Genomic DNA, 57422 nt, shown 5'->3' with positions numbered 1-57422 from the left:
GGTGGAAGCGCTGCCACCGCGACATTCCGGCGCAATTGAACGATCGTCGACCAGCCCCGGACAGGCGCCTGCGAGGCTCAGCGCGCGGAGCGGTAGACCTCCACGTCGGCGGCGTAGTGCTCCTCGAGCCGCGCCCGGGTGCGGGCGGAGACGTCGAGCGGGCGCGGCGGTGAGGCGTTGGCGCGGGCGGGTGCAGGCACGTCGACGCCGAGCCGCTCGGCCATCCAGGACGCGGCGTCCTCGAGGTGCTCGTAGCGGTAGATCCGCTCGACGATGACGGTGCCGTCGACGTCGGAGACGAAGTTCGCCGAGCTGCCGAGGTTCAGCTCGCCGGCGAGCACCTGCTCGGCGAACTCCTCGAACGCCATCCCGCCGGTGTAGCGCGGCTTGCCCTCGAAGCCCGGCCGCGCGCGGTAGCGCCACCACGAGGCGACCCAGTCGACCGGCTCGCGCACCAGGCACACCAGCTCGTAGCTCTCCCGGGGGAAGCCGTAGGCCTCCAGGGTGGGTGCGACGCGCTGCTCGAAGGTCCGCGCGCGCATGTGCTTCATCGTCGGCGGCTTGCGCACGACCAGCTGGGCGTGGGCGTCGAAGCGCCGCTGGATCGCCGTCGAGCCGGTCTTCGTCATCGAGAGGAACACGAAGCCGGCGTGCGCCATGGCGAGCATGGTGCGGACCATATCCGCCGGGCTGGCAGGCTGTGCCGCATGGAGCTGCGCATCTTCACCGAACCCCAGCAGGGCGCGACGTACGACGACCTGCTCGCCGTCGCCCGGACCGCCGAGGAGCTCGGCTTCGGCGCGTTCTTCCGGTCCGACCACTACCTCGGCATGGGCACCGAGGGGCTCCCCGGCCCGAGCGACGCGTGGATCACCCTCGCCGGCCTGGCCCGCGACACCAGCACGATCCGGCTCGGCACGATGATGACGAGCGCGACCTTCCGCCACCCCGGCCCGCTCGCGATCAGCGTCGCGAACGTCGACCAGATGAGCGGCGGCCGGGTCGAGCTCGGCATCGGTGCCGGCTGGTTCGAGGCCGAGCACACCAGGTACGGCATCCCGTTCCCCTCCACCCGCGAGCGCTTCGACCGGTTCGAGGAGCAGCTCGAGGTGATCACCGGCCTGTGGGCCACCGAGGGCGGGTACGACTTCGCCGGCGAGCACTACCAGGTCGCCGACAGCCCCGGCCTGCCGAAGCCGGTGCAGAACGACGGTCGGCGCGGTGGCCCGCCGGTGCTCATCGGCGGCCTCGGCAAGAAGCGCACGCCCGAGCTCGCGGCCCGCTTCGCCGACGAGTTCAACCTGCCCTTCGTCGACGAGGCGACCACCGAGGCTCAGTTCGGCCGGGTCCGGGCGGCCTGCGAGGCCGTCGACCGCGACCCGGCGACCATGACCTGGTCCAACGCGCTGGTGCTCTGCGTCGGCGAGGACGAGGCCGAGGTCGAGCGCCGCGCCGCCGCGATCGGGCGTGACAAGGACGAGCTGCGGGAGAACGGCCTGGCCGGCACGCCGCAGGAGGTCGTCGACAAGATCGGGCGGTACGCCGCGCTGGGCGCGGAGCGCGTCTACCTCCAGGTCCTCGACCTCGCCGACCTCGACCACCTGCGACTCGTGGCGCGCGACGTCGCGCCGCACGTCGGGCGATAACCTGGCCCCATGACCGCCTCGGCCTCCCCGACCCCTGCCGCGCCCTTCGGCCGCGTGCTCACCGCGATGGCCACGGCCATCGCCGCGGACGGGTCGGTGGACCTCGAGGCGACCCAGCGCGTCGCCCGGCACCTGGTCGAGCACGGCCACGACGGCCTCGTCGTGTCCGGGACGACCGGTGAGTCGCCCACCACCACGACCGACGAGGACGGCGAGATCCTCGTCGCCGTCCGCGACGCGGTCGGCCCCGACGTGACGCTGGTCGCCGGCGTCGGCACCAACGACACCCGCACCTCGCTCCTGCTGGCCGAGCAGGCCCGCAAGAACGGCGCCGACGGCGTGCTGCTGGTCTCGCCGTACTACAACAAGCCCGGGCAGCGCGGCATCCTCGAGCACTTCCGGCAGGTCACCGGCGCCGCCGAGCTGCCGGTGATGCTCTACGACGTGCCGGGCCGGACCGGGTCGACGATCGCGCTGGAGACCTACGAGCAGGCGATCGCCTGGGACGAGGTCGTCGCGGTCAAGGACGCCGTGGGCGACTTCGCACGCGGCGTACGCCTCCGGGAGCTGGGGTACGCCGTCTACTCCGGCGACGACGAGGCCAACCTCGGCTGGCTCGCCCACGGCGCGGCCGGCTTCGTCAGCGTCGTCGGCCACGTCGCCGGCGACCAGCTGCGGGCGATGGCCGAGAGCTACTGGGCCGGCGACCACGCCGCCGCCCTCGAGACGTACACGCGGATGCTCCCCGCGATCGACGCCGTCATGGGCGTCGCCAACTACGGAGCGACCACCGCCAAGGCAGCGCTCCAGCTCCTCGGCGTCCTCGACAACCGGCGGGTCCGGTCTCCCCTCGTGGAGCTGGACGACGACGAGGTGGCCGCGCTGCGGACCGGCCTCGAGGCCGGCGGCCTGCTGACGTGAAGGAGCGCCCCGCTTGAGCCACCCGCACCCCGAGCTGACCGCCCCGCCCGCCCTCGCGGAGGGTGGTCTGCGGGTCATCCCGCTCGGCGGCCTCGGCGAGGTCGGTCGCAACATGACCGTCTTCGAGCACGAGGGCCGCCTGCTGGTCGTCGACTGCGGCGTGCTGTTCCCCGAGGACCACCACCCCGGCGTCGACCTGATCCTCCCGGACTTCGGGCCGATCCGGGACCGGCTCGACCAGGTCGAGGCGCTGGTGCTCACCCACGGCCACGAGGACCACATCGGCGCGACGCCGTACCTCCTGCGCGAGCGCGGCGACATCCCGCTCGTCGGGTCCGAGCTGACCCTGGCGCTGCTCGACTCCAAGCTGCGCGAGCACCGGCTGCGCGAGACCGTGCACCACAAGGTCAAGGAGGGCGACCGCCTGACGTTCGGCCCCTTCGAGCTGGAGTTCGTCGCGGTCAACCACTCCATCCCCGACGCGCTCGCGGTCGCGATCCGCACGAGCGCCGGCATGGTGCTGCACACCGGCGACTTCAAGATGGACCAGCTGCCGCTCGACGGCCGGATCACCGACCTGCGGGCGTTCGCGCGGCTGGGGGAGGAGGGCGTCGACCTCTTCCTCACCGACTCCACCAACGCCGAGACGCCCGGCTTCACGCCCGCGGAGAAGTCGATCACCCCGGTCATCGACCAGGTCTTCCGCGAGTCCTCGCAGCGGATCATCGTCGCCTGCTTCGCCTCCCACGTGCACCGCGTCCAGCAGGTCCTCGACGCCGCGCACGCCCACGAGCGGCAGGTGGCGTACGTCGGCCGCTCGATGGTCCGCAACATGGCCATCGCGCGCGACCTCGGCTACCTCAAGGTCCCACCCGGCACGCTGGTCGACGCCAAGGACCTCGCCGACCTGCCGCCGCAGCACCAGGTGCTGATCTCCACCGGGTCCCAGGGCGAGCCGATGTCGGCGCTGAGCCGGATCGCCCAGCGCAACCACCACTTCGTGCACATCGAGGAGGGCGACACCGTCCTGCTCGCCTCCAGCCTGATCCCCGGCAACGAGAACGCCGTCTACCGCGTCATCAACGGCCTGGCCCGCTGGGGCGCCCGCGTCGTGCACAAGGGCAACGCGCTCGTCCACGTCTCCGGCCACGCGAGCGCCGGCGAGCTGCTCTACTGCTACAACATCGTCAAGCCGCGCAACGTGCTGCCGGTCCACGGCGAGATGCGGCACATGCTCGCCAACCGCGACCTGGCCCTGGCCACCGGCGTCGAGAACGTCGTCGTCGCCGAGGACGGTGTCGTGGTCGACCTCGTCGACGGGATCGCCTCGATCACCGGCAAGGTCGACTGCGGCTACGTCTTCGTCGACGGCTCCTCGGTCGGCGACATCACCGAGTCCGACCTCAAGGACCGTCGGATCCTCGGCGAGGAGGGCTTCATCTCGATCATCGTCGTCGTCGACTCCGTCAGCGGGAAGGTCTCCGGCGGGCCGGAGATCCACGCCCGCGGCAATGCGCTCGAGGGCGAGTCGCTCGACGAGATCCGCCAGCCGATCATCGACGCCCTCGACCGGGCCATCGCCGAGGGCAACACCGACTCCTACCAGCTCCAGCAGACCGTGCGCCGCGTGGTCGGCCGCTGGGTCTCCGGCACCCACCGCCGTCGCCCGATGATCATCCCGGTGGTCATCGAGGCCTGAGCCGGCCCGCGCAGGACCTGCCCAGGACCGTCGCGGAACCCCCGCGCTCGGCCACCGCTCGTGGCTGCGGACGGCGAGAGGCCCCGCCCGGAGGGATCCGGGCGGGGCCTCGTGCGTGGTGCGGTGGTGCGGGTGCTGACCTGGGTCAGCGGACGTCGGCGACCTCGCGGCGCGCCTGTCCACCCTTCTTCTTCTGCTTGCAGACGACGACCTTGACGTCGTCGACGTACCAGCCGTCGATGCCGCCGCAGCCGTCACGACCCAGCTCGAAGCGGATCTTGATCTTGTCGCCCTTCTTGGCGCCGGCCTTGCCGAGGTCGACGACCGAGGTGCCCCACGAGCCGTTGACGACGCCGCCGTCGGTGCCGGAGAACGCCTGCTCGCCGGCGAGCGGGTTGGTGTTCTCCTCGGCCTCGGTGGCCAGCGAGGTGTTGGGCTTGTTGAAGACGTAGGCCTTGGCCGGGACGACCTTCCACTTGGCGCCGTTGACCTTGATCTTCACGTTGCCGCCGTCGTAGCCGGCCTCGGTCGCCATGTAGTGGCGGAACTGCAGGCGGCGCTTGAGCCCCGCCCGGAGCTTGACGGCCGGGCTGGTGATGGCGTTGGCGCTGGACTTGTCACCCTCGCCCTCGGTGCACTGGCCGACGTCGCCGGAGGGGTCGTAGGCGACCTTGTTGCCCTTGCGGCCGGGGGCCGTGGAGGTGGCGCGCCAGTTGATGCCGGAGCCGCCCTTGAAGACGACCCGCTCGGACTTCTTCCACTTCTTCAGGCCCTTGCTGAAGTCGTCGCCCCAGATGACCTTCGAGCTGGTGCCCTTGCCGCAGGTGCCGGGGGCGCCCTTGGCCAGCAGCGGCTTGAAGTTGCACTGGGCCGGCGGGGTGGCCAGCTCGGTGGCCTGGGCCGCGGCGTCGACCGCGGCGCAGTCGGTGGTGGTCACCGGCTCGGCCGCCTCGGGCGTGCCGTCCGTGGCGACGCTGACCTTGCTGATCGGCTGGCCGACCAGCTCGGTGCAGGAGGCCGCCAGGCCGTCGGCGAGGTCGGCGAAGTCCGACGTCGGGCCGAGCTTGGTCGTCTGGGTGCGCCAGAAGACCGCCGCGGCCTTGTCGAGCCCGATGCCGGGCACCTCGACGTCGTTGGACGTGCCGCCGTCGACGAGGAGCGCGTAGGTGTGGTTGACCACGCCGGAGTTGCTGTGCACGCCGCCGGAGTCGTCGGTCGAGCACTTGTACTCGGCGTCGGTCACCTTGCCCGGGTCGCCGTAGCAGGTCGGGTTCCACATGTCGCGGATCGCGCCGCCGAAGGCTGCGTCGCCCTCGCCGCTGAGCCAGCGGTAGGACTCGAACCGCTCGCCGCCGGCGTCGACGATCTCGACCTCGACGGTCTCGCCGGTGGCGAGCTCCTTGCGGATGGCCTCGCGGTCGGTCAGCCCGATCGAGACGGTCGGCGGGAGGGTCCGGTCGGCGTCGGAGAAGCTGACCGGTGCGTCCTCGCGGTTGCCGATGATGACGCCGATGGCGCCGGCCGACTTCGCGTTCTGAGCCTTCTCGACGAAGGTGCACAGGCCGCGGTCGACCAGCACGATCTTGCCGGCCGCAGCGGCCACGTCGTTATACGTCGAGCAGCCGTCGGTGGCCGTGCCGCCGTCCTCGACCGCGTCGGTCGGGGCGACGACCTGGCCGGTGACGGGCTCGTCGAGCTCGCCGAGCGTGCCGCCGGTGACGCACTCCTTGGCGATGGCCTCGGGAGCGGTGATCGTCAGCACCGGGATGGCGCCGCTGAAGGCCGAGCAGAGACCGTCGGCGCGCTTCGGCGCCGGGGTCTGGTTGCCGCGGTCGTTGATGATGTCGACGGTCTCGCCCCAGATGTCGGAGAATGCCTCGTTCATCGCGCCCGGCTGCCACTGGTAGATCAGGCCGGAGGTGTACTCGGTGTAGGCGTGGCCCCACTCGTGCGCGACCGTGTCGTCGGAGGTGACGTCGGTGCAGTAGTTGGTGGTCTGGCCGTTCCAGTTGGCGTTCGGGCAGCTGATCCGGGGATCGTTGTTGACCGTCTTCATGACGGCGCCCTTGCCGTCGTAGGAGTCGCGGCCGAAGGTGTTCTTGAAGAACCAGTACGCCTCGCCGGTGCCCTCGACCAGGCTCTGCTGATCGGCGTCGAGCTCGCCGGGGAACGTGTCGCCGGTCTTCCAGATCGGGTCCTTAAGCCCACCGACGGAGTCGTCGGACTCGTCGTCGGGGGTGCCGTTGTCGTCGGTGAACGCCTCGAAGAGCTCCTGGTGCGGTCCTCCGTGGTTGCCGTGGACCAGCGAGTAGCGGTTGAGCAGCTTGCCGGTCGTGGCGTCGACGAAGACCTTGTCGCGGATGCTGCGGGTGCCGTTGGCGACCTCGACGACGTAGGCCAGGACGGTCTCGCCCGCGACGCCGCGGATGGCGCCGGTGCGGTAGACGGTCAGGTCGTTGGCGACCGCGCGGAGACCACGCAGGTCGGCGCGGCCGTCGCCGGTCTGGTCGACCTTGACGGTGGCGACCGCCCGGCGGGCGGCGTCGGCCTTGCCGATGCGCGGCGTCGTGCCGAGACGGAGGTCGGGAGCCACGTAGCCGGTGACCGCGGTCAGGTCGCCGTCCTTGTCGACGGTGGCCTTGAGCTGGGCGCCGAAGACGGGGAGCCCCTCGTAGCGCTGGGTGTAGGTGACGGTCCAGCCGAGCGGGTCGGCGGCGACGCCGGCCTCCTGGAGCTGGCCGGCCGGGGCGCCGAACGCGACGGCGTACCGGTCGAGGTAGGCGGCGGCCTTGGCGGCGGCGCCGCGGGCCGAGGTGGCCTGGACGGTCGGCAGCAGGTCGCCGTTGCGGGCGGCCCGGGCGAACCCGACCTTGCCGGTGGCCGGCTCGGTGGCGAGCCGGACCGCGCCCTGGGCCTCGCCCTTGAGGCGCTGCACCAGGGACTCGCCGGCCAGCGGGGCGGTCTGCTCCGCCGCGGTGGCCAGCTGGCTGGGCACGGCGGCGAGGCCGGCTCCCAGCAGAACGAGGCCGAGCCCCGTCGTCATGAACTTCACGTGATGACCCTCCGAGATGTGGGTGAACGCCGGCGTCGTGGTTCCCCGCCGACCCCGTGACCCTAAGGACGCCTGCTCGGCCAGGTCCATAGCCACAGGAAAAATCGTCGTGGGGAAACAGGTGTGCCGGAAGCCGTCGAGGCACGCGGAGAAGGCGTCCACGACACGCAATCTGTGGTCCCTGTGACTGGAGTGACGGGGAAGTAGGTTGACGACCATGGCGACCCGTACGTCTTCCCCGCCGGGGTCGCGGAGCAAGAGCACGTCCACGTCCAGGTCCCGCGGCAGCACCTCCGGCCGCGGGACGAGCACCAGTCGTGGGACCTCGAGCGCCCGATCCCGGAGTACGCCCACCCGACGACCAGCCGCGAGCGCGAGCAAGAAGCGCCCTGCGGCCCGCAAGCCCGCCCGCGGCACGGCCCGCCCGGCTCCCCGGGCGGTGCGCAGCGGCACCGGACCGGTCGCCCGCGCCTTCCAGGCGCTGGCCCGCGGCGTGGTCGCGGTCTGGCTCGGCATCGCCCACGGCGTCGGCGCGGTCGCTCGTGGCATCGGCCACGGCGCCCGTGACATCGACCCCGCCCACCGGCGTGACGGCGTCGGCCTCCTGCTCCTCGGCGTCTCGCTGGTCGTCGCGGCCGCGGTGTGGTTCCAGGTGCCGGGCGGCGTCATGGACCTCACCCGCACCGCTGTCTCCGGCACCGTCGGCAAGGTCGGCTGGTTCGTCCCGATGGCCGTGGCGTACGCCGGCGTCCGCACGATGCGCGACCCGGTCCGCAACGGGCCGGCCGGTCGCCAGGTCGTCGGCTGGACCGCGCTGGCCTTCGGCGTGCTCGGCATCGTCCACATCGCCAACGGCAACCCGCAGCCGGTCGCCGGCGACGCCGGCGACCTGCAGGGCGCCGGGGGAGCGGTCGGCTTCGTGGTCTCCTCGCTGCTGCTCGACCTGCTGCGCACGGCGTACGTCGTGGTGCCGCTGCTCCTGCTGGTCGCCCTCTTCGGCGTCCTGGTCATCACCTCCACCCCGGTCTACCTCGTGCCGGAGCGGCTCGCGGACCTCCGCGACCGGCTCCTGGGTCGCCACCTCGACGAGCAGGCCGACGGGGGCCGTCCGCGCCGCAGCAGCGACCTCGACGACGAGATCGACCCCGAGATGGGCGACCCGGCGTACGACACCCCGGTCCTGGAGGACCGCGAGGTCAAGAAGCGCCGCGGCCGCAAGGCGCTCGTCCCCGACGAGACCGACGCCGCCGGCGAGGTCTTCGACCCGTACGCCGACGAGGCGGCCGCGCCCGACGCGGGCCTCGACCTCGACCCCGACGCGACCGTGCTCACCGAGGCGGTCACCGACCGGGCGACCACCGGGGACATCGAGCCCCCGCCGCACACGCCGCTGCCGGACCGTGCCGAGCAGCTCGCCATCTCCGGCGACGTCGTCTACTCGCTGCCGGGCAACGACGTGCTCAAGCCCGGCTCGGTGCACAAGGCCCGCTCCAAGGCCAGCGACGCGGTCGTCGACCGGCTCACCCAGGTGATGGAGGAGTTCGCGATCGACGCCCAGGTCACGGGCTACACCCGCGGCCCCACGGTCACCCGCTACGAGGTCGAGCTCGGCCCCGCGGTCAAGGTCGAGAAGGTCACGGCGCTGTCGAAGAACATCGCCTACGCCGTCGCCTCGGCCGACGTGCGCATCCTCAGCCCGATCCCGGGCAAGTCCGCGATCGGCATCGAGATCCCCAACGTCGACAAGGAGATCGTCTCCCTCGGCGACGTGCTCCGCTCCGGCGCCGCCCGCGGCGACCACCACCCGATGGTGGCCGGGCTCGGCAAGGACGTCGAGGGCGGCTTCGTCGTCGCCAACCTCGCGAAGATGCCGCACCTGCTGGTCGCCGGCGCCACCGGCTCCGGCAAGTCGAGCTTCATCAACTCGATGATCACCTCGATCCTCATGCGGTCCACGCCCGACGAGGTCCGGATGATCATGGTCGACCCCAAGCGGGTCGAGCTGAACGCCTACGAGGGCGTCCCGCACCTGATCACCCCGATCATCACCAACCCCAAGAAGGCCGCCGAGGCGCTGGCCTGGGTCGTGCGCGAGATGGACATGCGCTACGACGACCTGGCCAACTTCGGGTTCCGCCACATCGACGACTTCAACAAGGCCGTCCGGGCGGGCAAGGTCGAGGTGCCGCCGGGCAGCGAGCGCGAGCTGACGCCGTACCCCTACCTCCTGGTCATCGTCGACGAGCTCGCCGACCTGATGATGGTCGCCCCGCGCGACGTGGAGGACGCGGTCGTCCGGATCACCCAGCTGGCCCGTGCGGCCGGCATCCACCTGGTGCTCGCCACGCAGCGCCCCTCGGTCGACGTGGTCACCGGCCTGATCAAGGCCAACGTGCCCTCGCGGCTGGCGTTCGCCACCTCCTCGCTCGCCGACAGCCGGGTCATCCTGGACCAGCCGGGCGCGGAGAAGCTGGTCGGCCAGGGTGACGGCCTGTTCCTGCCGATGGGCGCCTCCAAACCGGTCCGTGTGCAGGGCTCGTGGGTGACCGAGGCCGAGATCGCGCTGGTGGTCAAGCACTGCAAGGCACAGCTGGAGCCCACGTACCGCGAGGACGTCACCGCGCCGGCCGCGGCCAAGCGCGAGCTCGACGACGACATCGGCGACGACATGGACCTCGTGGTCCAGGCCGTCGAGCTGGTCGTCTCCACGCAGTTCGGGTCCACCTCGATGCTGCAGCGCAAGCTCCGGGTCGGGTTCGCCAAGGCGGGCCGGCTCATGGACATCCTCGAGAGCCGTGGGGTGGTGGGTCCGAGCGAGGGCTCCAAGGCCCGTGACGTGCTCGTGAAGCCCGACGAGATCGACGGCGTCATCGCGACCCTGCAGGGGGAGATGTGAACGGATCGGCCCTGAACCACCCGGCACCGCTGGACCACGAGGACCCGGGCTCCGCGCCCGAGGACCACGAGGCGTACGACGACGGCCCGGCGACCGCGCCCGAGGAGGCCCTGGTCGTGCGGCGCAACGCCGCGCTGTCCGCGGTCGTCGGCGGTCTCGCCTCGGCGGTCGCCATCGCCTACCTCGCCCGGGCGACCGGCTCGGGTGCCTGGCTCGACTGGGTGCTCTTCGTCGTCATGGGCGGCCTCGCGGCCGTCCACCTGCTCGGGCTGCTCGACTCGCGCGCCCCGCTGCTGGTGGCCGACCGCCACGGCGTGCGGACCCGCGAGGGGCGCGCGTGGCACGGCATGACCTGGGAGTCGCTGCTCTCCGTCGAGCACCTGCCGCGTCGCGGCCTGCTGCGCGACGGTCGGATCGACGTCGTCACCACCGGCCCCGGCGGTGAGGAGCAGGTGCTGTCGGTGCCGCTCTCGATGTCGACCCGCGTCACCAGCGACGAGGCCGACCTGACCTCCGCGCTGCTCGTCCTCACCGACGGCCGCACCGAGGTCGTCGAGCTCGACCCCACGCTGCCCGTGGACGAGGACCCGGTGCTCGAGGCGTTCGAGGAGCCGCTGGTCGCCGACGAGGTGGTCGCCGACGAGGTGGCCGACGACGAGCCGGCCGCGGAGCAGCCCGGCCCGCGCGTGCCTGACCCGCGCCCGACGATCGCCCGCGGCATCAGCGCGATCGCGGCCCGGCTGGCCCGCCGCGGCGACGGTGGCGAGCGGGTCGGCCTGCCGACCGAGCCGGTGCCGGTGGCGCCGTACGCGCTCGACGACCCGGCCGAGCCCGGCCCGACCGCCAGCCCCACGCCCAGCCCGCTGCGGCTGCCGGTGACGGCGGTGCGCGCCGAGACCGTCCGCGACGGCCTGGCCGCCGACGCGGTGCAGGGCGCCAACGCGCTCGACCTGGGCGACGGCGCGGCCTCGGCGTCGCGCGCCCTGCCGGAGGCCCGCGAGCTGCGCCGCCCCGGCAGCGTCGACCTGGTCGAGGACACCCAGATCTGGGGCGCCCGCAGCGACGCGCCGCGGACGCCCGTGGTCATCGACGGGTTCTCCATCGAGGCGCCCGCCCAGCCGGCCGTCGACCCGGTCGTCGGGCCGCAGCTGGCCGCCGCCCGCGAGCGGATCGGCCTGAGCGTCGACCAGCTCGCCGACCGCACCCGCATCCGCCCGCACGTCATCGAGTCGATCGAGGTCGACGACTTCGCGCCGTGCGGCGGCGACTTCTACGCCCGCGGCCACCTGCGCACGCTTGCCCGGGTGCTCGGCATCGACGTGGCGCCGCTGCTGGCGTCGTACGACGAGCGGTACGCCGACGCCCCCATCGACCCCCGTCGCGTCTTCGAGGCCGAGCTGGCCACCGGTGCCGGGGGCTCGATCCGCGGCACCCGCGGCGGCCCGAACTGGTCGGTGCTCGTCGCCGCCGTCATGGCGCTCGTGCTCGCCTGGTCGGTCGCGCGGCTGGTGATGGAGAGCCCGGTCGACCTCAACGGCGACGCGCTCGTGCTCAACGGCTCGCACGGCATCGACAACGGCGGCACCAAGGTCGGCAAGCCGGTCGCGGTGCTGCTGACCGCCGCCGGCGGCGGCACCAACGTGGTCGTGCGGGACGGGTCGAACGAGATCGTGTTCTCCGGCGACCTCGCCTTCGGCGAGTCCAAGGAGCTCAAGGTCGCCCCGCCGGTGCGGGTGCAGTCCTCCGACGGTTCCCTCGAGGTCGGCGTCGCCGGCAACGAGGCGGAGGCGGTCGGCGAGACCGGCCAGCCCGCCACCGGCACCTTCATCGCCCCGGCCGACCAGTAGCCGACCAGCACCTCACCAGCACCACACCAGCACCACACCAGCACCACACGCAGCGCAGCGGCACGCAGGCGGCGCCGGGGACCACCCCGGCGCCGTCCTGCGTCTCCGGCCCCGGTTGTCCACAGGCGCCGGCCCGTCGAGGGGGTAGTCCGTGACGTTCGGCAGGTCATCTCGACGGATCCGCCTGCGGAACGTCACGGACTACCCCGCCAGCGCACCGCAGACCTGCGAAACGTCACGGACTACCCAGCAGGACCGACGACCCCAGCCGGAACCCGCCGGACCACGTGGAGCCGGGCGGTCAGGGGTAAGGGTGGGACGACCCACCCCCACCCGGACGGGACCACCCATGGAAGTCCTCCACGCCGCCATCGCCATCGTGGCCGCGATCGTGCTCATCATCCGGTTCAAGGTCGACCCGGTCATCTCGTTGCTGGTCGCCTGCATCTACCTCGGGCTCGCCACCCAGCAGGGCGCGCAGGGCACGGTCGACGCGATCACGGGCGGCTTCGGCGAGATCATGGCCGAGGTCGGCCTGCTCATCGGGTTCGGCGTGCTCATCGGGGCGCTGCTGCACTCGATGGGGACCTTCCGCGACCTGGTGGAGCTGCTGGCGCGCAGGGTGGGCAAGCGGCTGCCGTACGCCATGGCGGCGGCGATGTCGACGATCTTCCCCTCGATCTACGTCGACGTGCAGGTGGTGCTGGCGGCGCCGATGGCCCAGGAGTCGGCGCCCGCGGTCGACCGGAGGCACGGGCTGCCGTGGCTGGCGGGTGCGATGGGCATCGGCATCTTCTCCGGCTACGTGTTCGTGGTGCCGGGGCTGGCCGCGGTCTCGGTGGCGGGCCTGATGGACGTCCCGCTGGGGACGTACCTGCTCTACGGCCTGCCGATCGGGCTGCTCACCGCGCTGATCACGACGTTCCTCTTCCGCGTGCTGCTGGGTCGCGGGCTGTGGAAGGAGGACAGCGACCTCGACGCCGACGCCGCGCTGCACCAGGAGGGGGCCGACGCGGAGGTCGAGGCGGTGCCCGGAGCCGAGCGCGCCGCCCGGCTGCCGCTGGTGGTCCGGCTGCTGCCGATCCTGCTGCCCCTCGTGCTCATCGCGACCGGCGCCATCCTCGACGTCGCCGGCACCACCAACCCGGTGCTGACCTTCCTCGGCGACGCCAACATCGCGCTCTTCCTCGGCCTGCTCGTCGCGGTCGCGATGATCCGCCCGTCGATCGGTGGCGACGGCGTGGGGAAGGTGCTGACCGCCGGCTTCCACACCACCGGCGAGATCCTGCTCGTCACCGGCGTCGGCGGCTCGCTGGGTGCGGTGATCGGCGGCAGCGGGCTCGAGAGCACGCTCGCCGACCTGTTCTCCGCCGACGAGGGCGCCCCGGTCGTGCTGAGCATCCTGCTGGCCTGGTGCATCGCGGCGGTCCTGCACTTCGCTATCGGGTCGGTCTCGGTCGCCGCGATCACCGCCGCGGGGATCATCGCCCCGGTGGTCGGCTCCCTCGGCGTCGACCCGGTGGTCATCGCGCTGGCGATCGCCTCGGGCGCGATGTTCGCGCTGCACGTGAACAGCAACTTCTTCTGGATGTTCACCACGCTGCTCGACCTCTCCACCAAGGGCAGCCTGAAGACCCTCACGCTCGCCACGTCGCTCGGCGCCGTCGTCTCGCTGCCGCTGGTGCTGGTCGCCAGCCTGGTCGCGGCCGCGACCTGAGGTCGACCGCATCGGGGGCGGTCGGCGCTACCGTCGGACCATGACGTCCGTGCGCGAGGTCCAGGTCACCTTCGACTCCGCCGAGCCGGAGCGGCTGGCCCGCTTCTGGTGCGAGGTGCTGGGGTACGTCGTCCCGCCGCCGCCCCCCGGCTTCGGGTCGTGGGAGGAGGTCGACGCCTCGCTGCCGCCCGAGCAGCAGGGGTCGGCGTACGCCTGCGTCGACCCGACCGGGCAGGGGCCGCGGCTGTTCTTCCAGCGGGTCCCCGAGGGCAAGACGGTCAAGAACCGCGTGCACCTCGACGTCCGCGCCGGCTCCGGCCTCGTCGGCGACGAGCGGCTCGCCGCCCTCGAGGCCGAGCAGCGCCGGCTCGAGGCGCTCGGCGCGACCCACGTCCGCACGATGCCCGCCGACGGGTTCGACGAGTCGTGCATCGTCATGCAGGACGTCGAGGGCAACGAGTTCTGCCTGGACTGAGCGCGACGAGCGGCTGACGACCGCCGCTGCCCGGTCCTAGCCTGGACAGGTGGACGAGACGGTGCACGAGCAGGTGGACGAGACCGCGGATGAGACGGGGGAGACCGGCCCGTTCTTCCACGGCACCAGGGCGGTGGTCGCCGTCGGCGACCTGCTGCGGCCGGGGTTCCGGTCCAACTACCGCGCCGAGGTGGTGATGAACCACGTCTACTTCACCTCGCGCCTCGAGGGCGCCGGCCTCGCGGCAGAGCTGGCCGTGGCGCTGGCGCCGGAGGGGTCCGGCGCCGAGCCGCACGTCTACGTCGTGGAGCCGACCGGCCCGTGGCACGACGACCCGAACGTCACCGACAAGAAGTTCCCCGGCAACCCCACCCGGTCCTTCCGCAGCGACGCGCCGCTGCGGGTGCTCGGCGAGGTGACCGACTGGCCGCGGCTGGCGCCCGCGGAGCTCCAGGCCTGGCGCGACCGGCTCGCGGCCATGCTCGCCGACGGCGGTGGGGAGATCCTCAACTGACGTCGACCGGAGCGGCGACGTGGTGCCGGCCGATCGGCAGCATGAGCGGCCGGCCGGAGACGGGATCGATGATCACCGAGCAGTCGAGGCCGAAGACCGCGCGGACGGTGTCCTCGGTCAGCACGGCGTGCGGGTCGCCGACCGCGTGGAGCCGGCCGCCGGCGAGGGCGACGAGGTGGTCGGCGTACCGCGCGGCGAGGTTGAGGTCGTGCAGGACCATGACGATCGTCGTCCCGCGGGTGCGGTTGAGGTCGGTGAGCAGGTCGAGCACCTCGACCTGGTGGCTGACGTCGAGGTACGTCGTCGGCTCGTCCAGCAGCAGCACGTCGGTCTGCTGCGCGAGCGCCATCGCGATCCACACCCGCTGCCGCTGACCGCCCGACAGCTCGTCGACGGGCCGGTCGGCCAGCTCGACGGTGTCGGTCGCCTCGAGCGCGGCCGCGACGGCCGCGTCGTCCTCGGCGCTCCAGCGCGACAGCAGCCGCTGGTGGGGGTTGCGGCCGCGGCCCACGAGGTCGCTGACCGTGATGCCCTCCGGCGCGGTGGGGGCCTGGGGGAGCAGGCCGAGCGCGCGGGCCAGCTCCTTGGCGGGCAGCCGGTGCACCTGCTCGCCGTCGAGCAGCACCTGGCCGGTGCGGGGACGCAGCAGGCGGGACATCGAGCGCAGCAGGGTCGACTTGCCGCAGGCGTTGGCGCCGACGATCGCGGTGACCCGGCCGGGCGGCAGCACCAGGTCGAGCGACTCGATGACGGTCCGGTCGCCGTACCCCAGGGAGAGGTCGGCGACGGTGAGCGTGTGGTCGGCGGTCACAGCGAGCCTCCGGCGCGGTTGGTGCGGACGATGAGGTAGACGAGGTACGGCGCGCCGAGCACGCCGGTGACCACGCCGACGGGGTAGCGGTGGTCGAAGAGGTTCTGCCCGGCCAGGTCGGCGACCAGCACGAGCAGCGCGCCGACCAGCGCGGACGGGACGAGCAGTGACGCCCCGGGGCCGACGATGCGCGCGGCGATCGGGCCGGCCAGGAACGCGACGAACGCGATCGGACCGGTCGCCGCGGTCGCGAAGGCCACCAGCCCCACGGCGGCGACGATGACGACGACCCGCGTGCGCTCGACACGTACGCCGAGTGCGGACGCCGCGTCGTCGCCGAGCTGCAGCATGTCGAGGTCGCCGACGCGGGTGAGCAGCAGCGGGCCGAGCACCACCAGCGCCAGCAGCGTCGGCACCACGTCGTCCCAGCCGGCGCTGTTGAGGCTGCCGGTCAGCCAGCGGGTGGCCTCCTGGAGGTCCCAGGCCGCGGCCCGGCTCAGCACGTAGGCGATGACGCTCTCGAGCATGGCCGCGATGCCGATGCCGATGAGGATCAGCCGGGTGCCGGCCACGCCGTCGCGGTAGGCCAGCACGTAGATGAGCAGGGCGACGCCGAGCCCGACGACGATCGCGAGGAACGACACCGCGGCACCCGAGAGCCCGAAGGTCACGATCGCGACCGCGGCCGCGGCGCTGGAGCCGGCGCTGATCCCGATGATGTCGGGGCTGGCCAGCGGGTTGCGCAGCATCGTCTGGAACGTCACGCCGGCCAGGCCGAAGCAGAGCCCGACCAGCAGCGCGAGCACGGCACGGGGCAGCCGCAGTCGACCCACGGTGAACGACGCACCGGGGACGTCCTCGCCGAGCACGACCCGCAGCACGTCGCCGGGCGGGTAGAACGTGCGACCGACCATCAGGCTGGCGGCGAACACGGCGACGACGAGCACCACGAGCACCACGACGACCGCGCGGCGGCGGGCCCGCCGCCGGCCGCGGCCGCGCGCGACCCGCGCGACGGTCTCCGGCGCCGGGCCGGTGGTGAGCGAGGTGGGCGTGGCGGTCACAGGGCACGCACCTTCTGCCGGCGCACGACGTGGATGAAGAACGGTGCGCCCACGAGGGCGGTGATGATGCCGACGTCGATCTCGCTGGGCCGGGCCACGACCCGGCCGAGGACGTCCGCGGCGGTCAGCAGCGCGGCTCCGGCGACGGCGGAGAACGGCAGCAGCCAGCGGTGGTCGACCCCGACGAGCATCCGGCACAGGTGCGGCACCACCAGGCCGACGAAGCCGATCGGGCCGGCGACCGCGGTCGCCGCGCCGCACAGCAGCACCGCGCCGACGGCGGCCAGGCCGCGGGTCAGCGCGACCCGCTCGCCGAGGCCGGCCGCGACGTCGTCACCGAGTGCCAGGGAGTTCAGCCCGCGGGCCGAGGCCAGGCAGACCAGCAGCCCGACGACGAGGAACGGCAGCACCAGCGTGATCGTGTCGAACGACGCGCCGCCCACGCCGCCGACCTGCCAGGACCGGACCCCGCCGGCGATGTCGTTGCGGGGGAGCACCACCGCGGTGATGAACGACGCGAACGCCGCGGAGGTGGCCGTGCCGGCCAGGGCGAGCTTCAGCGGCGTCGCGCCGCCGCGCCCGAGCGACCCCACGGCGTACACGAACACCGCGGCGAGGGAGGCGCCGAGGATCGCCGCCCACACGAAGCTCGACGCGGCGGTGAGGCCGAACCACGCGATGCCGGTGATGACCGCCAGCGAGGCGCCCATGTTGACCCCGAGGATGCCGGGGTCGGCCAGCGGGTTGCGGGTCACGCCCTGCATGACCGCACCGGCCAGGCCGAGCGCGGCACCGACCGCGATGGCGAGCAGGGTCCGCGGGATGCGCTTGGTGACCGCCGCCTCGGCGAGGGTCTCGCTGGAGCCGCCGAGCGCGGCGGTGATGTCGGACCAGCCGACCGGGCGGGAGCCGACGGCCACCGAGAGGACGGCCAAGCCGAGGAGCGCGGCGAGGGCCAGGAGCAGCCAGAGCGCGCGCGACCGCCCCGGGCGTCGTGCGGCGACGACGCCCGGGGCGGGCACGGGTGGGGCGGCGAGGGTCACGCCGCGGTCACACGGTCGGTCACTCGACGCCGGCGGCCTTCGCGAGCATGTCGACGTAGTCCTCGAGGACGTAGGAGATCGACAGCGGCGTGGGGTTCGCAGCGGTGCCCAGCGGGGTGTTGGGCAGCAGCACGATCGCGTCGTCCTGCACCGCCGGCATCTTCGAGAGCAGCGGGTCGCCCTGCAGCGCGTCGACCAGCTCCTGGTCGCCGTAGGTCACGATGACCTCGACGTCGTCGAGCTTGTCGACCTGCTCGGCGCTGAGTGTGCCGGAGAACTGGCCGGCCTCCTGCGAGGCCTCCTCGATGCTGGCCGGCGTGGCCAGGCCGAGGTCGGTGAAGAACTTCGCCCGGGTGTCCAGGGTCGTGTAGTAGCTGACCTCGCTGAGGTCGCCGGTGTCGACGTGGGTGAGGAACATCGTCTTCTTGCCGGCCAGGCCGGGGTGGGCGTCGACGGCCTCGGTGATCTCGCCCTCGAGCTCGGCGACGAGCTCCTCGCCCTCCTCGGCCATGCCCATGGCCTCGCTGCTCTGCAGGATCATGTCGCGCCACTCGGTCGACCACGGGGCCTCGGGGTAGGCCACGGTCGGGGCGATCTCGCTGAGGGTGTCGTAGTCCTCCTGGGTGAGGCCGGAGTACGACGCCAGGATCACGTCGGGCTCAGTGTCGGCCACGGCCTCGAAGTCGATGCCGTCGGTCTCGTCGAAGAGCACCGGGGTCTCCGCGCCCAGCTCCTCGAGCTCGTCGCTGACCCAGGGGAGCAGGCCGTCGCCGTCGTCGTCGCCGAAGTTGGCGGCGGCCATGCCGACCGGGACGACGCCGAGGGCCAGCGGGACCTCGTGGTTGGCCCACGCGACGGTGGCGACGCGCTCGGGCTTCTCCTCGATGGTCGTGGTGCCGAGGGCGTGCTCGATCGTGATGGGGAACTCGGCCGAGGACGAGCCGGTGCTCGTCGTGTCGTCGGCAGCGGCGGCGGCGTCGTCCTCCGACGAGCCGCAGGCGCTGAGGACGAGCGCGGCGGCTCCGAGGGAGACGGTGAGGAGGCGCAGGGAACGCACGGTGGTCCTTTCGGGCAGGGGCGCCGGCGGCGCCCGTGTCTGGTCGGGACGACGGCGATCCGCGTCCTGACCAGAGGTGAGGCTAACCTAAGTCCAGGTAGTCCTGTCGAGGAGGTCTGGTGCACGGAGAAGTGGTGTCGGCCACGTGGGTGACCCCCGCGATGGTCCGGGTGGTGCTCGGTGGCGAGGGGCTGGCGGGGTTCGAGGTGCCGGACTGCACCGATGCCTACGTCAACCTGGCGATCGCGCCCGAGGGTGCGCCGTACGGCCCGGTCTTCGAGCCGAAGCAGGTGCGCGAAGAGCACGGCGCCCAGTGGGCTCCGGCGCGCCGGCGCTACACCGTGCGGGCCTGGGACGGTGAGCGGCTGACCATCGACTTCGTCGTCCACGGCGACACCGGCGCCGCCGGTCGGTGGGCGTCCTCGGCGGCGCCCGGCGACGTGCTGGTGCTGGAGGGCCCCGGAGCGGGCTACAAGCCCGACCCGGCCGCCGACTGGCACCTCCTGGTCGGCGACGAGTCGGCGCTGCCGGCCATCGCCGCCTCCCTCGAGGCGCTGCCCGCCGGCGCGCGGGCGGTGGTGCGGCTGGTCTGCGACGACGCCGAGCACGAGCTGCCGCTCAGCACGGCGGGCGACCTCGACCTGCGCTGGCTGCACCGCGCCGGCGACGACGACCCGGCGACGCTGCTGCTCCGGTCGCTGCAGGAGCTCGACGCCCCGGCCGGCCGGGCGCACGCCTTCGTGCACGGCGAGGCGGAGGAGGTGCGCGGCATCCGCAAGCACCTGCTCCTCGACCGCGGGATGGGTCGTGCGGACATGTCGTGCTCGCCCTACTGGCGGCGCACGATGACCGACGAGGCCTGGCGCGCGGTCAAGGGCGACTTCGTCGCCGCCATGGAGGCCGACGTCCCGGCCGCCTGACGACGGGCGGCCGGCCGGGGCCTCACCCGGCGGCGACGGCCCGCCGGTCCAGCAGCGCCCAGAGCCGCAGCACGAGGGCGAGCACGGCCAGCACGCACAGGCCGACGCCCGCCCCCGCGAGCAACGGAGCCGTGGTGTCGCTCAGCGGGCCGCCACCACCCAGCAGCCGCCGTGCGGCCACGGCGGTGGCGACGAGGACGACGACGACGGCGAGCGCGATCGAAGCCTGGCGGCCCACCACGCGCCAGCGCTCGCGGCTGCTGCGGCCGCGGGCGGTGAGGTAGAGCTCGCGCAGCGGCATGAGCAGCGCGAGCAGCACGTAGAGCAGACCGCCGAGGCCCGTCCCGGGGAGTCCGGCGGTCACTCAGTGGCCCTTCTCGTAGACGAGCAGCGGCTTGCGGAGCACGACCTCGCTCCACAGCGCACGGACCATGAAGACGCCGTTGACGATGCGGAGCACGAGGAACGACGGCACGGACGCGAGCGCCCTGCCGACCTCCCCGCGGCGGCGGGCGGCGACCAGCACCGGCACGAGGATCGCCGGCACGTCGACGACGTACACCGCGAGCACCCAGGGGCTGAGCACCACGGCCAGCACCGGCAGCACGAGCAGGTAGACCAGGGACGCGACGACCGCGTCGACCATGGCCACGCCGACGGCGGTGCTCAGGAACGGCAGGGGGAGGATGCCGCGCCAGTGCAGCCGGACGTTCTGCACGAAGCCGTGCGACCAGCGCCGCAGCTGCTTGCTCATGAAGTCCAGGTCGTGCGGCTCGATCGGGTAGCAGACGGCCTCGGGCACGAACCGCACGCGGTGGCCGCGCTGGAAGAACGTCCAGGTGAGGTCCATGTCCTCGGCCCGGGTGCGCTCGGACCAGCCGCCGGCGTCGCGCAGCACGTCGGTGCGGTACGCCGAGAAGCAGCCGGACGCGATGAGCGGCGCGCCGTAGTGGTCCTGGGTGGGCTTGTAGAAGGTGAACGACAGCAGGTACTCGACGTACCGCCCGCGCTCCCAGATCGACCGCACGTGGCGGGGCACCACGAAGCCGCACGCGGCCGCGACCTGGTCGTCCGCCTCGAGCGGCGCGAGCAGCACCTCGATCGCGTCGGGCGCGAGGGTGGTGTCGGCGTCGATCGCCATCGTGTACGCCGTGTCGACCAGGCCGAGGGCGAGGTTCTGCGCGCCCGCCTTCGAGCCGGTGTTGTGGTCGGGCCGCAGCACCTCCGCGCCGGCGGCCCGGGCGGCCTCGCCGGTGCCGTCGGTCGAGCAGTCGTCGACCACGATGACGCGAGCCGGCGGGGTCGATTGGCCCAGCACGCTGCGGACGGTGTCGGCGATCGACGCCGCCTCGTCGTAGGCCGGGATGATCACCGTGAGGTCGTCGGCCGGGACCAGCGCGCGACGGTGCCGGCCCGGCCGCTGCTCGGGCCGGTCACGTCGCACGAGGGTGCGTCCTGCGGCGTCGACGTCCGGGTGGACGGTGGTCGTCACGGCTGCTCCTGCTCCTGCGTCGTGCCGGCTGCTGCGCCGCGGGGGAGTCGGCGCAGGGGCACGCACGACGCGCACCCGAGCACTACCTGTCGCGGGCGGCCGCTGCCGTTACACGGCCGTGGCCGGGCTCCCTGACGGGCGGGCGTCGGGCCCGTCGGTCAACGCGAGGGGGCGGGAACCGGGGCCGCGGGCAGCAGGCCCTCGCGGCGGGCGACCAGCACGGCGGCGGCGATCGTGAGCGCCACGGCCAGGCCGTTGAGGGTCGGCAGCGAGACCGTCTTGACGAGCACGAAGGTCTCCAGCGACCGGGACTCCAGCAGCCACAGGGTGCCCAGCGCCTTCGCCGCCGCCAGGGTCCCCCACAACAGCGTGAGCCGGGAGAAGAGCCGGCGGACGCCCGGGCGGAGCGCCAGGTCGTCGTCGAGCGGGTAGAAGTCGCCGGCCAGTCGCGCGACGACCGGCCGGGCGGTCGCGAGGGAGAGCAGGAAGAGCGCCGCGATGAGGCCGTCGGTGACGATCGGCTGGAGGAAGTAGAGGTAGGTGCTGTCGAAGACGACCGACACCGCGGTGCGCGCCGTCATCACGGCGGCGGTGAGGAGGAGCAGCCCCGACGCGCGGCGGCCGGTGCTGGCGCGCCAGGCGATCGCGCCGTAGGACCACGCCAGGGCGGCGCCCATCGCGACCCACACGTCGCCGATGCGGAAGCACACGTAGAACAGCACCGCGGGCACCACGCACGCGACCAGCAGGTTGACCCCCACCCGACGCACGACAGCCCCCAGGCGCGGGCGATCCGGGGCGCACGCGTCCGGGTCGGCACCGAACTCGGCCAGCGGGGCGGGCGCGGGGTGCGACAGCGGCATGGGCGGCCCTTCAGGCCGGTGGGCCGTGTCGTGGGGGTGCTGCGCGGGGGCACGTGGAGCGGTGCGGTGCTCGCCCGGTGGTCCCAGCGTAGGTGGCCGCCGGGCGTCCCGGGCCGGAACCGGAACTCAGGTCGACACCCAGGTCGACAGCCAGGTCGACAGCCGCTCGCGGTCAGATGGGCAGGGTCAGGGTGAAGACGCTGCCACGGCCGAGCTCGCTCTCCACCGTGATCGTGCCACCGTGCGCGTGCGCGATGGAGCTGGCGACCTCGAGGCCGAGGCCGGTGCCGGGGATGTGCTTCTCGACCGCGGCACCCCCGCGGAAGAAGCGGTCGAAGACGTCGCACAGCTCGTTCGGTGCGATGCCGATCCCGGTGTCGGCGACCCGCAGCTCGACGGCGCCGGCGACCCGGCGCAGCACGACCCGGACCGAGCCGCCCGCCTCGGTGTACTTCACGGCGTTGGAGAGCAGGTTGTCGACGACCTGGCGCACCCGCTGCTCGTCCACCCGGGCCACGAGGCCGTCGGGCAGGTCGGCGGCGAGGGACACCCCGGCGGCCTCGGCGGCGGGGCACGCGCTGTCCACGGCCTCGGCCACGACCATGGCCAGGTCGACCTCGAGGCGGTGCATCTCCAGCCCCACCTCGCCGGCCTGCGCGACCAGCAGCAGGTCCGAGACCAGCGTGCGGAGCCGGTCGGCGTTGCGGCGTACGACGTGCAGGCGCTGCACGACGTCGGCGGGGAGGTCCTCCTCGCAGAGCATCTCCAGGTGGCCGAGGACGGCGGTGAGCGGCGTCCGCAGCTCGTGGGAGACCGAGGAGACGAACTGGTCCTTGACCTCCAGGGCGCGGAGCAGGTCGGTGATCTCCTGGTAGGCCAGGACGGCCCCGAGCCGCCGGCCGGAGGGGGAGCGCACCTGGCGCGCGGTGGTGGTGAACGCCGCCCGGGTCAGCGGGTCGTCGCCGGCCCAGTAGCGGTAGTCGGTGAACTCCTCGCCCCGGGCGGCGCGGTAGGACGGCATCTCCTCGCGGGTGAGCAGCGTGCGCCCGTCGAGGCGGTAGACGTGGCCGAGCTGGCCGGCCGCGCCGGCGTGCCCGTCGGGGAAGGGGAGGTTCATCGTCTCGCGGTGCTTGCGGTTCATCCGCACGTAGCGGCCCTCGTCGTCGAGGATGAGCAGGCCGACCCCGACGGTCTCGAAGACCGTGTCGAGGGACTGCCGCTCGCGCTCGATCTCGGCGTTGGCGGCCGCGAGCCGCTGCTCGGCGTGGTGCTGCTCGGAGATGTCGAGGATCTGGGCGAGGACGTGGTGCAGCCGGCCCGCGTCGTCGCGCACGACGCCGACCGACAGGTCCGCCCACATCGGGCGGCCGTCGGCGCGGAGGTACCGCTTGCGCAGCCGGTAGGAGTCGAGCTCGCCCGCGAGGGCCTGCTGGAAGTAGCGGGTGTCCTCGGCGAGGTCCTCGTCGTGGGTGACCTCGGCGAAGTGCAGGCCGACCACCTCGTCGGCGTCGCGCCCGAGCATCTCCGCGAAGGCGGGGTTGACCAGCGTCACGCGTCCCGCGAGGTCGACCAGGGCCATGCCGACCGGGGAGTGCTGCAGGGTCAGCTGCCACAGGGCGGCGGCGTCGGCCGCGGGGCCGCCGTCGGCGGGCGCGTCCATCAGCACCTCCTTGCCGGTCCCTCGTCGAGGTGTGGTGGCCCTCACCGTAGGGGACCTGCGGGCCGCTCGGGGCCGAACCGCGCAGTCGCGTCGGTTCGCCGCCAGGGGTGCCGGACGGTCATACTCGACGACGACCATGACTGCAGCAGACACGCGCCCCGGACCGACGACCCCGCTCTCGGTGGCGCTGCTGACCCTCGGGTGCGCGCGCAACGAAGTCGACTCCGAGGAGCTGGCCGGCCGGCTCGAGGCCGACGGCTTCCGCCTCGTCGAGGACCCCGCCGAGGCCGACACGGTCGTGGTCAACACCTGCGGCTTCGTCGAGAGCGCCAAGAAGGACTCCGTCGACACGCTGCTGGAGGCCGCCGACCTCAAGCCGTCGGCCGGTGGCAGCGGCCGGGCGCAGGCCGTGGTCGCGGTCGGCTGCATGGCCGAGCGGTATGGCAAGGACCTGGCCGAGTCGCTGCCCGAGGCCGACGCCGTGCTCGGCTTCGACGACTACCCCGACATCGCCGCCCGGCTGCGCTCGATCGTGGCGGGGGAGACCCACCATCCGCACACCCCGCAGGACCGCCGCCGGCTGCTCCCGATCTCCCCGGTCGAGCGCGCCGCGTCGACGCTGGCCGTGCCCGGCCACGGGTCGTCGGTCGCCCCCGCGCCCACCGGCGAGATCGGCCTGGGTGCGCCGGCCACCGGCCCCCGCGCCGTACGCCGCCGGCTCGACGGTGGCCCTACCGCGCCGCTGAAGCTGGCGTCGGGCTGCGACCGGCGCTGCTCGTTCTGCGCGATCCCCGCCTTCCGCGGCTCCTTCGTCAGCCGGCGCCCCAGCGACGTGCTGCAGGAGGCGCAGTGGCTGGCCACCCAGGACGTGCGCGAGCTGTTCCTGGTCAGCGAGAACTCCACGTCCTACGGCAAGGACCTCGGCGACCTGCGGCTGCTGGAGACGATGCTCCCCGAGCTCGCCGCCATCGACGGCATCCAGCGGGTGCGGGTCTCCTACCTCCAGCCCGCCGAGACCCGGCCGGGCCTGGTCGAGGCGATCGCGACGACCCCGGGCGTCGTGCCCTACTTCGACCTCAGCTTCCAGCACGCGAGCGCGTCGGTGCTGCGCCGGATGCGCCGGTTCGGCGACCCGGAGAGCTTCCTCGGGCTGCTCGAGCAGGTGCGCGGCCACGCCCCGCAGGCCGGCGTGCGCTGCAACGTGATCGTCGGCTTCCCCGGCGAGACCGAGGAGGACCTGCAGACGCTGTGCGACTTCCTCGTCGCCGCGCGGCTCGACGTCACCGGCGTGTTCGGCTACTCCGACGAGGACGGCACCGAGGCGGCGTCGTACGACGGCAAGCTGGACGAGGACGAGGTCCGCGCCCGCGCCGAGCACGTGACCTCCCTGGTCGAGGAGCTCACCGCCCAGCGGGCGCTCGAGCGGCTCGGCGAGACCGTCGAGGTGCTGGTCGAGTCGGTCACCGACGAGGACGGCGAGCCCGCGATCGAGGGCCGCGCGGCCCACCAGGGCCCGGAGGTGGACGGGTCGACGTACCTCGTCGGCTGCCGGGCGGAGGTCGGCGACCTCGTCACCGCGGTCGTGGTCGACGCCGAGGGGGCCGACCTGTACGCCGAGCCGATCGTGCAGGAGGCGCACGCATGAGCGAGACCCAGCCGCAGGTGTCGAACCTCAACCTGCCCAACGTGCTCACCACGTTGCGCATCGCGATGGTGCCCTTCTTCGGCTGGGCGCTGCTGGTGGACGGCGGCGACTCGATCCTGTGGCGCTGCGTGGCCTACACGCTGTTCGTCGTCGCGATGATCACCGACAAGATCGACGGCGACATCGCGCGGGCCCGCAACCTGGTCACCGACTTCGGCAAGATCGCCGACCCGATCGCGGACAAGGCGATCACCGGCATGGCCTTCATCGGGCTGTCGGTGACAGGCGACATCTGGTGGTGGGTGACGATCGTCGTGCTCGCCCGCGAGTGGAGCGTGACGCTCCTGCGGCTCTCCATCGCCAAGCGGATCGTCATCGCCGCCGCCGACCTCGGCAAGCTCAAGACGACCGTGCAGGCGCTCGCCCTCGGCGGCCTCGTGCTGCCGCTGCGCGACCCCGACCTCCCCGGCGCGCTCGAGGCGCCCGGCGAGGTGCTGTTCTACCTCTTCCAGGCCTGCCTCGTCGTCGCCGTCGCGCTGACGCTGTGGTCGGGCTACGAGTTCTTCCGCGACACCTGGAAGCAGCGCCGCGCGCTCGGCGCCGGCTCCCGCTGAGCCATTCCGCCTCCGCCAATTCGTCACCAGATCGTCACCTTCGGGGTGGATCGAGGACGTCCGGCGTCGTACTAGGGTGACGGCGGCCTCATCGGCCGCCCGCCCCTCGTGCCGGAAGGTTTCCGCTTGCTCGCGCTCGTCTCGGGACGTCGTCTGTCGACGACGATGGCGTGCGCCGCTGCCTGCATCCGGGGCCGTCATCGGGCACGCGCCCGTCACCCCCACCAGGAGTTCCTCCACATGCCTGCCACCCCCAAGCGGTTCGTCGCCCCCCTCGGGCTCGCCGTCGCCGCCACCACGCTGGTCCTCGTGCCGGCGCCCGCCCACGCCGCCACGGTCGACATCACCCTGCTGAACATCAACGACTTCCACGGCCGCATCGACGCGAACACCACCAAGTTCGCCACCACCGTCGAGCAGATCCGGGCCGAGGCCGGGGACGACAACACCCTGCTGCTCTCCGCCGGCGACAACATCGGCGCCTCGCTGTTCGCCTCGTCGAACGCCCAGGACAAGCCCACGATCGACGTGCTCAACGCGCTCGACCTGGCCGGCTCCGCCGTCGGCAACCACGAGTTCGACCGCGGCTTCGCCGACCTCGAGGGCCGCGTCCAGGACGCCGCCGACTTCGACTACCTCGGTGCCAACGTCTACAACAAGGGCACCACCGAGCCGGCCCTCGACGAGTACGCCACCTACGAGGTCGGCGGCGTGACCGTGGGCGTCATCGGCGTCATCACCGAGGAGACCCCGACGCTGGTCAGCCCCGCGGGCATCACCTCGATCTCCTTCGGCGACCCGGTCGAGGCGGTCAACCGCGTCGCGGCCCAGCTCTCCGACGGCAACGACGCCAACGGCGAGGCCGACGTGCTGGTCGCGGAGTTCCACGAGGGCGCCGGCGCCGGCACCCCCGACGGCTCCACGCTGGAGGAGGAGGTCGCCGGCGGCGGCGTCTTCGCCGAGATCGTCGAGGACACCGCTCCCGAGGTCGACGTGATCTTCACCGGCCACACCCACAAGCAGTACGCCTGGACGGCCGGCGAGCGCCCGGTCGTGCAGACGGGGTCGTACGGCGAGAACATCGGCCGCGTCGACCTCACCGTCGACGACGCCACCGGCGAGGTCACCGCGTCCGTCGTCGAGAACGTCGCGCGCGTCGCCGAGGCCGACCTGACCCTGCCGCGCGTCGCCGCGGTCGACGAGATCACCCAGGCGGCCCTGGACGCGGCCGACGAGGTCGGCAGCAAGCCGGTCGCCAAGATCACCGGCGACATCACCACGGCGTTCAAGGACGGCAAGCGCGACGACCGCGCCTCGGAGTCCACCCTCGGTGGCCTGGTGGCCAACGCGCTGCGCGACGGCCTCGCCGAGATCGGCCAGCCCGACCTCGGCCTGACCAACTCCGGCGGCCTGCGCGCCGAGCTGCTCTTCGAGGGCGACACCACCGACAACCCGGCCAACACCGACGGCGTCGTCACCTTCGCCGAGGCCAACGCGGTGCTGCCGTTCAACAACACCGTCGCGCTGGTCGAGATGACCGGTGCCTCGATCAAGAAGGTCCTCGAGCAGCAGTGGCAGACCGACGCCGAGGGCAACGTCCCCTCGCGTCCGTACCTGCAGCTGGCGATGTCCGACAACGTGCGGGTGACCGCCGACCCGACCAAGGACGCGGGGGAGCGGATCACCTCGGTCCGCATCGACGGCGTGCTGCTCGACCCGGCGAAGACCTACACGGTCTCGACCCTGTCGTTCCTCGCCGCCGGCGGTGACAACTTCCGTGCCTTCACCGAGGGCCGCTCCACCGACACCGGCCTGCTCGACGCCGAGCTGTGGCGCGACTACCTCGCCGGCAACGACCCGATCTCCCCGGACTTCGCCCGTCAGCAGGTCCAGGCCTCGGGCCTGCCGACCTCGGTCTCCGCGGGTGACGAGGTCGCCTTCTCCCTCGCCAACCTCGACCTGACCTCGCTCGGCTCGCCGGTCAACACCTCGGTCGCCGTCTCGCTGGTCCAGGGCAGCAAGTCGGTCGGCGTGGGCAGCTTCCCGGTCACCGACGGTGCCGCCGACGTCTCCTTCAAGGCCCCGGCGAACCTGTCGGGCGCCTGGGACGTCTCGGTCGTCGCGAAGCCGTCCGGCACCGTCGTCGGCGCCCCCGCGCCGAAGGCCGTCGCCGAGGTGAAGGCCACCAAGAAGGGCAAGGCCAAGGTCGGCAAGAAGGTCGTCCTCAAGATCGCGGTCGAGGCCGGCGACGCCGCGGCCACCGGCACGGTCAAGGTCTTCCGCTCCGGCAAGGTCACCACCGTCGAGCTCAACGCCAAGGGCAAGGCCACCGTCCGCCTCCAGGCCTACGGCAAGCCGGGCCAGAAGAAGGTCCGCGTGAAGTACCTCGGCAACGAGGGCACCAAGTCCGACACCCAGGTCCTGAAGTTCTGGGTCGCCAAGAAGAAGTGATCCACCCGCGGGGCCTGCCGATCCGGCAGGCCCCGCGGTCCCTCCCCGCAGCATCCCCCGCAGCACCCCCCGCAGCACCCCCCCACCCCCCTCTCTCGGAGGTCTCGCCATGCCCGCACCCGGGCGTTCCCCCCGCAGGCTCCTCGCCTCGCTCTCCGGCCTCGCCGTCACGGCCGCCGGTCTCTCCCTCGTCGCGCTCCCCGCGCACGCCGTCAGCTCCGGCCTCGTCATCAGCGAGGTGTACGGCGGCGGCGGCAACGCCGGCGCGACGTACCGCTCGGACTTCATCGAGCTGCACAACCCCACCGGCTCGGCCATCTCGGTCGACGGCTGGTCGGTGCAGTACCGCGCGAGCGGCAACAGCGCTGCCGCCAGCGGGGTCACGCCGCTGACCGGCACCGTGCCTGCGGGCGGTTACTACCTCGTGCAGCAGGCGAGCGGCACCGGCGGGACCGTCGACCTGCCGACCCCCAACGCCACCGGTGGCATCGCGATGTCCGGCTCGGCGTTCACCGTGTGGCTCTCCGACGGCACGACGCCTCTCAACCCGCCGGTCGGCTCGGCCACGTCCGTCTCCGGCGTCGTCGACCTCGTCGGCGTCAACAGCAACACCTTTGAGACCACCAAGACCGGGGGCACCGCCAACGCCACCTCGGCCTCCCGCACCGCCCCCGACGGCGACGTCAACGCGGCCGAGTTCACCATCGGCACGCCCAACCCCCAGAGCACTGCCACGACCCCCGAGGAGCCGGAGGAGCCCGAGGAGCCGACCGCCCCGCAGGCGGCGACCATCGCGGAGGTCCAGGGCACCGGCGCCGTCAGCCCGCTGGCCGGCTCGACCGTCGTCACCACCGGCGTCGTCACCGCCGCGTGGCCGACCGGCGGGCTCAGCGGCTTCTACCTGCAGACCCCGGGCGACCCCGCCACCCCGGCCGCCTCGGACGCGGTCTTCGTCTACACCCCTGGTCTCGCGGCCGACGGCTACCCGGCGGTCGGCGAGTCGGTCGAGGTCACCGGCGCGGTCACCGAGTTCAACGGCCTGACCGAGATCACCGCCGACGCCGCCGGCCTGCGCGAGGTCGCCGACCTCGGCACGGTCGTCCCGCTGCCCGCGGTCCCCGGCACCGACTGCGCCCTGCCCGGCACCGACTGCCCGACCGGGGCCGAGCTCGACGCGCTGCGCGAGGCCCACGAGGGCGAGGCGGTCCTGCCGACCGGCCCGATCACCGTCACCGACACCTACGACGGCTCGGCCTACAACGGCGGCAGCGCCTCGTCCGGCTTCTTCGGGGAGATCGGCCTCGCGGTCGACGACCAGCCCCTTGTCACCCCGACCGAGGTCGTCGACGCACAGGACACCGCAGGCGTCGCCGCCCGCGCGGCGTACAACAACGCCCACCGGGTGATCCTCGACGACGGGTCGAGCCTCAACTACGCCAGCAACGCCAACAAGGGCCTGCCGCTGCCGTACTACACCGCCGAGCACACCGTGCGGGTGGGCGCTGCGGTGACCTTCACCGAGCCGGTCGTCCTCGACTACCGCTTCGGCTGGAAGCTGCAGCCGACCGAGCAGGTCGTGGGCGTGCCCGAGGGCATCTCCTTCGAGCAGGACCGCCCGGCCCTGCCCGAGGACGTCGGCGGCGACGTGAAGCTCGCGACGTTCAACGTGCTGAACTACTTCACGACGCTCGGCACCGACGTCGCCGGCTGCTCGTCGTACAACGACCGCGCCGGCAACCCGATCACCGTGAACTCCTGCTCGGGCAACGGCCCCCGCGGGGCTTGGGACGCCGCCAGCTTCGAGCGGCAGCAGGCCAAGATCGTCGACGCCATCACCAAGCTCGACGCCGACGTCGTCTCGCTCGAGGAGATCGAGAACTCCCTCGTCGTCGACGGCCACGACCGCGACGAGGCCGTCGCCGCGCTGGTCGAGGCGCTGAACGCCGACGCCGGCGCGACCCGCTGGGACTACGTCCGCTCGCCGGCCGAGGTCCCTGCCGACGAGGACGTCATCCGCACGGCGTTCATCTACGACCCGGCCACGGTGCGGCCGGTCGGTGCGTCGCAGATCTTCGACGACCCGGCCTTCGCCAACGCCCGCCAGCCCTTCGCGCAGGTGTTCACCGGCGTCGACGGTGACGACTCGGACGGCTTCGCGGTGGTCGCGAACCACTTCAAGTCCAAGGGCTCCGGCACCCCGGACCCCTTCGGCCAGGGCAACGCCAACGACAGCCGCGTCGCCCAGGCGCAGGCGCTCGTCGGCTTCGCGGACACCTTCGCCGCTGCGCGCGGTGTCGAGAAGATCTTCCTCGCCGGTGACTTCAACGCCTACAGCGAGGAGGACCCGGTCCAGCTCATCGAGGCCGCCGGCTACACCAGCCTGGAGTCGACGAGCGACCCCGACGAGGAGAGCTACAACTTCGACGGCGCGGTCGGCTCGCTCGACCACGTGTTCGCCAACGCTGCCGCCCGCGGTGTCGTGACCGGCGTCGACGTGTGGAACATCAACGCCGAGGAGTCGGTGTACTACGAGTACAGCCGCTTCAACTCCAACGTCACCGACCTCTACACCGTCGACCCGTTCCGCTCCTCCGACCACAACCCGGAGATCGTCGGCATCGACCTGCCCGACGCCGGCGCCAAGCTCGTCTCCAAGGTCAAGGCCAAGCACGCGCCGAACCAGGTGTACGTCGGCGAGGCCGACACCACCCTGGACGTCGAGGTCCGCACCAACGGACACCGCGCCACGCCCACCGGCACGGTGCAGGTCCTCCTCGAGGGTCGCGTGCTCGCCACCGGCCGGCTGGTCGACGGCGAGGTCACGCTGACCCTGCCGGCGTTCACCGAGGTCGGCCGCGCCGTCCTCGACGTCGTCTACAGCGGCAGCAGCACCGTCGCCGGCGACAGCGTCGAGCACGGGATCAACGTCAAGAAGCTCAAGAAGAAGTAGCCCGCAACCACACCTGCAGCACCTCCGACGGGGGTCGGCCCACCCGGGCCGGCCCCCGTCGGCGTACGTCCGGGTCCGGGGTCACCGCTCCCGGGCGTCGACCACCGCGCAGTGGCGCGGTTCCAGCGCCCGACCGGCCGCGCGGACCGCTGCAACCGCGCGATTGAACGATCGTCGACCTCGGCACGGTCGGACCGACAGATCCGTCGGTCAGGCCACCGGCTCAGGTCGCCGCCGGAGCCGCCCGCCTGTCGGCCTCGGCGAGGACGAGGGCCGCCTGGACGAGGGTGAGGTGGGAGAAGGCCTGGGGGAAGTTGCCGGTCATCCGGGAGGCGACGGGGTCGTACTCCTCCGAGAGCAGGCCGACGTCGTTGGCCAGCGAGGCGAGGTGGTCGAGCAGGGCGCGGGCGTCGTCGCGGCGGCCGGCGAGGGCGTAGGCGGAGACCAGCCAGAAGGAGCAGGCGAGGAAGGGGTGCTCGTCGCCGGTGAGGCCGTCGACGCCGGTCTCGGTGCGGTAGCGGAGCACCAGCCGGTCGCGGACCAGCTCGCGCTCGACCGCCTGGATGGTGCCGAGGATGCGCGGGTCGTCGCCGGGCAGGAAGCCCACGAGCGGCAGCACCAGCAGCGAGGCGTCGACCTCGTCGGTGTCGTAGTGCTGGGTGAAGGTCTGCTTGGCCTCGTTCCAGCCGCGGGCGAGCACCTCGGCGTGCACCTCGTCGCGGATGCGGCGCCACTCCTCGACCGGGCCGTCGAGGCCGTGCTCCTCGACCGCCCGCACGGCCCGGTCGAAGGCGACCCACACCATCGCCTTGGAGTGGGTGAAGTGGCGCGGCTCGCCGCGGATCTCCCAGATGCCGTGGTCCGGCTCGCGCCAGTGGTGCGCGAGGTCCGAGACGAGCGATCGCTGGAGCGCCCACGCGTCGGGGTCGGCGTGGCCGCGGGCGGTGCGGACCCGCTCGAGCGCGTCCATCACCTCGCCGAGCACGTCGTGCTGCTGCTGCACGGCGGCACCGTTGCCGATCCGCACCGGCAGCGAGCCCTCGTAGCCGGGCAGGTGCGGCAGCTCGTGCTCGGGCAGGCGCCGCGCGCCGTCGACGGCGTACATGATCTGCAGGTCCTCGGGGTCACCGGCGACCGAGCGGAGCAACCAGGCGCGCCACAGCATCGCCTCCTCGAGGTAGCCCGCGTCGATGAGCGAGGTGATCGTCAGCGCGGCGTCGCGCAGCCAGCAGAACCGGTAGTCCCAGTTGCGCTCGCCGCCGATCTCCTCGGGCAGCGAGGTGGTCGGGGCCGCGACGATCCCTCCGGTCGCCTCGTGGGTCATGAGCCGCAGGGTGAGCAGGGACCGCTGGACCAGGTCGGCGTGCGGCACGTCCTGCCGGCACACCGCCGCCCACTCCTCGTCGGCCGCGATGCTCGCCCCGACCCGGTCGCCGAGGTCGTGGAGGTCGTCGAGCGGGACGTGCGAGGGCAGCCAGGTCATCGTGAACACCAGGTCGTCCCCGGCGGCCACGTCGAAGGCGTCGTTGTGGCTGTGGTCGACCGCCCGGGGGAGCCGGGGACCGCTCAGCACGACCTGGTCCGGCCCGGCGATCGCGACGATCACCTCCTCGCCGCGGACGTGGTGGCGGCGCACCCACGGGTGCACGGCGCCGTAGTCGAACCGGATCTTCCACTCGTGGCGCATCCGCACCGTGCCGGAGACCCCGGTGATGCGGCGTACGACGTCGGCGCGGTCGTCGCCGGGCGGCATGTGGTCGGTCAGCCGCACGACGCCGTCGGCGGTCGTGAACGTCGTCTCGAGCACCGACGAGGCACCGAGGTAGCGCCGCTCGGTCGCGTAGACCCCGTCCGGCACGAGCTGCCAGTGCCCGTGGTCGGAGGTGCCGAGCAGCGCGGCCAGGCAGGCGGAGGAGTCGAAGCGGGGGAGGCACAACCAGTCGATCGAGCCGTCGGTGCCGACGAGCGCCGCGGTGTGGCGGTCGCCGATGAGCGCGTAGTCCTCGATCGGCAGGGCCATGCCGCGAGGCTAGCGGGGGCGCCGGCACCCGCCCCGGGCGGCGGGTGGTGCGCGCGCGGTCACCGCGGTGGTCCTAGCATCGGGCGCGTGATCGACGTCGCCGCCCGCGTCCACCTGACCCTGCGTGCCGGAGGGCACACGATCTCCTCCGCCGAGTCGCTGACCGGCGGCCGGCTGGCGGTGAAGCTGACCGAGACGCCGGGCGCCTCCGAGACCTTCCTCGGCGGGGTCGTCACCTACGCCACCGAGCTCAAGCACAACCTGCTCGAGGTGTCGCAGGACGTCATCGACGAGCACGGCGTGGTCTCCGCGGAGTGCGCGAAGGCGATGGCGGTCGGCGTGCGCAAGATGACCGGCGCGACGTACGGCGTGTCGACGACCGGCGTGGCCGGCCCCGGCGAGCAGGAGGGCAAGCCGGCGGGCACCGTGTTCGTCGGGCTGTCGGGCCCGGGACTGCTGAAGGCGATCGAGCTCGAGCTCGGCGGCGACCGCGGGACGATCCAGGAGCTCACCGTCCAGCAGGCACTGTCGGCGCTCGAGGACATGCTGGGCACGGAAGAAATCGCGATCGGGTAGCGTTGACCAACCGACCAGGAAGGGGATCCCGCATGGTGCTGTTTCGTCGGCAGCTCGGCGATGTGCTCCGCGAGCGCAGGATGCAGCGCGGGATGACCCTGCGGCAGGTCTCGGCCGAGGCTCGGGTCAGCCTCGGCTACATCTCCGAGATCGAGCGCGGCCAGAAGGAAGCCTCCTCCGAGCTCCTCGCCTCCCTGTGCAGCGCGCTCGACGTGCCGCTCAGCGACGTGCTGCGCGAGGTCTCCCACGCGGTCGCCGTCGAGGAAGCCGCCCTGGCTCCGATCCCGATCACCGTCAGCACCAAGGTCGCGGCCCACCGCGGCGCCGGCGAGGTCGTCGCCTCCGCAGCCTGAGCCCAACCGGCCGTTCGGACGGCCGACTCAGGCGGTCGGTGCAGCCGGCTGGCACGACGGGCACCAGTACGCCGCGCGCTCACGCCCGGCCGGCCCGGTCATCGCCACCGCTATCGGCGTCCGGCACCGGCGGCACGGCGACTTGTCGCGCCGGTAGACCCACATCCGCTCCCGCTCGCGCAGGTCTCCGGTCGTGGACTGGACCGCTCGCTCCTTGTTGAGCTCGAGCATCTGCTTGCCGCGCCGCACGAGCCGCACCAGGTTCCCCACCGACGCGACCGGGTCGCGGGGGTCGACGCCGGAGACGAAGCAGAGCTCGGCCATGTACATGTTGCCGATGCCGGCCAGGTTCCGTTGGTCCAGCAGCGCCTCGCCCACCGGCCGCTCGGGCTCGACGCGCAGCCGCCGCAGCGCCTCCTCCTCGTCCCAGTCAGGGCCGAGCAGGTCGGGGCCGAGGTGGCCGACGACCGAGTCCTCCTCGGCGGTGGGCAGCAGCTCGACGATGCCCAGGGTGAAGCCGACGGCGACACGGTCGTCGGTGGTGAGCACCACCCGCGCCTGGTGGGCAGGGCGCTTCCACGGCTCGCCCGGCCGGTGCACCCGCCACGCGCCCTCCATCTTCAGGTGGGTGTGCAGGGTCCAGGCGCCCTGGTCGCCGTCGATGCGGGTCAGGATGTGCTTGCCGCGCGAGAGCGACCGCACGACGGTCGAGCCGGACAGGTCGGCCGTCGCGTGCTGCGGCACCCGGAAGTCCGTGCGCTCGAGCACGTGGCCCGACAGGGTGCGGTCCAGCAGCCGCGCGGCGCGGTAGACGGTGTCGCCCTCAGGCACCGGCGCCTCGCAGCCGGAGGCCCTTGGGCGTGGAGACGAAGCCGGCCGCGGTGAGCGCCTCGCGCAGCGGCGTCGAGCCGGAGCCGAGCAGCTGCTCGCCGTCGGCGCGCTCGACGGTCAGCCGGCCCAGCGAGCCGCGGCGGGCGGCCTCGGCGAGCGCCTGGGCCGCGGGGGTCAGCCGCTCCTCCTCGTCGGACCAGGTGAGCAGGGTGCGGCCGCCGCGCTCGACGTACATCGTCAGCACCCCGTCGACCAGCACCACCATGGCGCCGGCCTTGCGGCCGGGGCGGTGGCCGGCGGCGGGCTTGCCGTCCGCTGCGTCGCTGTCGACGACCCGCTCGGGCCAGGGGAGCGCAGCACCGTAGGGGTTCGCCGGGTCCGTGGCGGCCAGGGCGACCGCGACCGGCTTGGCGTCGGGGGCGACCTCGGAGAAGGTGCGCAGCCGGTCGATGGCCCCCGACGTGCCGAACTGCGCGGCACCCAGCCCGTCGACGAAGTAGCCGCGTCGGCAGCGCCCGGAGTCCTCGAAGACCGACAACACCTTGTACGCCGCCGCGAACCCGCCCGGGAGCCGCTCGCTCACGACGGCCCCGCGGATCACCACACCGTGCCGGTCCAGCAGCCGCTCGGCGGTCGCGTGCGCGCGCCGGGTGGGATCGTCGTCGATCTCGGGCAGCACGGCCCACCGCCCGGCCGTCTCGGGCGGGCCGGTCCGGGCGGGCATTCGGCCGCGGGTGGTCTGGCTCATCCGCACCCGGGGCGCGGCGCGCTTGGTGCGGTGGCTGGCCGACCCGGTCCGCACGAGGGCGCGCAGCGGGGTGAGCGTGTCGTTGCTGATCCGCCCCGCCCAGACCAGGTCCCACAGCGCGGCCGAGACCGCGGGGTCGGGCGTGGCGCCGACGACGCCGGTGACGGTGTCGGCGAGCTGGCGGAAGAAGTAGGCGCCGCCGGGAGCGAGCGCGTCGAGGATCGCCTGGTGCAGCTCGGACTGCTCGAAGGGCTCGTGCTCGGGCAGCGTCAGGTGGGCGGAGTCGGCGAGGTGGAGCGAGACCCAGCCGTCGGAGCCGGGCAGCGCGCCGTGGCCGGCCCAGACGACCTCGCCGGAGGCGGTCAGCTCGTCGAGGTAGGACGACTCGTAGTCCCGCACGCGTGCGGAGAGCACGAGCGGCTCGAGCGCCGAGGCCGGCACCGGGCAGCCGGCGAGCTGGTCGACGACGGTCAGCACGCCGTCGACGCCGCGCGGGCCCCGGCCCGACCCGGTGTCGACGTGCTGCCAGGCGGTGAGGAAGCGACCCAGCGCGGCCGGCTCGACCGGCTCGACCTCCTTGCGCAGCCGCGCCAGCGAGCGACGGCGCAGCCGGCGCAGCACCTCGGCGTCGCACCACTCCGACCCGGAGCCGGAAGGACGGAACTCGCCGTCGAGGACGCGCCCCTGCCCGGCGAGCCGCTGGAGCGTGTGCCGGACGACGGCCTGGCCGAGGCCGAGCCGGTCGGCGCACTGCTCGGTGGTGAAGGGCCCGTGGGTCCGGGCGTAGCGGGAGACCAGGTCGGCCAGCGGGTCCTCGACGGGCTCGGTGAAGACCGACGGGGTGCCGGGTGGGACGGCGACCCCCAGCCCGTCGCGCAGCCGGCCGATGTCCTCGATCGACGTCCAGCGCTCCTCGCCGGCCATCCGCACCTCGGCCACCCGCCGGGTGTCGGCCAGCGACCGCAGCCAGGCGGCGGCGTCCGCGCCCTCGACGCTGCGGAGCGCGACCTCCTCGGTGGTCAGCGGGCCGAGCCCGCGGAGCAGGTCCGCCACCCCCTCGGCGTCGCGGGCGCGACGGTCGGGGTGCAGCCGCTGGACCTCGGCCTCGACCTCGGCCAGCACGTCGGGGTCGAGCAGCTCGCGCAGCTCGGCGCGCCCGAGGAGCTCGGCGAGCAGCCCCTGGTCGAGCGAGAGGGCCGCGGCCCGCCGCTCGGCGATCGGGGAGTCGCCCTCGTACATGAACTGCGCGACGTACCCGAAGAGCAAGCTGCGCGCGAACGGCGACGGGGCGTGGGTGGGGACGTCGACGACCTGGACCTCGCGGCGGTCGACGCTGCGCATCAGCGCGACGAGCGAGGGGAGGTCGTAGACGTCCTGGAGGCACTCGCGGACGGCCTCGAGCACGATGGGGAAGGACGGGTACTTCGAAGCGACCTCGAGCAGGGCCGCCGAGCGCTGCCGCTGCTGCCACAGCGGGGAGCGGCGGCCCGGGTCGCGGCGGGGGAGCAGCAGCGCCCGCGCCGCGCACTCGCGGAAGCGCGAGGCGAACAGCGCCGACCCGCCGACCTCGGTCGTGACGAGGTCCTCGACCTCCTCGGCCTCGAAGACCACCACGTCGCCGCCGGGCGGCTCCGCGTCGGTGTCGGGGATGCGGATGACGATGCCGTCGTCGGAGGCGACCGCCTGGCCGTCGACGCCGTAGCGCTCGCGCAGCCGGGCGTTGATCGCCAGCGCCCACGGGGCGTGCACGGGGGTACCGAACGGGGAGTGCAGCACCAGGCGCCAGTCGCCGAGCTCGTCGCGGAACCGCTCCACCACGAGGGTGCGGTCGCTGGGCAGCACGTTCGTCGCCTCGAGCTGCTCGTGCAGGTAGGTGACGAGGTTGCCGGCGGCGTACTCGTCCAGGCCGCGCTCGCGCGCGAGCTCCTGGGCCTTCGCCGGCGGCACCGCGCCCAGCTCGCGGGTGAAGGCGCCGATGGCGGCGCCGAGCTCCGCGGGACGACCGGGGGCGTCGCCCTTCCAGAAGGGCAGCCGGCCCGGGATGCCCGGGGCGGGGGTCACCAGCACGCGGTCGTGGGTGATGTCCTCGATCCGCCAGCTCGTCGCGCCCAGCGCGAAGATGTCGCCGACCCGCGACTCGTAGACCATCTCCTCGTCGAGCTCGCCGACCCGCTTGCCGGGGCCCTCGCCGCCGACGAGGAAGACGCCGAAGAGACCGCGGTCGGGGATGGTGCCGCCGCTGGTCACGGCCAGCCGCTGCGCGCCCGGCCGGCCGGTCAGGGTGCCGTTGACGCGGTCCCACACGATGCGCGGGCGGAGCTCGGCGAACTCGTCGGAGGGGTAGCGGCCGGCGAGCAGGTCCAGCACGGCGTCGTACGCCGACCGCGGCAGCTGGGCGAACGGCGCGGTGCGGCGCACCAGCTCGAAGAGGTCGTCGGCCTGCCACGGCTCCATCGCGGTGACGGCGACGACCTGCTGGGCCAGCACGTCGAGGGGGTTGGTCGGCACCCGCAGCGACTCGATCGCACCCGAGCGCATCCGCTCCACCGCCACGGCGGTCTGGGCGAGGTCGCCCCGGTGCTTGGGGAAGAGCACGCCGCGGGAGACCTCGCCGACCTGGTGGCCGGCGCGGCCGACGCGCTGCAGGGCACTGGCGACGCTCGGTGGCGACTCGATCTGGACGACGAGGTCGACCGCGCCCATGTCGATGCCGAGCTCGAGGCTGCTGGTGGCCACCACGGCCGGGATGCGCCCGCGCTTGAGGTCGTCCTCGATGAGCGCGCGCTGGTCCTTCGACACCGAGCCGTGGTGGGCCTTGGCGACGATCGTGGCGTAGGGGTCGTCGGCCGAGACCGGGCGCGAGGAGCCGGACTGGGCCATCACCTGGGCGGGCGGCCCGGTCGGGCCGCCGCCGGTCTGTCGCTCGAGCGCCTCGGGCGGCGGCGCGGCCCGCTCGGTGGCGATCTCGTTGAGGCGGGCGGTCAGCCGCTCGGCCAGCCGGCGGGAGTTGGCGAAGACGATCGTCGAGCGGTGCTGCTCGATGAGGTCGACGACGCGCTCCTCGAGGTGCGGCCAGATCGACTGCGCGCGAGCAGGATCCTCGGAGTCCTCGTCGTACCCCTCCGGCGCCGTCATGTCCTCGACCGGGACGACGACCTTCAGGTCCCACTCCTTCGAGGCCGGCGGCGCCACGATCTCGACCGGCGCGCTGCCGCCGAGGAACCGGGCCACCTCCTCCAGCGGTCGCACCGTCGCGGAGAGCCCGATGCGCTGGGCCGGCCGCTCGAGCAGCGCGTCGAGCCGCTCGAAGGTCAGCGCGAGGTGCGCGCCGCGCTTGGTGCCGGCGACCGCGTGCACCTCGTCGAGGATCACCGTCTCGACGCCGCGCAGCGACTCGCGCGCCTGCGAGGTGAGCATCAGGAACAACGACTCCGGCGTCGTGATCATGATGTCCGGCGGATGGGTGACCAGCTTGCGCCGGTCCGCCGCCGGGGTGTCGCCGGAGCGCACGCCCACGGTCACCTCGGGCACCTGCGTGCCGAGCCGGTCGGCGGTCTGGCGGATGCCGGTCAGCGGGGTGCGCAGGTTGCGCTCGACGTCGACGGCGAGGGCCTTGAGCGGGGAGACGTAGAGGACGCGGCACCGCTTCTGCTTGTCCTCGGGCCGCGGCTCGGTCAGCAGCCGGTCCAACGACCACAGGAACGCCGACAGCGTCTTGCCGGACCCGGTCGGTGCCACGACCAGCGCGTGGCGGCCCGCGCCGATCGCCTCCCACGCGCCCGCCTGCGCGGGTGTGGGGGCCGCGAAGGCAGCACCGAACCACGTGCGGGTCGCGTCGCTGAACCGCGCCAGCGGGTCGGTGGTGTCGGTCGGGTCGGGCACGTGGTCCATCCTCGCTCAGGGCACCGACAGTGCTCCTCGTCGAGCGGTCGGGGGCGCCGCAGGGCGCTTGTGCGGACCGTTGCCCGGGTACGTTCGCGAGCATGAGCCAGGAGCACCAGCACGACGAGACCGACCAGACCCGCATCGACCGCCGCGCCGAGCTCCTGCCCGAGGAGGAGACCGCCGGCAGCGCCGATCCCGAGGCCCAGGCCGAGGCGATCCTCGAGGAGTCCGACGAGCGCACCCAGGACCCCGAGGGCACCCAGGAGGCCTCCGAGCAGACCGGCCCCCGCACCTCCGAGCAGGCCAGCCACACGCCCACCGGCGCCTGATCTCCTCCGGCTGGTCGAGGAAGGCGCGCAGCGCCTGTCTCGAGACCCGCCGGCCCGGCGTGCCCCGCCTGCGTGACTGCTGTCACCACACGCCGTTGTACGACGCGTGACAAGACGTCTGGCGAGTGCGGTGGCGGCAGCGGTGGCGACGGTCGTCGCGGGGGCGGGCGCGATCGCGCCGGTGGCCGGAGGCGGGGCGGTGGCTGCTGCCGCGCCGGCCCGGTGCGCGGCCTGGATGGACCGCGGTGACACCGCAGACGAGCGCGCCGACGCCCTGGTGGCGGCGATGGACCTGGAGCAGAAGCTCCACATGCTCACCTTCGACGACCCGCCGTGGTTCCTCTACTACGGCACGGCCGGCCACGTCGGCGCGACGCCGGAGCTGTGCATCCCCGACCTGGTGCTGAGCGACGCCGGCTCGGGGGTCGCCGGTCTGCAGATCGCGACGACGACGTTCCCCTCCGGTGTCGCGCAGGCCTCGACCTGGGACCCCTCGCTCCAGCGCCGGCTGGGCCGGGCGATCGGCACGGAGGCCCACCTCAAGGGCATCAACGTGATGCTCGCGCCGGGGATGAACATCGCGCGGACGTCGTTCGGCGGCCGCAACTTCGAGTACTTCGGCGAGGACCCGCACCTCGCCGCCCGCACCGCGGTCGCGGTCATCAGGGGCATCCAGGACAACCCGGTGCTGGCCGACGCGAAGCACTTCGCGGTCAACAACCAGGAGACCGACCGGATGACCGTCGACGCCCGCGTCGGCGAGCGGGCGATGCGGGAGATCTACCTGCCGGCGTTCGAGGCCTCGGTCAAGGAGGCCCGGGTCGGGTCGGTCATGTGCGCCTACAACCGGGTGAACGGCCCCTACGCCTGCCAGAACGACGCGCTGCTCACCCGGGTGCTGCGCGACGACTGGGGCTTCGACGGCTTCGTCGTCTCCGACTGGGGCGCGGTGCACTCCACCGCCCGCTCCGCGATGGCCGGGCTGGACCTGGAGATGAATGCCGTCGCGAGCCCGCTGCCGACCGGTGGCATCTACGGCGCCGGCAACCGGTTCTTCGGTGCCGACCAGCTGCGGGCGGCGCTGCGCAGCGGCGACCTGACCCGGGCGCGCCTGGACGACATGGTGCGCAACATCGTCCGCCCGATGTTCGAGCACGGCCTCTTCGACGAGCCGGTGCGGCCCGGACTGCTGCCGTTCCTGCGGGACGTCAGCTCGCCCGCTCATCTCGCCCTCGCTCGCAGGGTCGCGGCCGAGGGCACGGTCCTGCTGAAGAACCGCCGGGGCCTGCTCCCGCTCGACCGCTCCGGCGGCCGCACCATCGCGGTCATCGGCTGGGCCGCCAACCCCGTCGGGGCCGCCAACGGCACGGCCGGCGGCGGCTCCTCCCACGGCTCGGGCCTGCCGCCGCGCGTGGTCTCGCCGCTGCAGGGGATCCTCGCGCAGGCCGCCCGCAACGGCGACCGCGTGGTGTACGTCGAGGGCTCCTCCGGCCTCGACGCCCGCCTGGCCGCGGCGGCCGCCGACGTGGCCGTCGTGGTCGCGACCGACGGCGCCACCGAGGGCTCCGACCGGCCCGACCTCGGCCTGCGGCCCAGCGTGTGCCTGACCGTCTTCTGCAGCGCGATCCCCATAGAGCAGGAGCGGATGATCGAGGCGGCGACCGCCGCCAACCCGCGGACCGTCGTGGTGCTCGACGTCGGCGGCCCGGTGCGGATGCCGTGGCTTGACAAGGCCGGCGCGGTGCTCGTGCCGTGGTACGGCGGTCTCGAGCACGGCAACGCCCTCGCCGACGTGCTCTACGGCGTCCGCGAGCCCGGCGGCCGGCTGCCCCAGACGTTCCCGACCACCGAGCGGCAGGTCCCGTTCACCCAGGCGCAGTACCCCGGCCGGGCCGGCCGGGCGACGTACTCCGAGGGGCTGCTGGTCGGCTACCGCTGGTTCGACGCCAAGCGGAAGGAGCCGATGTTCCCGTTCGGCTACGGCCTCGGCTACACCCGGTTCCGCTACTCCGACCTGGCCGTGCGGCGCGCCGGCGCCGGCGCGGTCGTGAGCTTCCGCGTCACCAACACCGGCGAGCGGGCCGGTGCCGACGTGCCGCAGGTGTACGTCGCCTCGCCGGCCGGCCGCGGGGAGCCGCCGCGCCAGCTGAAGGGCTTCCGCAAGGTGCGCCTGGCCGCGGGCCGGTCGACCCGGGTCGCCGTCCGCCTCGACCGGCGCGCGTTCGCGCACTGGGACGGCCGGCGCGACCGGTGGGAGGTCGAGCCCGGCCGGCAAGGGGTGCTCGTCGGGCCGCACTCGCGCGACCTGCGCCTGCGCGGCGCCGTGCGGATGGCACGCTGAGCCGCGGGGCCGGGCTCGGCCGGCCCGCAAGCGAGGGGAGCGGGATGACGGGACGTCGGATGACAGGGCGTCGGACGTGGGCGGCGGTGGTCGCCCTGGTCGTGGTCGCGGCGCTGGTCGCCGTGGTGTGGGTGCGCGACCACCGTCGCGACCAGGAGTGGGCGCACGGCGGCGACGACGTGCAGGTCGGCGCCCAGGTGGCGGCGGCCCGCGGCCGGGCCTTCGCGGACGCGGTGGAGGCGGCGGGCGGGCCGCGGCGGCCGGCCCTGCCGGGGCCGAAGGGCGTCGCCGTGCGGGTGGAGTGGTCGGGCTCGCCCGACACTGACGGCTGGTACGAGTTCGTCCTCCTCGACGGCCGCGTCGAGCCGGCCCGTCCGGTCCCGGCCGACAGCGCCTGGGCCCCGGGCGAGGAGACGGGTGCGGACTGGTCGGGCGCCTACCACGCGCTGTCCGAGCACTACCCGTGGCTGTCGGGGACCGCCGAGCGGCGGGTGGCCGGTGGCTGGACCTCGGACCACCAGGCGCTCGGCCTCCGGGCGCGGACCGAGGGCACCGGCACGCTCGTGTACCGCCTGCCCCGGGCAGCACCGCCCACGTCGGCCCCGGAGCGCGACCTGCGCCTGGCCATGGTCCACGTCGACGCCGACGGCGAGGTCAGGTGGGCGAAGGAGGTCCCGCTCGAGCCCCTGCCCGCGCCAGCCGCTCGGCCGTCCGTCTGACCTCGTCGCGCAGCTCCGGCGGGCCGACGACCTCGAAGTCCGCTTCGAACCGGGCCACCAGCGCGACCAGCCCGGCCCACGACCACGACCCGACGACGAGCCGGCAGCGGTCGGGTCCGAGCGCCTCGACCAGGCCGTCGGCGGCGAACGGGACGACCTCCGCCGCCGGGAGCGCGAGCACCACCTCGCCCCGGCACGGCCACCCGGCACCGGTCGTCGACCCCTGGAGCCGCCCGTTCAGGTACGCCGCCACGTCGGCGCCGCCGGGCAGGTCACGCGGCGCGAAGCGCGGACCGTTCGGCGTGCGCAGCGCGATGCGGTCGACGCGGAAGACCCGCCAGTCGTCGCGGTCGAGGTCGAAGCCGACGAGGTACCACCGGCCCGCCCGGGTCACCACGTGGTGCGGCTCGACCCGGCGGGGCTGGATGTCGGGGTCGAGCTGACCGTCCGTGCCGCCGTCGACCGGGCGGTGGTCGAAGCGCACCACCTCGCGGTCGCGCACGGCCGTGGTCAGCGCGGCGATGACCCCGGGGTCCGCTGCCGGGTCCGCCCGGTCGGTGCCGCCGCGTCCGACCGTCGACACCCGCACCGCGTCGACGCGGTGGCGCAGCCGCGACGGCATGACCTGCCGGACGGTCGCGAGCGCCCGGGCGGCGTCGTCGGCGACGGCCGCGCCGGACGCGGTCGCGGTCTGCAGCGCGACCGCGAGCGCGACCGCCTGCCCGTCGTCGAGCAGCAGCGGCGGCAGGTCGGGACCGGCGCCGAGCCGGTAGCCGCCGTCGGGTCCGCGCGCCGCCTCGATCGGGTAGCCGAGGTCGCGCAGCCGCTCGACGTCGCGGCGTACCGTCCGCTCGCTCACCTCGAGCCGCCGTGCCAGCGCCGGGCCCGGCCAGTCGCGGCGCGCCTGCAGCAGCGACAGCAGGGCGAGCAGCCGGCCGGTGGTGGACACGGGAACAGCCTGCCGCACGGAGCGGACAGGACCTGACCTGATCGCCGGGTTGAGTGCGTGCCGTCGGGCCGACCGGCCCGGCGACATCCTCGAAGGAGAACCCATGTCGATCAGCACCACCACCCACGTCAACCTCCGCGGCGAGGCCCGCGCCGCGCTCGAGCTCTACCACTCGGTCTTCGGCGGCGAGCTGACCGTCGTGACCTACCGCGACGCCTCCGCCGCCCAGGACGAGGCGGAGGCCGACCAGGTCATGTGGGGCCAGGTCGTCTCCGAGGCCGGCTTCCGCGTGATGGCCTACGACGTCCCCTCCGCGCTGCCCTGGGAGCAGGGCCAGGGGTCCTACTTCGTCTCCGTCCGCGGCGACGACGCCGACGAGGTCACCGGCCACTGGGAGCGGCTCGTCGAGCACGGGACCGTCGTCGTGCCGCTCGCGCCGGCGGGCTGGGCGCCGCTCTACGGCATGGTCCGCGACCGGTTCGGCGTCACCTGGGTGCTCGACGTCGCGGCGGCGTACCAGCCCGCCTGAGCCGTCCCCGGCCGGTCTCCTACGCTCCGGCGCATGGATGCGGTGGTCTACCGGGCGTACGGCGAGCAGCCGGTCGTCGAGCACGTGGCGGAGCCGGCCTGCCCGGCCGACGGGGTCGTGGTGCAGGTGGCAGCGACCGGGGTGTGCCGGTCGGACTGGCACGCCTGGCAGGGCCACGACCCCGTCCCGCTGCCGATGGTCCCCGGCCACGAGCTGGCCGGGACGCTCGCCGAGGTCGGGCCGGACGTCGCAGGCTGGTCGGTCGGCGACCGGGTGACGGTGCCGTTCGTCGTCGCGTGCGGGCGCTGCGCGTGGTGCGCCGCGGGGGAGCACCAGGTGTGCCCGGACCAGCAGCAGCCGGGGTTCACGTACGCCGGGTCGTGGGCCGAACGCGTCGTCGTGCCGGCCGCGGCGACCAACCTGGTCCGGGTGCCCGACGACCTCGGGCTGGACGCGGCGGCGGCGCTCGGGTGCCGGTTCGCGACGTCGTACCGCGCCCTCCGCGCCCACGGCGACCTACGCGCCGGCCAGCACCTCGCGGTGCACGGCTGCGGCGGCGTCGGGCTGTCCGCGGTGATGATCGGGGTCGCGCTCGGCGCCTCGGTCGTGGCCACCGACCTCGACCCCGCCGCCCGCGAGGCCGCCCGCGCCCTCGGTGCCGAGGTGGTCGACCCCGCCGGCGTGCCGGTCGCGGACGCCGTGCGCGACCTCACCGGCGGGGGAGCACACGTCTCGGTCGACGCCGTCGGCTCGGCGGCGACGGCGGCGGCCTCGGTCCGCTCGCTGCGGCGCCGGGGGCGGCACGTCCAGGTGGGGCTGCTGCTCGGCGAGCACGCGGCCCCGCCGCTGCCGATGGACGTCGTGGTCGCCCAGGAGCTCGCGGTGCTCGGCTCCCACGGCATGTCGGCGGCCGACTACCCCGCGATGCTCGCCCTGGTCGCCGCCGGCACGCTCGACCCGGCCGCGCTCGTCACCCGCCGGATCGGGCTGGCCGAGGCGCCCGCAGCCCTGGCGGCGCTGGGCACTCCGGGCGCCGCCGGCCCCGGCATCACCGTCGTCGTCCCCGGTCGGTCCTAGAGTCCCGCCCATGTGCTCGGAACCCGCCGCCCCCGCCTCGATGATCCGCGCGCGCGGGCTGCGCAAGTCCTTCGGCGACTTCGAGGCGGTGCGCGGGATCGACGTCGACGTGCGTCGCGGCGAGGCGTTCGGGTTCCTCGGCCCCAACGGGGCGGGCAAGTCCTCGACCATGCGGATGGTCGCGGCCGTCTCGCCGGTCAGCGGCGGCGAGCTGCGGATCCTCGGGATGGACCCGGCCGTCGACGGCCCGGCGATCCGCAGCCGGCTCGGGGTCTGCCCGCAGGAGGACACCCTCGACACCGAGCTGAACGTCCGCGACAACCTCTACATCTACGGCCGCTACTTCGGGATGCCGAAGAAGGAGGTGCGCGAGCGGGTCGACGAGCTGCTGGAGTTCGTGCAGCTGACCGACAAGGCCGACGCCAAGGTCGAGGACCTCTCCGGCGGCATGAAGCGGCGGCTCACCATCGCCCGCTCGCTGGTCAACCGACCCGACCTGCTGCTCCTCGACGAGCCGACGACCGGGCTGGACCCGCAGGCGCGGCACGTGCTCTGGGACCGCCTGTTCCGGCTCAAGCAGGCCGGCGTCACCCTCGTCATCACCACGCACTACATGGACGAGGCCGAGCAGCTCTGCGACCGGCTCGTCGTCATGGACAAGGGCGTGGTCGCGGCCGAGGGGTCGCCGCTGGACCTGATCCGCGAGCACTCCACCCGCGAGGTGGCCGAGCTGCGCTTCGGCGTCGCCGCCGAGGGCGGCTCGCACGAGGCGATCGCGGAGAAGGTCGCTGACCTCGGTGAGCGGGTCGAGGTGCTGCCCGACCGGTTGCTCGTCTACAGCGCCGACGGCGAGGAGGTCGTGGCCAAGACGGTCGAGCGCGGCCTGCGGCCGGTGGCGACGCTCGTGCGGCGCTCGACGCTGGAGGACGTGTTCCTGCGGCTCACCGGCCGGACGCTGGTGGACTGAGGTGGCCGCGACGGACCGCACCGCCCCCGACACCCGCGGCGACCTGCCGCTGTGGACCGGCATCGCGCGGCAGGCCGACTACTGGTGGACGGTCTACCGCCGCACCTGGCGCTCCTCGGTGGTCAGCTCGTTCCTCGCCCCGCTGTTCTACGTCGTCGCGATGGGCGTCATCCTCGGCGGGTTCATCGAGGGCGACCCCGACCAGCTCGAGGGCGCCTCGTCGTACCTCGCGTTCGTCGTCCCCGGCCTCATCGCGGCCCACGCCATGCAGACCGCCGTGGGGGAGACGACGTACCCCGTCATGGGGCTGATCAAGTGGCAGAAGGTCTACGACTCGATGCTCGCGACCCCGCTCCAGGTCAGCCACCTGGTCGGGGCGACGCTCGGCTTCGTGCTGTTCCGGCTGGTCACGACGTGCGCGGTCTTCACCGCGGTGCTCGCGCCGTTCGGCGTCTACGAGTCGTGGTGGGGGCCGTTCCTCGCCTTCCTCGCCCAGGTGCTGACCGGCATGGCCTTCGCCGGGCTCGTCTACGGCGTTACCGCACGGCTGCAGTCGGAGTCGGCGTTCGGGCTCCTCTTCCGGCTCGGCGTCTTCCCGCTGTTCCTCTTCTCCGGCGCGTTCTTCCCCGTCGACAACCTCGGCGGGGTCGGGTCGTGGGTCGCCCGGCTCACGCCGCTGTGGCACGGCGTCAACCTCTCGCGCATGTTCGCCCTGGACAACGTCACCTGGTGGCTCGCCGGCGTGAACGTCGCCGTGCTGCTCGTCCTGTGCGTCCTCGGCTGGTCCTGGTCGGTCACCGGCCTGCGGAAGCGGCTGGTCTCGTGAGCGACGTCTTCACCCCGCGCGAGCCGCTCCCGCCGCCGACCGCCTGGCAGGCGCTGCGGCTGCTCGTCCTGCGCAACTACATCGTCTACCGCGAGCACTGGAAGCTCTTCCTCACCGGCTTCCTCGAGCCGGTCTTCTACCTGTTCTCGATCGGCATCGGCGTCGGCCAGCTCATCGACTCCTTCACCTTCAACGGCCAGGAGGTGCCGTACGCCGCGTTCGTCGCGCCAGCGATGCTCGCCGCGTCGGCGTTCAACGGCGCGCTGCTGGACAGCACCTACAACGTCTTCTTCAAGCTGAAGTACGACAAGCTCTACGACCAGGTTCTCGCGACCCCGTTGACCACCTCCGACATCGCGCGCTCGGAGATCGTCTGGGGCCAGCTGCGCGGCGGCAGCTACTCCGCGGCGTTCCTGCTCGTCATGCTCGCGATGGGGCTCATCGATTCGTGGTGGGCGCTGCTCGCGCTGCCGGCGGCGCTGCTCATCGGCTTCGCGTTCAGCGCGGTGTGCATGGCGCTGACGACCTTCATGAAGAGCTGGCAGGACTTCGACAAGATCACCCTCGTCCAGGTGCCGCTGTTCCTCTTCTCGGCCACGTTCTTCCCGATCACCGCCTTCGACGGCTGGCTGCGCTGGGTGGTCGAGTGCACCCCGCTCTACCGCGGGGTCGTGCTGTGCCGCGAGCTCACCACCGGCGCGCTGTCGTGGGCGTCGGCCGTCTCGGTGGTCTACCTCGTCGTCATGGGGCTCGTCGGGCTGTACGTCGTCCGCCGCCGGTTGGACTCGCTGCTGCTCACCTGACCCCGCCCGGGTCGGTCGCTCGACGGGTGGGTGGTCGGCCGCGCCCGGGTAGGAGCCGACGCTGCCCGGAGCTCGGTGTCGACCCAGCGGTCGTGGTGCGGCCCACCGGGCGCAGGCATGGCGGCATCCTGACGGACGACGGCAGGAAGTCGGCGGCGCCCACGGCCCCGGGCCGCGAGGATGCGGTCATGACCACACCCGCACCCGAGGCACCTGAGCCGGACACCAAGGACTGGACGTGGGTGCTGGAGCGGCCCTGCCCCGAGTGCGGGTACGACGCCGCGTCGGTGGACCGCGAGCGGCTCGGGACGCTGGTGCGCGAGGACGCGGCCGCCTGGGCCGAGGTGCTGGCCCGGCCGCGGGCCACCGAGCGCCCGCACCCGGGGACCTGGTCGCCGACGGAGTACGCCTGCCACGTCCGCGACGTCCACAGCGTCTTCGCCGAGCGGGTCGCGCTGGTGCTGGCCGAGGACGGGCCGACCTTCGCCAACTGGGACCAGGACGCCACCGCGGTCGAGGACCGCTACGACCGGCAGCGGCCCGAGGTCGTGCTGCCGCAGCTCACCGAGGCCGCGGAGCAGGTGGCGGCGGCGTACGACGCCGTCCCCGACGACGCGTGGCAGCGGCCGGGCCTGCGCAGCAACGGCAGCGCGTTCACCCTCGACACCCTGGCCCGCTACCACCTGCACGACGTGGTCCACCACCGCTGGGACGTGCGGTTGGCCGGGCGGTGAGAATGGGCGCATGCGACACACCGAGTTCTGGGCGCGCCTGGAGAAGCAGCTGGGCCGCGGCTACTGCGAGGTGTGGGCCGACCAGTTCGTGATGTCCGAGCTCGGCGGGCGCACCGCCCGCGAGGCGCTCGACGCGGGGATGACGCCCAAGGAGGTCTGGCGGGCCGTGTGGGCCGCGTTGGAGCTGCCCGCCACCGAGAAGTGAGCCCGCAGGCGTCCTCGACCGCCCGAGCGGGCACAGTGGCGCCATGACCAGCGCAGACGTGGCCGTCATCGGCGGCACCGGGTTCTACTCGTTCCTCGACGACCCCGAGGAGGTCGCGGTCGAGACGCCGTACGGCGCGCCCTCCTCGCCGCTCGCGGTGGGGACCGTCGCCGGCCGTCGCGTCGCGTTTCTGCCGCGGCACGGTGCGGACCACGCGCACCCGCCGCACGGCATCAACTACCGCGCCAACGCCTGGGCGCTGCGCTCGCTCGGCGTGCGCCAGGTGCTCGCGCCGTGCGCGGTCGGCGGCCTGCGCGAGACCGTCGCGCCCGGTGACGTCGTCGTGCCCGACCAGCTCGTCGACCGCACCCACCGCCGGGTGGGCAGCTTCGTGGAGTCCGGTGCTGTGCACCTGCCGTTCGCCGACCCCTACTGCGACCGGCTGCGCCGGACCGTGGTGGGCGCGGGGGAGGGCATCCGCGACGGCGGGACGATGGTCGTGGTCGAGGGGCCCCGCTTCTCGACGCGCGCCGAGTCGCAGCACTACGCCGCGCAGGGCTGGGACCTGATCAACATGACCGGCGCTCCGGAGGCGGCGCTCGCGCGCGAGATGCGCCAGTGCTACACCGCGATCGCGCTGGTCACCGACATGGACGCCGGCGTCGAGCACGGGTCGGGCGTCGGCCAGGAGGAGGTCTTCGCGCTCTTCCGCGACAACCTCGAGCGGCTCAAGGGCCTCCTGGCCGACGTGGTCGCCGCGCTGCCCGACCCCGACGGGTGCTCCTGCAGCACCTGGGCCGACGGCGTCGAGCTGACCTACGAGGTGCCGTGATGCGGGTGCTGCTGACCGGCTCGGCCGGGTTCATCGGCTCGACCATCGGCCGCCAGCTCGAGGAGCGCGGCGACGAGGTCGTCCGGGTCGACGTCATGCTCGAGAACGCCCACGGCGTGGCCGAGCCGCCCGCCGGCACCCACCGGCTCGACGTCCGCGACGCGGCCGAGTGGACCGACCTGATGACCAGCGTCGACGTCGTGTGCCACCAGTCCGCGCTGGTCGGGGCCGGCGTCACCGTCTCCGACCTGCCGCACTACGCCGCCCACAACGACCTCGGGACCGCCGCGCTGCTGGCCGCCATGCACGAGGCCGGCGTCGACCGGCTCGTGCTGGCCTCCTCGATGGTCGTCTACGGCGAGGGCCGCTACGCCTGCCCCGAGCACGGCGTGCAGGTCCCGCCGCCGCGGCGCCGCGAGGCGCTCGACGCCGGCGACTTCGAGAACCACTGCGCCACCTGCGACCGTCCGCTCACCTGGGAGACCGTCGACGAGGACGCGCGGCTGGACCCGCGCAGCACGTACGCCGCCAGCAAGCTCGCCCAGGAGCACTACGCCGCCGCGTGGGTCCGCCAGGCCGACGCGGCCGCCGTGGCGCTGCGCTACCACAACGTCTACGGCCCCGGCATGCCGCGGGACACGCCGTACTCCGGCGTCGCCGCGATGTTCCGCTCCTCCCTCGAGCGGGGCGAGGCGCCGCAGGTCTTCGAGGACGGCGTGCAGGCCCGTGATTTCGTCCACGTCGACGACGTCGCCCGCGCCAACCTGGCCGCGATCGACGCGGTGGCCGACGCCTCCGGTGGCTCGTTCGCGGCGTACAACGTCTGCTCCGGTGAGCCGGTCACGATCCTCGACGTCGCGCGGCTGGTCGCGCAGGGGACCGGCGAGGCGTCCGGTCGGCGGATCGAGCCGGAGGTGACCGGGGGGTACCGGCTCGGCGACGTCCGGCACGTCGTCGCCTCGCCGGAGCGGGCCCGCGCCGAGCTCGGCTTCACCGCCCAGGTCCGCCCCCGTGATGGGCTGCCCGCGTTCGCCACGGCGCCGTTGCGGGCGTAGCCGGCGGGGTGCAGTCGGGGTGCAGGAGTCACCGGTTAACCGGTGACCCCTGCACATATCGGGGCAGATCTGCCCCGATATGTGCAGGACTGCCCCGAGATGTCGACGGCCGAGCGGGTCACCAGCTCGTGTAGAGCAGGTGCTGCACGACCAGCGCGAAGACCAGCTGCAGCGCCAGCCCCCACCGGCGCCACCGCTCGGGCAGCAGCGCGGTCGTGAGCACCAGCCACGGCACGAACGGCAGCCAGATCCGCTCCACCTCGGCCTTGCTCATCCGCGACAGGTCGGCCGCGGCGATGGCCAGCAGCGCAGCGCCGGCGAGCAGCACGACGACGCGCTCGCGGCGCCACGCGTCGCGCCCGAGCAGCGCGAGCCCCGAGCCGAGGAGGGGACCGGTGCAGACGAGGAGGGCGGCGAGGTTGCCCCACATCCAGTACGCCGCCGGGCGGTCGGCCGCGATGCCCTCCCAGTAGCGGTCGTGGAGCACCGGGTAGGCCTCCCACCACGCGAACCCGCCCGCGGCGAACCCCAGCACCACCACCAGTGCCGCGCCCGCCGCCAGCGGCAGCGGCTGCCACGCCCGGCCCAGCACCAGCACCGCGACTGCGAGGGGCGCGAGCAGGCCGAGGCCGTAGGACATCAGCACGCAGCAGCCGAGCAGCAGGCCGGCCAGCACCGACCAGCCCACGGCCGGCCACACCGACGAGCCGCCGGAGCCGGGGCGACCGCGCCACCGGGTGGCGCCCAGCGCCAGGCACAGCAGCCCGGCGGCGGCGACGGCGCCGAAGAGCGCGTCGGCGGAGACCGCCATGAAGACCGCCGCCGGGGCCAGCACGAGGAACGGCGCCGCCCGCCGCGCCGCCGACTCCGCGCCGAGCACCCGCACGGTGGCCAGCACCAGGGGAGCGGTCGCGGCGGCGAGCACCACGACGACCAGCGCCGCGGCCAGGTCGCCGCCGAGCCCGATGCGCACCAGGCCGACGAAGAACAGCAGCGCCAGCGGCGGGTGGCCGGCGACGTGGGTGGGCCAGTTGTCGGGGGCCGCGGAGTAGGGGATGCGGTCGACGTAGGTGCGCAGCAGCTCGCCGACGTCGTCGACCTCGCGGGCGGTCGGGAGGTACTCCACGTCGCTGCCCAGCACCCGGGTCAGCCCCGACTCGCCGTCCACGAGGGCGAGCGCGAGCATCCACGCCAGCGTCGCGGCGTACGCCGCCGGGAGCAGCCGCCGCCACGGCAGCCGGTCGGCCAGCCCGGCGGCGTACCGCCACCCCAGCAGGGCCAGCACGACCGCCGGGAGCGTGCCCGGACCGAACCAGGTCGGCTCCCACAACCCGTGCAGCGGCGGGATCGCCAGGTCCGACATCGAGCGGGGTGCACGCGGCCAGACCTGCCAGTCGGCCCAACGGGGTACAGCGAAGGCAACAGCGACCAGGACCGCGGCCACCATCAGGCCGAGGCCGGCGCGGCGGGTCGCGGTCATGGGGCGACCCTACGAGGAGGGGTTGAGGGTGGGCAGTGCGCCTGGGTCCGAGGACGTGTCGGTGTGCGACCTCGTCCTGCCGTGCCGCGACGAGGGGCCGGCGCTGGGCGCGCTGCTCCCGCGGGTGCCGGCGGAGTTCGCGGTGGTCGTGGTCGACAACGGCTCGAGCGACGACACCGCCGAGGTCGCGCGGCGGCTGGGGGCGCGGGTCGTGGAGGAGCCGGTGCCCGGGTACGGGTCGGCCGTGCACTCCGGCCTCCTCGCGGCGACCCACGACTACGTCGCCTTCATGGACGGCGACGGGTCCTTCGACCCCGAGGAGCTGCTGCCGCTGCTCGAGGACGTCCGGTCGGGCAGGTACGACATGGCCGTCGGCCGCCGCCGTCCGGTGCGCCGCGGCGTGTGGCCCTGGCACGCCCGCGCCGGCAACGCCCTGATCCTGGCGTGGGTGCGCCGCCGGATCGGGACCGACGTGCACGACATCGCACCCATCCGGATCTCACGCCGCGACGAACTCCTCGCGTTGGACATCCAGGACCGTCGCTTCGGCTACCCCGTCGAGCTGCTGCAGAAGGTGGCGCTCGGCGGCTGGCGCGTCTCCGAGCGCGACGTCTCCTACCACCCCCGCGCCGAGGGCACCCGCTCGAAGGTGTCCGGCTCGGTGCGCGGCACCGTGCGTGCCGCCCGCGACTTCTGGAAGGTGCTCGAGAAGTGACCCGTGTCCTCGTCGTCGCCAAGGCGCCCGTCCCAGGCCTGGTGAAGACCCGTCTGGCGGCCGACGTCGGCCCCGACCTCGCCGCGGAGGTCGCCGCCGCGTCCCTGCTCGACACCCTGGCGGCCTGCGCCGACGCCGTCGGGCCGCAGCACTGCCACCTCTCGCTCGCCGGCGACCTCGGCGACGCCGTCCACGGCGAGCGGATCCGGCGCCGGCTCGCCGACTGGTGGGTCACCCCGCAGGTCGGCGAGGGCTTCGCGGAGCGGCTCGCCCACGCGCACGCCGAGGGCCCCGGCCCGGTCGTCCAGGTCGGCATGGACACCCCGCAGGTCACGTCCGCGCTGCTGCTCGACGTCGCGGCCGCGCTGGCGGAGCACCCCGGCGTGCTCGGCCCGGCCGAGGACGGTGGCTGGTGGGTGCTGGGCCTGCGCGACCCCTCCGTCGCCCGTGTGCTGGCCGGCGTCGAGATGTCCACCCCCACGACGTACGACGACACGCGGGCCGCGCTGGCCAGCGCCGGTGTGACCACGGCGACCGCGCCGGTGCTGCGCGACGTCGACACGCTGGCCGACGCCGAGGCGGTCGCCGCGGGTGCGCCGTCCTCGCACTTCGCCCACACCTGGCGGGCGGTGCGGGCGTGACGTTGTCCGAGGAGTCCTTCTCCACCGTCTTCGCCTCGGCGCTGCGCGGGCAGCCCTGCGCCGTGGTCGGCCTGGGCGAGGAGCCCGAGCCGCTGCCGGTCGCGTCGTGGACCGCCGAGGCCGACGACGACGACCGGGCGATCCTGGCCCACTGCCACGGCCCCACGCTCGACATCGGCTGCGGCCCGGGCCGGATGGCCGCGGCGCTGTCGGACCTCGGGCACGTCGTGCTCGGGATCGACGTGGTCCACGAGGCCGTCGGCCAGACCCGCGACCGCGGGGTCGACGCGCTGCGGCGCGACGTCCTCGCCGACCGGCTGCCCGGGGAGGGGCTCTGGCTCACCGCGCTGCTCGCCGACGGCAACATCGGCATCGGCGGCGACCCCGAGGCGCTGCTCGCGCGCGCCGCGGCGCTGCTCGGCCGGGGCGGGCGCGTCGTCGTCGAGCTGGCCGGCCCGGGGGTGCGCCGCAGCTCGGCCTGGGCGCGGCTCCAGTGCGACGGGGCGCTCAGCCGGCCCTTCCGGTGGGCCGTCCTCGGCGTCGACGACGTGGCCGAGGTGGCGGCGTCCGCTGGCCTCGAGGTGCGGGAGACCGCCGAGCACGGAGGCCGCTGGGTCGCGGTCCTGACGCCGCGAGGGCCGTCGCGCCCGTGATGACCCGGTGAGGGTGCGGGTCCCGGCGCCGGAGGACTTCACCTCCCGGCTGCACGGCCCGGCGCTCGCCGCCCGGGTCGGGCCGGCGCTGGGCGTCTGCTTCGCGATCTGCTTCCTGACCGGGCTGCTCAGCCACTACGCGCAGGAGCCGTCCCAGCCGATCCCGTTCCCCACCAGCCCGGCCTGGGGCTACCGGCTGACCCAGGGGCTGCACGTCGTCACCGGCACGGCAGCGGTGCCGCTCCTCCTGGTCAAGCTGTGGACGGTCTACCCGCGCCTGCTCGACCGGCCGGGCCGGCTCGACGTGCGCCACCTGCTGGTCACCGCGCTCGAGCGTCTCTCGATCCTGGTGCTCGTCGCCTCCGCCGTCTTCCTGCTCGCGACCGGCCTGGCCAACTCCGCGCAGTGGTACCCGTGGTCCTTCTCCTTCCGCACCAGCCACTACGCCGTCGCCTGGGTCGCCGTCGGGTCGCTGGTGCTGCACGTCGGCGTGAAGCTGGCCGTGGTGCGCGAGGAGCTGCGCCGCCCGCTCGAGCGCGAGGAGCGGCCCTCGGTGCTGTCGCGCCGCGGCCTGCTGCGCTCCACCTGGCTGGCCGCGGGCGTCGCCGCGCTCGCCACGGCCGGGCAGTCCGTGCCCTGGCTGCGCGACGTCTCCGTGCTGGGCGTCCGCTCCGGCGGCGGCCCCCAGGACCTGCCGGTCAACAAGTCCGCCGCCGCCGCCCGCGTCACGCCGGCCGCGACCGCCCCCGGCTGGGCGCTGACCGTCACCCACGGCGACCGGTCGGTCCGGCTGACCCGCGAGGAGCTCCTCGCCCTGGAACAGCGCACCGAGGAGCTCCCGATCGCCTGCGTCGAGGGGTGGAGCGCCTCGGGCACGTGGACCGGGGTGCGCGTGCGCGACCTGCTCGACCGGGTCGGCGCGCCGCGGGGCAGCGACGTGGTCGTCCGCTCCCTCCAGGAGTCCGGCCCCTTCCGCACGACGGTGCTCCAGGGCGGCTTCGCCGACGACGACCGCACGCTCGTCGCGCTGGCGCTCGGCGGCGAGCCGCTGGCCCTCGACCACGGCTACCCCGCTCGCCTGATCGCCCCCAACCGCCCCGGGGTGCTCCAGACCAAGTGGCTCGACCGGCTCGAGGTGCAGGCGTGACCGCGCGGCTCGGGCTCGGCGCGCTGGGCGTCGCGATGGCGGCGTACGGCGTGTGGTTGCTGGTCACCCGCGAGTCCGACCTCGTCGACGTGGCCACCTGGCTGGTCGGCGGGGCGGTCCTGCACGACGGCGTGCTCGTGCCGGTCGTGCTGCTGCTCGGCCTGGTCTGCTCCCGGTGGCTGCCGTGGGCGGCGCGCGGGCCGGCGGCTGTCGGGCTGGTCGTGCTCGGCTCGGTCACGCTGCTGGCGGTGCCGGTGCTGGGCCGGTTCGGTGCGCGCGAGGACAACCCGACGCTGCTCGACCGTGACTACACGTCCGGCTGGCTGGTGCTGGCCGGGCTCGTGGCGGTGGGGGTGGTCGCTGCGACGCTGGTGCGGATGCGGCGTGTCGGGCGTGGTTCGAACACGCGTTCGGGCTAGGTTCTGTGCACAGGCACGACGCGGAGCGAGGTCGTCCACAGCTCGCGACACGCTGACCAGGCGTTGTCGGTGGCTCGCTCTAGCGTCGGAGACGTGCCTGCAACCCGACGAGAGACGAGGAAGACCCCCATGGCTGGTGGAGACCGCGACAAGGCGCTGGACACAGCGCTCGCCAACATCGAGCGGCAGTTCGGCAAGGGCTCGGTGATGCGCCTCGGTGACGAGACGCGCGCCCCGCTCGAGGTGATCCCGACCGGGGCCATCGCCCTGGACGTCGCCCTCGGCCTCGGCGGCCTGCCGCGCGGCCGCGTGGTGGAGATCTACGGCCCGGAGTCGTCGGGCAAGACGACCGTCGCCCTGCACGCGGTGGCCAACGCCCAGCGCGCCGGCGGCATCGTGGCGTTCATCGACGCCGAGCACGCCCTGGACCCCGAGTACGCCAAGAACCTCGGCGTCGACACCGACGCCCTCCTCGTCTCCCAGCCGGACTCCGGTGAGCAGGCGCTGGAGATCGCGGACATGCTGATCCGCTCGGGTGCGCTCGACCTGATCGTCATCGACTCGGTGGCCGCGCTCGTGCCCCGGGCCGAGATCGAGGGCGAGATGGGCGACAGCCACGTCGGTCTGCAGGCCCGCCTGATGAGCCAGGCGCTCCGGAAGATGACCGGTGCGCTGAACAACTCCAAGACCACCGCGATCTTCATCAACCAGCTGCGCGAGAAGATCGGCGTGATGTTCGGCTCGCCGGAGACCACGACCGGTGGTCGCGCGCTGAAGTTCTACTCCTCGGTCCGCCTCGACGTGCGCCGCATCGAGACCCTCAAGGACGGCACCGACATGGTCGGCAACCGGACCCGGGTCAAGGTCGTGAAGAACAAGGTGGCCCCGCCGTTCAAGCAGGCCGAGTTCGACATCATGTACGGCAAGGGCATCAGCCGTGAGGGTGGCCTCATCGACGTCGGCGTCGAGGCGGGCCTGGTCCGCAAGGCCGGCGCTTGGTACACCTACGAGGGCGACCAGCTCGGCCAGGGCAAGGAGAACGCGCGCACCTTCCTGCGCGACAACCCCGACCTCGCCAACGAGCTGGAGAAGAAGATCCTCGAGAAGCTCGGTGTCGGCCCGACCGTCGACGCCGAAGCAGATCTGCCGGCCGCGCCGGTGGGCGTCGAGGACTTCTGAGCAGCCTGCCGGCGGACCATTGAGGAGGGCTCGTGCCCGACTTCCGCGACGACCGGCCACCTCCGTCGTGGC

Annotated in this window: 49 protein-coding genes (1 of these 49 only partly in view); 34 read left to right on the top strand and 15 right to left on the bottom strand. The window is 73.7% G+C overall.

The window, feature by feature from the left end; translation table 11 throughout:
• Nucleotides 1-77: 77 nt before the first annotated feature.
• A complete protein-coding gene (locus QWY29_RS10090; protein ID WP_300960598.1) occupies nucleotides 78-668 on the bottom strand; it encodes a hypothetical protein in 591 nt (196 codons plus the stop codon).
• A 39-nt stretch (nucleotides 669-707) separates the two neighbouring features.
• Between QWY29_RS10090 and QWY29_RS10085 the strand changes: the two genes are divergently transcribed.
• The 3 genes from QWY29_RS10085 to QWY29_RS10075 are packed head-to-tail and all read left to right on the top strand — an operon-like array spanning nucleotide 708 to nucleotide 4266.
• A complete protein-coding gene (locus tag QWY29_RS10085) occupies nucleotides 708-1646 on the top strand; it encodes an LLM class F420-dependent oxidoreductase (protein WP_300960597.1) in 939 nt (312 codons plus the stop codon).
• 9 nt (nucleotides 1647-1655) lie between these two features.
• Nucleotides 1656-2567, top strand: a complete 912-nt coding sequence (dapA, locus tag QWY29_RS10080; protein ID WP_300960596.1) for a 4-hydroxy-tetrahydrodipicolinate synthase — start codon at nucleotides 1656-1658, stop codon at nucleotides 2565-2567.
• 13 nt (nucleotides 2568-2580) lie between these two features.
• Nucleotides 2581-4266: a ribonuclease J gene (locus tag QWY29_RS10075; RefSeq protein ID WP_300960595.1), complete on the top strand. Its 1686-nt coding sequence runs from the start codon at nucleotides 2581-2583 to the stop codon at nucleotides 4264-4266.
• A 145-nt stretch (nucleotides 4267-4411) separates the two neighbouring features.
• On the opposite strand, the gene QWY29_RS10070 is transcribed toward QWY29_RS10075, so the two are convergent.
• Nucleotides 4412-7309, bottom strand: coding sequence for a M4 family metallopeptidase (locus QWY29_RS10070; RefSeq protein WP_300960782.1), 2898 nt, complete (start codon nucleotides 7307-7309; stop codon nucleotides 4412-4414).
• Nucleotides 7310-7535: 226 nt separating this feature from the next.
• Here QWY29_RS10070 and QWY29_RS10065 point away from each other — a divergent pair, with 226 nt between their 5' ends.
• The 5 genes from QWY29_RS10065 to arr all read left to right on the top strand — a co-directional run bounded on the left by QWY29_RS10065 (nucleotide 7536) and on the right by arr (nucleotide 14767).
• Nucleotides 7536-10214 (top strand): DNA translocase FtsK, encoded by a 2679-nt coding sequence (locus tag QWY29_RS10065; RefSeq protein WP_300960594.1) that lies wholly within the window; start codon nucleotides 7536-7538, stop codon nucleotides 10212-10214.
• Complete coding sequence (locus QWY29_RS10060; RefSeq protein ID WP_300960593.1) at nucleotides 10211-12061, top strand: helix-turn-helix domain-containing protein; 1851 nt, start codon at nucleotides 10211-10213, stop codon at nucleotides 12059-12061. Before QWY29_RS10065 ends, QWY29_RS10060 begins: the two co-directional genes overlap by 4 nt.
• Nucleotides 12062-12410: 349 nt before the next feature.
• Nucleotides 12411-13778, top strand: coding sequence for a GntP family permease (locus QWY29_RS10055; protein WP_300960592.1), 1368 nt, complete (start codon nucleotides 12411-12413; stop codon nucleotides 13776-13778).
• 40 nt (nucleotides 13779-13818) lie between these two features.
• Nucleotides 13819-14253, top strand: coding sequence for a VOC family protein (locus tag QWY29_RS10050; protein ID WP_300960591.1), 435 nt, complete (start codon nucleotides 13819-13821; stop codon nucleotides 14251-14253).
• 73 nt (nucleotides 14254-14326) lie between these two features.
• On the top strand, nucleotides 14327-14767 hold the full coding sequence (arr, locus tag QWY29_RS10045) for an NAD(+)--rifampin ADP-ribosyltransferase (RefSeq protein WP_439117419.1): 441 nt from the start codon (nucleotides 14327-14329) through the stop codon (nucleotides 14765-14767).
• Here the strand turns inward: arr and QWY29_RS10040 are convergent.
• From QWY29_RS10040 to QWY29_RS10025, 4 genes are read right to left on the bottom strand one after another with little or no spacing between them, the layout of a single operon-like run.
• Nucleotides 14760-15578 (bottom strand): ABC transporter ATP-binding protein, encoded by an 819-nt coding sequence (locus QWY29_RS10040; protein ID WP_300960589.1) that lies wholly within the window; start codon nucleotides 15576-15578, stop codon nucleotides 14760-14762. The two genes, arr and QWY29_RS10040, sit on opposite strands and share 8 nt — an antisense overlap.
• Complete coding sequence (locus tag QWY29_RS10035) at nucleotides 15575-16642, bottom strand: FecCD family ABC transporter permease (protein WP_300960588.1); 1068 nt, start codon at nucleotides 16640-16642, stop codon at nucleotides 15575-15577. Before QWY29_RS10035 ends, QWY29_RS10040 begins: the two co-directional genes overlap by 4 nt.
• Nucleotides 16639-17685, bottom strand: coding sequence for a FecCD family ABC transporter permease (locus QWY29_RS10030; RefSeq protein ID WP_300960587.1), 1047 nt, complete (start codon nucleotides 17683-17685; stop codon nucleotides 16639-16641). The genes QWY29_RS10035 and QWY29_RS10030 overlap by 4 nt, the downstream gene beginning before the upstream one ends.
• A gap of 19 nt (nucleotides 17686-17704) precedes the next feature.
• Nucleotides 17705-18742, bottom strand: a complete 1038-nt coding sequence (locus QWY29_RS10025; RefSeq protein ID WP_300960586.1) for an iron-siderophore ABC transporter substrate-binding protein — start codon at nucleotides 18740-18742, stop codon at nucleotides 17705-17707.
• A 119-nt stretch (nucleotides 18743-18861) separates the two neighbouring features.
• Between QWY29_RS10025 and QWY29_RS10020 the strand changes: the two genes are divergently transcribed.
• Complete coding sequence (locus QWY29_RS10020; protein ID WP_300960585.1) at nucleotides 18862-19662, top strand: siderophore-interacting protein; 801 nt, start codon at nucleotides 18862-18864, stop codon at nucleotides 19660-19662.
• A 22-nt stretch (nucleotides 19663-19684) separates the two neighbouring features.
• Here QWY29_RS10020 and QWY29_RS10015 read toward each other — a convergent pair whose 3' ends face one another.
• From QWY29_RS10015 to QWY29_RS10000, 4 genes are all read right to left on the bottom strand, one after another.
• The gene (locus QWY29_RS10015) at nucleotides 19685-20026 is read right to left on the bottom strand and encodes a hypothetical protein (protein ID WP_300960584.1); all 342 of its coding nucleotides are present in this window, start codon (nucleotides 20024-20026) and stop codon (nucleotides 19685-19687) included.
• A complete protein-coding gene (locus tag QWY29_RS10010; protein WP_300960583.1) occupies nucleotides 20027-21154 on the bottom strand; it encodes a glycosyltransferase family 2 protein in 1128 nt (375 codons plus the stop codon). It abuts the gene before it with no gap.
• A gap of 158 nt (nucleotides 21155-21312) precedes the next feature.
• Complete coding sequence (locus QWY29_RS10005) at nucleotides 21313-22017, bottom strand: VC0807 family protein (RefSeq protein ID WP_300960582.1); 705 nt, start codon at nucleotides 22015-22017, stop codon at nucleotides 21313-21315.
• 172 nt (nucleotides 22018-22189) lie between these two features.
• On the bottom strand, nucleotides 22190-23677 hold the full coding sequence (locus QWY29_RS10000) for a sensor histidine kinase (RefSeq protein ID WP_300960581.1): 1488 nt from the start codon (nucleotides 23675-23677) through the stop codon (nucleotides 22190-22192).
• Nucleotides 23678-23813: 136 nt separating this feature from the next.
• Between QWY29_RS10000 and rimO the strand changes: the two genes are divergently transcribed.
• The 4 genes from rimO to QWY29_RS09980 all read left to right on the top strand — a co-directional run bounded on the left by rimO (nucleotide 23814) and on the right by QWY29_RS09980 (nucleotide 31337).
• The gene (gene rimO / locus QWY29_RS09995) at nucleotides 23814-25322 is read left to right on the top strand and encodes a 30S ribosomal protein S12 methylthiotransferase RimO (RefSeq protein ID WP_300960580.1); all 1509 of its coding nucleotides are present in this window, start codon (nucleotides 23814-23816) and stop codon (nucleotides 25320-25322) included.
• Complete coding sequence (gene pgsA / locus QWY29_RS09990; RefSeq protein WP_300960579.1) at nucleotides 25319-25936, top strand: CDP-diacylglycerol--glycerol-3-phosphate 3-phosphatidyltransferase; 618 nt, start codon at nucleotides 25319-25321, stop codon at nucleotides 25934-25936. The genes rimO and pgsA overlap by 4 nt, the downstream gene beginning before the upstream one ends.
• A 240-nt stretch (nucleotides 25937-26176) precedes the next feature.
• Nucleotides 26177-28387 carry a bifunctional metallophosphatase/5'-nucleotidase gene (locus QWY29_RS09985; RefSeq protein ID WP_300960578.1) on the top strand — a complete coding sequence of 737 codons (2211 nt, stop codon included), beginning with the start codon at nucleotides 26177-26179 and terminating at the stop codon, nucleotides 28385-28387.
• A gap of 109 nt (nucleotides 28388-28496) precedes the next feature.
• Nucleotides 28497-31337, top strand: a complete 2841-nt coding sequence (locus QWY29_RS09980) for an ExeM/NucH family extracellular endonuclease (RefSeq protein WP_300960577.1) — start codon at nucleotides 28497-28499, stop codon at nucleotides 31335-31337.
• Between the two features lie 223 nt (nucleotides 31338-31560).
• On the opposite strand, the gene QWY29_RS09975 is transcribed toward QWY29_RS09980, so the two are convergent.
• A complete protein-coding gene (locus tag QWY29_RS09975) occupies nucleotides 31561-33357 on the bottom strand; it encodes a glycoside hydrolase family 15 protein (protein WP_300960576.1) in 1797 nt (598 codons plus the stop codon).
• An 87-nt stretch (nucleotides 33358-33444) separates the two neighbouring features.
• On the opposite strand from QWY29_RS09975, the gene QWY29_RS09970 reads away from it, so the two are divergent.
• Nucleotides 33445-33933 carry a CinA family protein gene (locus tag QWY29_RS09970; RefSeq protein ID WP_300960575.1) on the top strand — a complete coding sequence of 163 codons (489 nt, stop codon included), beginning with the start codon at nucleotides 33445-33447 and terminating at the stop codon, nucleotides 33931-33933.
• Nucleotides 33934-33965: 32 nt separating this feature from the next.
• Nucleotides 33966-34286: a helix-turn-helix domain-containing protein gene (locus tag QWY29_RS09965; RefSeq protein ID WP_300960574.1), complete on the top strand. Its 321-nt coding sequence runs from the start codon at nucleotides 33966-33968 to the stop codon at nucleotides 34284-34286.
• A 27-nt stretch (nucleotides 34287-34313) separates the two neighbouring features.
• On the opposite strand, the gene QWY29_RS09960 is transcribed toward QWY29_RS09965, so the two are convergent.
• Nucleotides 34314-35117: a DNA-formamidopyrimidine glycosylase family protein gene (locus tag QWY29_RS09960; protein ID WP_300960573.1), complete on the bottom strand. Its 804-nt coding sequence runs from the start codon at nucleotides 35115-35117 to the stop codon at nucleotides 34314-34316.
• The gene (locus tag QWY29_RS09955; protein ID WP_300960572.1) at nucleotides 35110-39747 is read right to left on the bottom strand and encodes an ATP-dependent helicase; all 4638 of its coding nucleotides are present in this window, start codon (nucleotides 39745-39747) and stop codon (nucleotides 35110-35112) included. The genes QWY29_RS09960 and QWY29_RS09955 overlap by 8 nt, the downstream gene beginning before the upstream one ends.
• Before the next feature lie 101 nt (nucleotides 39748-39848).
• Between QWY29_RS09955 and QWY29_RS09950 the strand changes: the two genes are divergently transcribed.
• From QWY29_RS09950 to QWY29_RS09940, 3 genes are all read left to right on the top strand, one after another.
• Nucleotides 39849-40079 carry a hypothetical protein gene (locus QWY29_RS09950; protein ID WP_300960571.1) on the top strand — a complete coding sequence of 77 codons (231 nt, stop codon included), beginning with the start codon at nucleotides 39849-39851 and terminating at the stop codon, nucleotides 40077-40079.
• A gap of 142 nt (nucleotides 40080-40221) precedes the next feature.
• Nucleotides 40222-42420, top strand: coding sequence for a glycoside hydrolase family 3 C-terminal domain-containing protein (locus QWY29_RS09945; RefSeq protein ID WP_300960570.1), 2199 nt, complete (start codon nucleotides 40222-40224; stop codon nucleotides 42418-42420).
• A gap of 59 nt (nucleotides 42421-42479) precedes the next feature.
• A complete protein-coding gene (locus QWY29_RS09940; RefSeq protein ID WP_300960569.1) occupies nucleotides 42480-43139 on the top strand; it encodes a hypothetical protein in 660 nt (219 codons plus the stop codon).
• On the opposite strand, the gene QWY29_RS09935 is transcribed toward QWY29_RS09940, so the two are convergent.
• Nucleotides 43075-44088 (bottom strand): helix-turn-helix transcriptional regulator, encoded by a 1014-nt coding sequence (locus tag QWY29_RS09935; RefSeq protein WP_300960568.1) that lies wholly within the window; start codon nucleotides 44086-44088, stop codon nucleotides 43075-43077. The genes QWY29_RS09940 and QWY29_RS09935 overlap by 65 nt on opposite strands.
• Nucleotides 44089-44191: 103 nt before the next feature.
• Between QWY29_RS09935 and QWY29_RS09930 the strand changes: the two genes are divergently transcribed.
• From QWY29_RS09930 to QWY29_RS09890, 9 genes are all read left to right on the top strand, one after another.
• Nucleotides 44192-44617 carry a VOC family protein gene (locus tag QWY29_RS09930; protein ID WP_300960567.1) on the top strand — a complete coding sequence of 142 codons (426 nt, stop codon included), beginning with the start codon at nucleotides 44192-44194 and terminating at the stop codon, nucleotides 44615-44617.
• 33 nt (nucleotides 44618-44650) lie between these two features.
• Nucleotides 44651-45694: an alcohol dehydrogenase catalytic domain-containing protein gene (locus QWY29_RS09925; RefSeq protein WP_300960566.1), complete on the top strand. Its 1044-nt coding sequence runs from the start codon at nucleotides 44651-44653 to the stop codon at nucleotides 45692-45694.
• 10 nt (nucleotides 45695-45704) lie between these two features.
• Entirely contained in the window at nucleotides 45705-46661 is a 957-nt protein-coding gene (locus tag QWY29_RS09920) for an ABC transporter ATP-binding protein (RefSeq protein WP_300960565.1), read from the top strand.
• 1 nt (nucleotide 46662) lies between these two features.
• Nucleotides 46663-47487 (top strand): ABC transporter permease, encoded by an 825-nt coding sequence (locus QWY29_RS09915; RefSeq protein WP_300960564.1) that lies wholly within the window; start codon nucleotides 46663-46665, stop codon nucleotides 47485-47487.
• Entirely contained in the window at nucleotides 47484-48290 is an 807-nt protein-coding gene (locus QWY29_RS09910; RefSeq protein WP_300960563.1) for an ABC transporter permease, read from the top strand. The genes QWY29_RS09915 and QWY29_RS09910 overlap by 4 nt, the downstream gene beginning before the upstream one ends.
• 188 nt (nucleotides 48291-48478) lie before the next feature.
• A complete protein-coding gene (locus tag QWY29_RS09905) occupies nucleotides 48479-49024 on the top strand; it encodes a DinB family protein (protein WP_300960562.1) in 546 nt (181 codons plus the stop codon).
• Nucleotides 49025-49034: 10 nt separating this feature from the next.
• The gene (locus QWY29_RS09900; protein ID WP_300960561.1) at nucleotides 49035-49229 is read left to right on the top strand and encodes a DUF3046 domain-containing protein; all 195 of its coding nucleotides are present in this window, start codon (nucleotides 49035-49037) and stop codon (nucleotides 49227-49229) included.
• 43 nt (nucleotides 49230-49272) lie between these two features.
• Nucleotides 49273-50061 carry an S-methyl-5'-thioadenosine phosphorylase gene (locus tag QWY29_RS09895; RefSeq protein WP_300960560.1) on the top strand — a complete coding sequence of 263 codons (789 nt, stop codon included), beginning with the start codon at nucleotides 49273-49275 and terminating at the stop codon, nucleotides 50059-50061.
• A complete protein-coding gene (locus tag QWY29_RS09890) occupies nucleotides 50061-51116 on the top strand; it encodes an NAD-dependent epimerase/dehydratase family protein (RefSeq protein WP_300960781.1) in 1056 nt (351 codons plus the stop codon). The genes QWY29_RS09895 and QWY29_RS09890 overlap by 1 nt, the downstream gene beginning before the upstream one ends.
• Nucleotides 51117-51234: 118 nt before the next feature.
• Here the strand turns inward: QWY29_RS09890 and QWY29_RS09885 are convergent, their stop codons facing one another.
• Nucleotides 51235-52596 (bottom strand): hypothetical protein, encoded by a 1362-nt coding sequence (locus tag QWY29_RS09885; protein WP_300960559.1) that lies wholly within the window; start codon nucleotides 52594-52596, stop codon nucleotides 51235-51237.
• A gap of 61 nt (nucleotides 52597-52657) precedes the next feature.
• Between QWY29_RS09885 and QWY29_RS09880 the strand changes: the two genes are divergently transcribed.
• The 7 genes from QWY29_RS09880 to QWY29_RS09850 form a co-directional block, all read left to right on the top strand.
• Nucleotides 52658-53311, top strand: a complete 654-nt coding sequence (locus QWY29_RS09880) for a glycosyltransferase family 2 protein (RefSeq protein WP_300960558.1) — start codon at nucleotides 52658-52660, stop codon at nucleotides 53309-53311.
• Nucleotides 53308-53952 (top strand): TIGR04282 family arsenosugar biosynthesis glycosyltransferase, encoded by a 645-nt coding sequence (locus tag QWY29_RS09875; protein WP_300960557.1) that lies wholly within the window; start codon nucleotides 53308-53310, stop codon nucleotides 53950-53952. The genes QWY29_RS09880 and QWY29_RS09875 overlap by 4 nt, the downstream gene beginning before the upstream one ends.
• Nucleotides 53949-54605, top strand: coding sequence for a methyltransferase domain-containing protein (locus tag QWY29_RS09870; protein ID WP_300960556.1), 657 nt, complete (start codon nucleotides 53949-53951; stop codon nucleotides 54603-54605). The genes QWY29_RS09875 and QWY29_RS09870 overlap by 4 nt, the downstream gene beginning before the upstream one ends.
• Before the next feature lie 7 nt (nucleotides 54606-54612).
• Nucleotides 54613-55752 carry a molybdopterin-dependent oxidoreductase gene (locus QWY29_RS09865; protein ID WP_300960555.1) on the top strand — a complete coding sequence of 380 codons (1140 nt, stop codon included), beginning with the start codon at nucleotides 54613-54615 and terminating at the stop codon, nucleotides 55750-55752.
• Entirely contained in the window at nucleotides 55749-56171 is a 423-nt protein-coding gene (locus tag QWY29_RS09860) for a hypothetical protein (RefSeq protein ID WP_300960554.1), read from the top strand. Before QWY29_RS09865 ends, QWY29_RS09860 begins: the two co-directional genes overlap by 4 nt.
• Before the next feature lie 129 nt (nucleotides 56172-56300).
• Complete coding sequence (recA, locus tag QWY29_RS09855) at nucleotides 56301-57350, top strand: recombinase RecA (protein ID WP_300960553.1); 1050 nt, start codon at nucleotides 56301-56303, stop codon at nucleotides 57348-57350.
• 32 nt (nucleotides 57351-57382) lie between these two features.
• On the top strand, nucleotides 57383-57422 hold the 5' end (the start) of the coding sequence (locus QWY29_RS09850; protein WP_300960552.1) for a regulatory protein RecX. The gene runs 815 nt beyond the window's last position; only the first 40 of its 855 coding nucleotides appear in the window; the start codon lies at nucleotides 57383-57385; its stop codon lies beyond the right edge, outside the window.

It is taken from the genome of Nocardioides abyssi (genome assembly GCF_030412915.1).
GTDB lineage: Bacteria > Actinomycetota > Actinomycetes > Propionibacteriales > Nocardioidaceae > Nocardioides > Nocardioides abyssi.
This window is presented reverse-complemented; position numbering and strand designations above follow the sequence as displayed.

What these genes read in the sequence shown, in the direction of transcription:
- QWY29_RS10090 (WP_300960598.1), bottom strand. Translation starts at nt 668, where the DNA reads ATGCTCGCCATGGCGCACGCCGGCTTCGTGTTCCTCTCGATGACGAAG.
- QWY29_RS10085 (WP_300960597.1), top strand. Translation starts at nt 708, where the DNA reads ATGGAGCTGCGCATCTTCACCGAACCCCAGCAGGGCGCGACGTACGAC.
- dapA (WP_300960596.1), top strand. Translation starts at nt 1,656, where the DNA reads ATGACCGCCTCGGCCTCCCCGACCCCTGCCGCGCCCTTCGGCCGCGTG.
- QWY29_RS10070 (WP_300960782.1), bottom strand. Translation starts at nt 7,309, where the DNA reads ATGACGACGGGGCTCGGCCTCGTTCTGCTGGGAGCCGGCCTCGCCGCC.
- QWY29_RS10065 (WP_300960594.1), top strand. Translation starts at nt 7,536, where the DNA reads ATGGCGACCCGTACGTCTTCCCCGCCGGGGTCGCGGAGCAAGAGCACG.
- QWY29_RS10055 (WP_300960592.1), top strand. Translation starts at nt 12,411, where the DNA reads ATGGAAGTCCTCCACGCCGCCATCGCCATCGTGGCCGCGATCGTGCTC.
- QWY29_RS10050 (WP_300960591.1), top strand. Translation starts at nt 13,819, where the DNA reads ATGACGTCCGTGCGCGAGGTCCAGGTCACCTTCGACTCCGCCGAGCCG.
- QWY29_RS10005 (WP_300960582.1), bottom strand. Translation starts at nt 22,017, where the DNA reads ATGCCGCTGTCGCACCCCGCGCCCGCCCCGCTGGCCGAGTTCGGTGCC.
- QWY29_RS10000 (WP_300960581.1), bottom strand. Translation starts at nt 23,677, where the DNA reads ATGGACGCGCCCGCCGACGGCGGCCCCGCGGCCGACGCCGCCGCCCTG.
- rimO (WP_300960580.1), top strand. Translation starts at nt 23,814, where the DNA reads ATGACTGCAGCAGACACGCGCCCCGGACCGACGACCCCGCTCTCGGTG.
- pgsA (WP_300960579.1), top strand. Translation starts at nt 25,319, where the DNA reads ATGAGCGAGACCCAGCCGCAGGTGTCGAACCTCAACCTGCCCAACGTG.
- QWY29_RS09985 (WP_300960578.1), top strand. Translation starts at nt 26,177, where the DNA reads ATGCCTGCCACCCCCAAGCGGTTCGTCGCCCCCCTCGGGCTCGCCGTC.
- QWY29_RS09980 (WP_300960577.1), top strand. Translation starts at nt 28,497, where the DNA reads ATGCCCGCACCCGGGCGTTCCCCCCGCAGGCTCCTCGCCTCGCTCTCC.
- QWY29_RS09975 (WP_300960576.1), bottom strand. Translation starts at nt 33,357, where the DNA reads ATGGCCCTGCCGATCGAGGACTACGCGCTCATCGGCGACCGCCACACC.
- QWY29_RS09965 (WP_300960574.1), top strand. Translation starts at nt 33,966, where the DNA reads ATGGTGCTGTTTCGTCGGCAGCTCGGCGATGTGCTCCGCGAGCGCAGG.
- QWY29_RS09950 (WP_300960571.1), top strand. Translation starts at nt 39,849, where the DNA reads ATGAGCCAGGAGCACCAGCACGACGAGACCGACCAGACCCGCATCGAC.
- QWY29_RS09940 (WP_300960569.1), top strand. Translation starts at nt 42,480, where the DNA reads ATGACAGGGCGTCGGACGTGGGCGGCGGTGGTCGCCCTGGTCGTGGTC.
- QWY29_RS09930 (WP_300960567.1), top strand. Translation starts at nt 44,192, where the DNA reads ATGTCGATCAGCACCACCACCCACGTCAACCTCCGCGGCGAGGCCCGC.
- QWY29_RS09925 (WP_300960566.1), top strand. Translation starts at nt 44,651, where the DNA reads ATGGATGCGGTGGTCTACCGGGCGTACGGCGAGCAGCCGGTCGTCGAG.
- QWY29_RS09920 (WP_300960565.1), top strand. Translation starts at nt 45,705, where the DNA reads ATGTGCTCGGAACCCGCCGCCCCCGCCTCGATGATCCGCGCGCGCGGG.
- QWY29_RS09905 (WP_300960562.1), top strand. Translation starts at nt 48,479, where the DNA reads ATGACCACACCCGCACCCGAGGCACCTGAGCCGGACACCAAGGACTGG.
- QWY29_RS09900 (WP_300960561.1), top strand. Translation starts at nt 49,035, where the DNA reads ATGCGACACACCGAGTTCTGGGCGCGCCTGGAGAAGCAGCTGGGCCGC.
- QWY29_RS09895 (WP_300960560.1), top strand. Translation starts at nt 49,273, where the DNA reads ATGACCAGCGCAGACGTGGCCGTCATCGGCGGCACCGGGTTCTACTCG.
- QWY29_RS09890 (WP_300960781.1), top strand. Translation starts at nt 50,061, where the DNA reads ATGCGGGTGCTGCTGACCGGCTCGGCCGGGTTCATCGGCTCGACCATC.
- QWY29_RS09885 (WP_300960559.1), bottom strand. Translation starts at nt 52,596, where the DNA reads ATGACCGCGACCCGCCGCGCCGGCCTCGGCCTGATGGTGGCCGCGGTC.
- recA (WP_300960553.1), top strand. Translation starts at nt 56,301, where the DNA reads ATGGCTGGTGGAGACCGCGACAAGGCGCTGGACACAGCGCTCGCCAAC.